This is a genomic window from Robertmurraya dakarensis (assembly GCF_900156875.1).
GTDB lineage: Bacteria > Bacillota > Bacilli > Bacillales > Cytobacillaceae > Robertmurraya > Robertmurraya dakarensis.
Genome location: NZ_LT707409.1, coordinates 2,501,352 through 2,558,604 on the forward strand (window position 1 = coordinate 2,501,352; position 57,253 = coordinate 2,558,604).

52 protein-coding genes and 1 other annotated feature (1 of these 53 running past the window's edge) are annotated in these 57,253 nt (G+C 38.5%); of the genes, 12 read left to right on the forward strand and 40 right to left on the reverse strand.

What is annotated here, in order from left to right:
- A protein-coding gene (gene dnaE, locus CZ487_RS20965; protein WP_077214227.1) for a DNA polymerase III subunit alpha crosses the window boundary here: on the reverse strand, positions 1-2,679 show its 5' portion. It extends 684 nt beyond the left edge of the window; the window shows 2,679 of its 3,363 coding nt (coding positions 1-2,679); it begins with the start codon at positions 2,677-2,679; its stop codon lies off the left edge, out of view.
- A gap of 388 nt (positions 2,680-3,067) precedes the next feature.
- Here dnaE and ytrH point away from each other — a divergent pair, with 388 nt between their 5' ends.
- Together ytrH and ytrI are read left to right on the forward strand one after the other, a co-directional pair.
- The gene (ytrH, locus tag CZ487_RS20970) at positions 3,068-3,406 is read left to right on the forward strand and encodes a sporulation membrane protein YtrH (RefSeq protein ID WP_077214228.1); all 339 of its coding nucleotides are present in this window, start codon (positions 3,068-3,070) and stop codon (positions 3,404-3,406) included.
- Positions 3,403-3,906 carry a sporulation membrane protein YtrI gene (gene ytrI, locus CZ487_RS20975; RefSeq protein ID WP_077214229.1) on the forward strand — a complete coding sequence of 168 codons (504 nt, stop codon included), beginning with the start codon at positions 3,403-3,405 and terminating at the stop codon, positions 3,904-3,906. The genes ytrH and ytrI overlap by 4 nt, the downstream gene beginning before the upstream one ends.
- Positions 3,907-3,955: 49 nt before the next feature.
- Here the strand turns inward: ytrI and CZ487_RS20980 are convergent, their stop codons facing one another.
- A complete protein-coding gene (locus CZ487_RS20980) occupies positions 3,956-4,894 on the reverse strand; it encodes a DHH family phosphoesterase (RefSeq protein ID WP_077214230.1) in 939 nt (312 codons plus the stop codon).
- Positions 4,895-5,082: 188 nt separating this feature from the next.
- On the opposite strand from CZ487_RS20980, the gene CZ487_RS20985 reads away from it, so the two are divergent.
- Positions 5,083-5,385, forward strand: a complete 303-nt coding sequence (locus tag CZ487_RS20985) for a YtpI family protein (protein ID WP_077214231.1) — start codon at positions 5,083-5,085, stop codon at positions 5,383-5,385.
- Positions 5,386-5,444: 59 nt separating this feature from the next.
- On the opposite strand, the gene CZ487_RS20990 is transcribed toward CZ487_RS20985, so the two are convergent.
- The 3 genes from CZ487_RS20990 to CZ487_RS21000 form a co-directional block, all read right to left on the reverse strand.
- Entirely contained in the window at positions 5,445-6,764 is a 1,320-nt protein-coding gene (locus CZ487_RS20990; RefSeq protein WP_077214232.1) for a CBS domain-containing protein, read from the reverse strand.
- Positions 6,765-6,859: 95 nt separating this feature from the next.
- Positions 6,860-7,099, reverse strand: a complete 240-nt coding sequence (locus tag CZ487_RS20995) for a hypothetical protein (RefSeq protein ID WP_077214233.1) — start codon at positions 7,097-7,099, stop codon at positions 6,860-6,862.
- Between the two features lie 122 nt (positions 7,100-7,221).
- Positions 7,222-7,905 carry a metal-dependent hydrolase gene (locus tag CZ487_RS21000; protein WP_077214234.1) on the reverse strand — a complete coding sequence of 228 codons (684 nt, stop codon included), beginning with the start codon at positions 7,903-7,905 and terminating at the stop codon, positions 7,222-7,224.
- A gap of 169 nt (positions 7,906-8,074) precedes the next feature.
- On the opposite strand from CZ487_RS21000, the gene CZ487_RS21005 reads away from it, so the two are divergent.
- Positions 8,075-9,175, forward strand: coding sequence for a M24 family metallopeptidase (locus CZ487_RS21005; RefSeq protein WP_077214235.1), 1,101 nt, complete (start codon positions 8,075-8,077; stop codon positions 9,173-9,175).
- Positions 9,176-9,226: 51 nt separating this feature from the next.
- Here the strand turns inward: CZ487_RS21005 and ald are convergent, their stop codons facing one another.
- Both ald and CZ487_RS27310 read right to left on the reverse strand, forming a co-directional pair.
- Positions 9,227-10,339: an alanine dehydrogenase gene (ald, locus tag CZ487_RS21010; RefSeq protein WP_077214236.1), complete on the reverse strand. Its 1,113-nt coding sequence runs from the start codon at positions 10,337-10,339 to the stop codon at positions 9,227-9,229.
- 172 nt (positions 10,340-10,511) lie between these two features.
- Positions 10,512-10,670: a hypothetical protein gene (locus tag CZ487_RS27310; RefSeq protein WP_202617864.1), complete on the reverse strand. Its 159-nt coding sequence runs from the start codon at positions 10,668-10,670 to the stop codon at positions 10,512-10,514.
- A gap of 111 nt (positions 10,671-10,781) precedes the next feature.
- On the opposite strand from CZ487_RS27310, the gene CZ487_RS21015 reads away from it, so the two are divergent.
- Positions 10,782-11,234 carry a universal stress protein gene (locus tag CZ487_RS21015; RefSeq protein ID WP_077214237.1) on the forward strand — a complete coding sequence of 151 codons (453 nt, stop codon included), beginning with the start codon at positions 10,782-10,784 and terminating at the stop codon, positions 11,232-11,234.
- Positions 11,235-11,283: 49 nt separating this feature from the next.
- Here the strand turns inward: CZ487_RS21015 and argH are convergent, their stop codons facing one another.
- Both argH and CZ487_RS21025 read right to left on the reverse strand, forming a co-directional pair.
- Complete coding sequence (argH, locus tag CZ487_RS21020) at positions 11,284-12,657, reverse strand: argininosuccinate lyase (protein ID WP_077214238.1); 1,374 nt, start codon at positions 12,655-12,657, stop codon at positions 11,284-11,286.
- Positions 12,654-13,859 carry an argininosuccinate synthase gene (locus tag CZ487_RS21025; RefSeq protein ID WP_077214239.1) on the reverse strand — a complete coding sequence of 402 codons (1,206 nt, stop codon included), beginning with the start codon at positions 13,857-13,859 and terminating at the stop codon, positions 12,654-12,656. Before CZ487_RS21025 ends, argH begins: the two co-directional genes overlap by 4 nt.
- A gap of 316 nt (positions 13,860-14,175) precedes the next feature.
- Here CZ487_RS21025 and CZ487_RS21030 point away from each other — a divergent pair, with 316 nt between their 5' ends.
- Complete coding sequence (locus CZ487_RS21030) at positions 14,176-14,490, forward strand: hypothetical protein (protein ID WP_077214240.1); 315 nt, start codon at positions 14,176-14,178, stop codon at positions 14,488-14,490.
- A gap of 28 nt (positions 14,491-14,518) precedes the next feature.
- Here the strand turns inward: CZ487_RS21030 and CZ487_RS21035 are convergent, their stop codons facing one another.
- The 9 genes from CZ487_RS21035 to sppA all read right to left on the reverse strand — a co-directional run bounded on the left by CZ487_RS21035 (position 14,519) and on the right by sppA (position 22,114).
- Positions 14,519-15,031: a MogA/MoaB family molybdenum cofactor biosynthesis protein gene (locus tag CZ487_RS21035; RefSeq protein WP_077214241.1), complete on the reverse strand. Its 513-nt coding sequence runs from the start codon at positions 15,029-15,031 to the stop codon at positions 14,519-14,521.
- Between the two features lies 1 nt (position 15,032).
- Positions 15,033-15,866, reverse strand: a complete 834-nt coding sequence (locus CZ487_RS21040) for an EcsC family protein (RefSeq protein ID WP_077214242.1) — start codon at positions 15,864-15,866, stop codon at positions 15,033-15,035.
- 112 nt (positions 15,867-15,978) lie between these two features.
- Entirely contained in the window at positions 15,979-17,166 is a 1,188-nt protein-coding gene (locus CZ487_RS21045; RefSeq protein WP_077214243.1) for an acetate kinase, read from the reverse strand.
- A 241-nt stretch (positions 17,167-17,407) separates the two neighbouring features.
- A complete protein-coding gene (locus CZ487_RS21050; protein WP_077214244.1) occupies positions 17,408-18,391 on the reverse strand; it encodes a class I SAM-dependent methyltransferase in 984 nt (327 codons plus the stop codon).
- A gap of 163 nt (positions 18,392-18,554) precedes the next feature.
- Positions 18,555-19,055, reverse strand: coding sequence for a thiol peroxidase (gene tpx, locus CZ487_RS21055; RefSeq protein WP_077214245.1), 501 nt, complete (start codon positions 19,053-19,055; stop codon positions 18,555-18,557).
- Between the two features lie 138 nt (positions 19,056-19,193).
- Complete coding sequence (ytfJ, locus tag CZ487_RS21060; protein ID WP_077214246.1) at positions 19,194-19,736, reverse strand: GerW family sporulation protein; 543 nt, start codon at positions 19,734-19,736, stop codon at positions 19,194-19,196.
- Positions 19,737-19,750: 14 nt separating this feature from the next.
- On the reverse strand, positions 19,751-20,446 hold the full coding sequence (locus CZ487_RS21065; protein WP_077214247.1) for a DUF2953 domain-containing protein: 696 nt from the start codon (positions 20,444-20,446) through the stop codon (positions 19,751-19,753).
- Positions 20,447-20,539: 93 nt separating this feature from the next.
- Complete coding sequence (locus CZ487_RS21070; RefSeq protein WP_237562975.1) at positions 20,540-21,001, reverse strand: RDD family protein; 462 nt, start codon at positions 20,999-21,001, stop codon at positions 20,540-20,542.
- A gap of 102 nt (positions 21,002-21,103) precedes the next feature.
- On the reverse strand, positions 21,104-22,114 hold the full coding sequence (sppA, locus tag CZ487_RS21075) for a signal peptide peptidase SppA (RefSeq protein ID WP_077214249.1): 1,011 nt from the start codon (positions 22,112-22,114) through the stop codon (positions 21,104-21,106).
- Positions 22,115-22,363: 249 nt separating this feature from the next.
- Between sppA and CZ487_RS21080 the strand changes: the two genes are divergently transcribed.
- The gene (locus tag CZ487_RS21080) at positions 22,364-23,161 is read left to right on the forward strand and encodes an NAD kinase (protein ID WP_077214250.1); all 798 of its coding nucleotides are present in this window, start codon (positions 22,364-22,366) and stop codon (positions 23,159-23,161) included.
- Between the two features lie 62 nt (positions 23,162-23,223).
- Here the strand turns inward: CZ487_RS21080 and mbcS are convergent, their stop codons facing one another.
- The 5 genes from mbcS to ezrA form a co-directional block, all read right to left on the reverse strand.
- Complete coding sequence (mbcS, locus tag CZ487_RS21085; protein ID WP_077214251.1) at positions 23,224-24,810, reverse strand: acyl-CoA synthetase MbcS; 1,587 nt, start codon at positions 24,808-24,810, stop codon at positions 23,224-23,226.
- Between the two features lie 269 nt (positions 24,811-25,079).
- Positions 25,080-25,295 carry an alpha/beta-type small acid-soluble spore protein gene (locus CZ487_RS21090; protein ID WP_077214252.1) on the reverse strand — a complete coding sequence of 72 codons (216 nt, stop codon included), beginning with the start codon at positions 25,293-25,295 and terminating at the stop codon, positions 25,080-25,082.
- Between the two features lie 121 nt (positions 25,296-25,416).
- Entirely contained in the window at positions 25,417-26,628 is a 1,212-nt protein-coding gene (gene thiI, locus CZ487_RS21095; RefSeq protein ID WP_077214253.1) for a tRNA uracil 4-sulfurtransferase ThiI, read from the reverse strand.
- 2 nt (positions 26,629-26,630) lie between these two features.
- Complete coding sequence (locus CZ487_RS21100; protein WP_077214254.1) at positions 26,631-27,773, reverse strand: cysteine desulfurase family protein; 1,143 nt, start codon at positions 27,771-27,773, stop codon at positions 26,631-26,633.
- 142 nt (positions 27,774-27,915) lie between these two features.
- Positions 27,916-29,607, reverse strand: coding sequence for a septation ring formation regulator EzrA (gene ezrA, locus CZ487_RS21105; protein WP_077214255.1), 1,692 nt, complete (start codon positions 29,605-29,607; stop codon positions 27,916-27,918).
- A gap of 263 nt (positions 29,608-29,870) precedes the next feature.
- Between ezrA and hisJ the strand changes: the two genes are divergently transcribed.
- Entirely contained in the window at positions 29,871-30,674 is an 804-nt protein-coding gene (hisJ, locus tag CZ487_RS21110) for a histidinol-phosphatase HisJ (protein ID WP_077214256.1), read from the forward strand.
- A gap of 75 nt (positions 30,675-30,749) precedes the next feature.
- Here hisJ and refZ read toward each other — a convergent pair whose 3' ends face one another.
- The 4 genes from refZ to CZ487_RS21130 all read right to left on the reverse strand — a co-directional run bounded on the left by refZ (position 30,750) and on the right by CZ487_RS21130 (position 35,518).
- Positions 30,750-31,382 carry a forespore capture DNA-binding protein RefZ gene (gene refZ, locus CZ487_RS21115; protein WP_077214257.1) on the reverse strand — a complete coding sequence of 211 codons (633 nt, stop codon included), beginning with the start codon at positions 31,380-31,382 and terminating at the stop codon, positions 30,750-30,752.
- Between the two features lie 264 nt (positions 31,383-31,646).
- Positions 31,647-32,846: a methionine gamma-lyase gene (gene megL, locus CZ487_RS21120; protein WP_077214258.1), complete on the reverse strand. Its 1,200-nt coding sequence runs from the start codon at positions 32,844-32,846 to the stop codon at positions 31,647-31,649.
- A gap of 158 nt (positions 32,847-33,004) precedes the next feature.
- Positions 33,005-34,849 (reverse strand): sensor domain-containing diguanylate cyclase, encoded by a 1,845-nt coding sequence (locus tag CZ487_RS21125; RefSeq protein ID WP_077214259.1) that lies wholly within the window; start codon positions 34,847-34,849, stop codon positions 33,005-33,007.
- 93 nt (positions 34,850-34,942) lie between these two features.
- Positions 34,943-35,518 carry a hypothetical protein gene (locus CZ487_RS21130; RefSeq protein WP_077214260.1) on the reverse strand — a complete coding sequence of 192 codons (576 nt, stop codon included), beginning with the start codon at positions 35,516-35,518 and terminating at the stop codon, positions 34,943-34,945.
- A 480-nt stretch (positions 35,519-35,998) separates the two neighbouring features.
- On the opposite strand from CZ487_RS21130, the gene rpsD reads away from it, so the two are divergent.
- Positions 35,999-36,601 (forward strand): 30S ribosomal protein S4, encoded by a 603-nt coding sequence (gene rpsD / locus CZ487_RS21135; RefSeq protein WP_077214261.1) that lies wholly within the window; start codon positions 35,999-36,001, stop codon positions 36,599-36,601.
- 97 nt (positions 36,602-36,698) lie between these two features.
- On the opposite strand, the gene tyrS is transcribed toward rpsD, so the two are convergent.
- Positions 36,699-37,958, reverse strand: coding sequence for a tyrosine--tRNA ligase (tyrS, locus tag CZ487_RS21140; RefSeq protein WP_077214262.1), 1,260 nt, complete (start codon positions 37,956-37,958; stop codon positions 36,699-36,701).
- Between the two features lie 56 nt (positions 37,959-38,014).
- Positions 38,015-38,303, reverse strand: a binding site (T-box leader).
- A 137-nt stretch (positions 38,304-38,440) separates the two neighbouring features.
- On the opposite strand from tyrS, the gene CZ487_RS21145 reads away from it, so the two are divergent.
- A complete protein-coding gene (locus CZ487_RS21145; RefSeq protein ID WP_237562923.1) occupies positions 38,441-41,299 on the forward strand; it encodes a transglycosylase domain-containing protein in 2,859 nt (952 codons plus the stop codon).
- 71 nt (positions 41,300-41,370) lie between these two features.
- On the opposite strand, the gene CZ487_RS21150 is transcribed toward CZ487_RS21145, so the two are convergent.
- From CZ487_RS21150 to CZ487_RS21160, 3 genes are read right to left on the reverse strand one after another with little or no spacing between them, the layout of a single operon-like run.
- Entirely contained in the window at positions 41,371-42,534 is a 1,164-nt protein-coding gene (locus CZ487_RS21150; protein WP_077214264.1) for an acetoin utilization protein AcuC, read from the reverse strand.
- Complete coding sequence (locus CZ487_RS21155; RefSeq protein WP_077214265.1) at positions 42,531-43,181, reverse strand: acetoin utilization AcuB family protein; 651 nt, start codon at positions 43,179-43,181, stop codon at positions 42,531-42,533. Before CZ487_RS21155 ends, CZ487_RS21150 begins: the two co-directional genes overlap by 4 nt.
- A gap of 26 nt (positions 43,182-43,207) precedes the next feature.
- On the reverse strand, positions 43,208-43,840 hold the full coding sequence (locus CZ487_RS21160) for a GNAT family N-acetyltransferase (RefSeq protein ID WP_077214266.1): 633 nt from the start codon (positions 43,838-43,840) through the stop codon (positions 43,208-43,210).
- A gap of 253 nt (positions 43,841-44,093) precedes the next feature.
- Between CZ487_RS21160 and acsA the strand changes: the two genes are divergently transcribed.
- The gene (gene acsA, locus CZ487_RS21165; RefSeq protein ID WP_077214267.1) at positions 44,094-45,812 is read left to right on the forward strand and encodes an acetate--CoA ligase; all 1,719 of its coding nucleotides are present in this window, start codon (positions 44,094-44,096) and stop codon (positions 45,810-45,812) included.
- Between the two features lie 105 nt (positions 45,813-45,917).
- Here the strand turns inward: acsA and motS are convergent, their stop codons facing one another.
- The 7 genes from motS to CZ487_RS21200 all read right to left on the reverse strand — a co-directional run bounded on the left by motS (position 45,918) and on the right by CZ487_RS21200 (position 51,945).
- A complete protein-coding gene (gene motS / locus CZ487_RS21170; RefSeq protein WP_077215410.1) occupies positions 45,918-46,676 on the reverse strand; it encodes a flagellar motor protein MotS in 759 nt (252 codons plus the stop codon).
- Positions 46,666-47,484, reverse strand: coding sequence for a flagellar motor protein MotP (gene motP / locus CZ487_RS21175; RefSeq protein ID WP_077214268.1), 819 nt, complete (start codon positions 47,482-47,484; stop codon positions 46,666-46,668). The genes motS and motP overlap by 11 nt, the downstream gene beginning before the upstream one ends.
- A gap of 60 nt (positions 47,485-47,544) precedes the next feature.
- On the reverse strand, positions 47,545-48,546 hold the full coding sequence (gene ccpA / locus CZ487_RS21180; protein WP_077214269.1) for a catabolite control protein A: 1,002 nt from the start codon (positions 48,544-48,546) through the stop codon (positions 47,545-47,547).
- A 261-nt stretch (positions 48,547-48,807) separates the two neighbouring features.
- A complete protein-coding gene (locus CZ487_RS21185; protein ID WP_077214270.1) occupies positions 48,808-49,884 on the reverse strand; it encodes a bifunctional 3-deoxy-7-phosphoheptulonate synthase/chorismate mutase in 1,077 nt (358 codons plus the stop codon).
- A gap of 694 nt (positions 49,885-50,578) precedes the next feature.
- The gene (ytxJ, locus tag CZ487_RS21190) at positions 50,579-50,914 is read right to left on the reverse strand and encodes a bacillithiol system redox-active protein YtxJ (RefSeq protein ID WP_077215411.1); all 336 of its coding nucleotides are present in this window, start codon (positions 50,912-50,914) and stop codon (positions 50,579-50,581) included.
- A gap of 93 nt (positions 50,915-51,007) precedes the next feature.
- Positions 51,008-51,454, reverse strand: a complete 447-nt coding sequence (locus CZ487_RS21195; RefSeq protein ID WP_077214271.1) for a YtxH domain-containing protein — start codon at positions 51,452-51,454, stop codon at positions 51,008-51,010.
- A gap of 26 nt (positions 51,455-51,480) precedes the next feature.
- The gene (locus CZ487_RS21200; RefSeq protein ID WP_077214272.1) at positions 51,481-51,945 is read right to left on the reverse strand and encodes a DUF948 domain-containing protein; all 465 of its coding nucleotides are present in this window, start codon (positions 51,943-51,945) and stop codon (positions 51,481-51,483) included.
- Positions 51,946-52,239: 294 nt separating this feature from the next.
- On the opposite strand from CZ487_RS21200, the gene CZ487_RS21205 reads away from it, so the two are divergent.
- Positions 52,240-53,355 (forward strand): aminopeptidase, encoded by a 1,116-nt coding sequence (locus tag CZ487_RS21205; RefSeq protein WP_077214273.1) that lies wholly within the window; start codon positions 52,240-52,242, stop codon positions 53,353-53,355.
- 44 nt (positions 53,356-53,399) lie between these two features.
- On the opposite strand, the gene murC is transcribed toward CZ487_RS21205, so the two are convergent.
- On the reverse strand, positions 53,400-54,698 hold the full coding sequence (gene murC / locus CZ487_RS21210; protein WP_077214274.1) for a UDP-N-acetylmuramate--L-alanine ligase: 1,299 nt from the start codon (positions 54,696-54,698) through the stop codon (positions 53,400-53,402).
- Positions 54,699-54,960: 262 nt separating this feature from the next.
- On the reverse strand, positions 54,961-57,249 hold the full coding sequence (locus CZ487_RS21215) for a DNA translocase FtsK (RefSeq protein WP_237562976.1): 2,289 nt from the start codon (positions 57,247-57,249) through the stop codon (positions 54,961-54,963).
- Between the last annotated feature and the right edge of the window lie 4 nt (positions 57,250-57,253).

Consider the following 57,253-nt stretch of genomic DNA (forward strand, 5'->3'; position numbering starts at 1 on the left):
AAATAAATCGTCCTGCTCCATGCCCTCGGGGTTTACTAATTGCGCATGCTCAATTGCGACATCTATGCTAGCCAATAACACGGCGCGGTCTTCACCGAATTCATCAAAGCTTCCGGAGTGCACCAATGCTTCAAGTGCTTTTCGATTTACAGCTTTCTGCGAGACTCTCAAACAAAAATCAAATAAATCGGTGAATTTTCTTTTTTTACGACTTTGGAAAATTTCCTTCAGAGCTGAAACTCCGATGCCTTTAATAGCAGTTAAGCTATAACGGACCGCATTCTTCTCTACTAAGAAGGTATAGCCGCTTTTGTTAATTGATGGCGGAAGGACGTCAAACCCCATATCTTTCAACTCACGAATATACTGACTGATTTTCACTTCATTTCCCATTACAGAAGACAGCAGTGCCGCCATAAAGAATAAAGGATAATGTGCTTTTAAGTAGGCTAGTTGATAAGCTATGAAACTATAGGCTACAGCATGGCTTCTATTAAACCCATAATTAGCAAACTTGACAATCAAATCATATATGATATTCGCTGTCTTTTCGTCATACCCTTTTTTTAATGCACCCTTTACAAAATGACTGCGTTCTTCATCTAAAATATTTTTTTGTTTTTTCCCAACTGCTCGTCTTAAAATATCTGCTTCTCCAAGCGAAAATCCGGCCATCTTTGATGCGATCTGCATGATTTGTTCTTGATAAACAATAACTCCGTAAGTGTTTTCGAGTATTGGCTTTAAATCGGGATGGGGATAAGTTACTGCCTCTTTCCCGTGTTTACGGTTGATATAAAGCGGAATATTTTCCATTGGACCAGGGCGATACAAGGCATTTACAGCAACAATATCCTCAAAACGAGATGGCTTTAACTGCTGCAGCACCCTTCTCATTCCATCGGATTCAAGCTGAAAAACTCCTGTTGTTTCTCCTTGTGACAGTAGTTGAAATGTACTCTCATCATCTAATGGAATAGCTTTTATATCGACTTCTTTACCTGTTTTCCGATGTATAGATGACAAAATATTTTCTATCAAAGATAGATTTCGCAATCCGAGAAAATCCATTTTTAATAGACCAACAGCTTCAAGATGCTCCATTGAATACTGTGTCAAATAAACATCATGATGTCCGGATTGTATCGGAATGGTTTCAACCAGAGGCTTTTCAGAAATAACCACTCCTGCAGCATGTGTTGATGTGTGTCTTGGCAGTCCTTCCAATTTTAAAGCTGTATCATAGATTCGCCGATGAACCGCGGACTCCTCTATCAAGCTTCTTAATCCGTCTGATTCAGCAAGAGCCTTTCTTAAGGTAATGCCTAACTGCGAGGGGATGGCTCTCGAAAGCATCTCCAACTCCTTTGAGTTGAGTCCAAATACTCTTCCAACATCTCTTAATACCGCTTTGGCAGCGAGCGTCCCAAATGTGATAATTTGGGCAACATGCAAGTTTCCATACTTCCCGGAGACATATTCAATTACTTCATCTCTTCTATGATCGGGAAAATCAATATCTATATCGGGCATTGAAATCCGCTCTGGATTTAAAAATCGTTCAAATAACAGATTATGCTGAATTGGATCAACATCTGTTATATAGAGAACGTATGCGACAAGAGAACCTGCCGCAGATCCCCTTCCAGGTCCTGTAAGAATCCCATTTTCTCTTGAGAATTTCATAAAGTCCCAGACAATCAAAAAATAATCAGAGAAGTTCATTTTCTTGATTATACTCAGCTCATATAACAGCCTTTCTTCGTGAAGAGGCGTTGGTTCTTTGTATCTATCAGTTAAACCGGCCCAGCATAGCTCATCTAGTAATGTTTGAGCCGTCTTACCATCTTCAACTGGATATTTTGGAAGCTTCTGCTTGTTGAGTTCAATCATCACATTACATTCTCTTGCAATTTTTAAGGAATTTTCCAATGCCTCGGGAATGTCAATAAATAAGTCGCCCATTTCTTTAGCCGTTTTTAAATAGTATTGATCATTTTGAAGTTTTTCTCTTCCTTCATCCTGTAACTTTTCACCATTTTTAATCGCTAGAAGACATTCATGTGCAAACGAATCCTCCTTTTGCAAATAATACGTCTCATTGGCAGCAACAACCTCAATTTGTAATTCCTTTGAAAGAACGAGAAGTTGCTGCGTCAGCTCAGATTCTTCTCTTAAACCATGATTTTGCAGACTGAAATAATACTGGTCTCCAAATAGATTCTTAAACAATGAGGCACGGTTCCTTGCTTCATCGTAATCCCCTTTTAACAAATTCTCTTCCACTTCACCCTTAAGTCCTGGCGTGATAGCGATCAATCCGGCTCTATAACCCTTTAGCCACTTTATAGGAATGCCAGAATTAGATTTAGTCTGTACAACGCTTGTAATCTTAAGTAAATTTTGAAATCCAGTTTGATCTTTAGCTAACAGCACAAGGGGATAAGACCGATCCTCACCGCCATCCCCTATCACATTAACGGTAAGTCCAATAATAGGTTTGATTCCATGCTTTAGACATTCTTTATAAAAAGCAACACTTCCGTACATAACATTCTGATCTGTTAGAGCAAGCGCTGAAAAGCCTTTTCTCTTGGCATCCATCACCAATTGCTCAACTGTTGCCGTACTGGTCAAAAGACTATAGGAACTATATACATGAAGGTGAACAAATGACAATGATATTCCCACCCTTAACACTTCGATTCGATACTTTCATTATAGAGCCTAATAGAAAAAAAAGAAAATATGTTCTCATTTAAAAGCGGAAGCGCCTTGCTCACCCCCGACAAGCACAAGACGAGCCGCCCGAAAAGGTGCTCTTTACCTTTTTGGGTGGATCGGCTTGTGACCTCGAGGGGGTAGGCGCTGGAGCTAGACCGCTATCTAAATTTAAAAGCTATACTTTCTTATCCATTGGAAAACGAAACCGCAAAAAAGTAAAAATTGTTGTACCATTCTTTCCTAAAAACATAATTACAAGACTTTGTCCATATAATGTAGTAATGGTCAATTACTTTTGTTTCCTGTACATGGCAATTCTATTACAGTGAGGATCGGTGCTATTATGAGAGAACAGCCTTTTTTTACACATTTATTTGATAGCTATTTCATTGCCTTTGGGGTTTTAATGGGTGGTGCTTTAATTGGCGCACTTGGGGCATTCTTAACAGGAAAACCCCTAATGACTGAAATATTTAGAATTTCATCCTCTATACGTATCTGGGCCATTGTTACCGCTATCGGAGGTACCTTCGATGCCATCTCTAGCTTTGAACGAGGATTATTTGAAGGAGATACAAAGGATATTTTTAAAACCTTTCTTCTCATATTAGCAGCACTCGGAGGGGCACAAACTGGTTCAGCATTAATTACTTGGCTTACACAGGAGCATATCTCACAATGAGAATTCCACCATATTATCGAAGCAGTCAGTGGCAAAGGTTATTTGCTGGAATGGCCATCGGGGCAATGATAAGCTGGCTGGTTTTCCTTTATATTTTTGGAGAATGGATCGAAGAGTACAGTATGAAGATCAAAAAACAAGAAGAAGATATACGAGATTTAACGTACGAGAAAAAAATCTGGCAAGAAGATATTGAAAAACTCAATAAGAAAAATGAAGAAAAGCTTACCATTCAAAAAATCGAGGTAAAGATTACAAATTACGAAAAATATAAGCTTGATTCATACAGTGTCTATGAAATTGAAGAAGCGATAAAAGAAGATATAAAGACACTTATCGCAAAGGATATAGAAACAGCCTTTCAAGGCAGAGAATTGCTTAAAAAGACGATAGAAAATAAACCCGTTAAGGCACATGAAAAACGATACAAATTAAAAATTAACGAGATCGTCTATTATACCACTCTATCAATCCGGCTTTCCATGCAGCTTGACGGATAGGGAGTAAAAAGAAATCGGAATAAACCGATTTCTTTTTACCTTGCATTTTTTAATAATCTTTACAAACCTCCGCTATATCTTTCATGACAAGATCCTTTTCGTCCCAAGAGTAAATAGATGCACCAGAAGCAAGAGGATGTCCTCCGCCATTATACTTTTTGGCGACTACATTAATAATCGGACCTTTCGAACGGAGCCGCACTCGGATTTGATCTTCTTCTTCAATAAAGAATGCCCACGCTTTGATCCCAGCGACATCTCCTAAAGTACTAACAAGTAAAGAGGCGTCAGAAGGTTTCGCACCAAACTTTTCTAGCAATGGTTTATCCAGCACCATTGAAGCAACGCCTTGTTCATTCATCTCAAAGTTTTGAAGAACATACCCGTTCAACTTAATAATATGTAACGGCAGCTCATACATACTGTCATATAATTCAGTCCTAGAAAAATTATACTTTATTAACTCACTTGCATAAGAAAATGTTTTCTCTGTAGTACTTGGATAGATGAACCTGCCAGTATCCCCAACAATTCCTGCATACAATAACCTTGCTGCTTCATTTGACATTTTTAAGCCCTTGTCTTTTCCAGCTAAATAAAATTCATAGATCATTTCACTGCAAGAGCTTGCGTCCGTATCTACCCAAAGCATATCCCCATATGCATCTTCATTAGGATGGTGGTCAATTTTTATTAGCTTATCCCCTAAACGATATCGATCATCACAAATTCGGGCTTGGTTAGCCGTATCTGTAATAATCACCAATGCTCCATTATAGGTGTCATCCGGAATAACATCCATTCGGCGCAAGTAGTTCAGAGATTCTTCCTCTTTCCCAACCGTATAAATAACTTTTTCCGGAAAAGAAGCCTTCAAAATTTCGGCAAGTCCTCCCTGTGATCCATATGCATCTGGATCTGGACGTACATGACGATGAATGATAATCGTATTGTATTGCTTAATGGTCTCTAAAATTTTCTCTTTCATTTGCTGCTCCTTCTTCTAAATTAATGATTACTAGCATGTCACACGTAAAACGAATAGTATAGTCTGCTCTTTGTAGAATACCTAATTATTACCACAAAAATAAAAATAAAAAAAGAACTGTATGTAGCAATTATATTGAAAAATCGTTAAAATGGAATGAGATTGTCGAATTATGGAGGAGTCTTTCAATGCCTATTTTAGTCATTATTTTTGTTTTGTCCTTTGCCTTCTATATCTTCTATAAAGCAAAGTATTTTCGTACGAAACTTCCTGCTGAAAAGAAATGGGTATCAGCAAAATCCAATATTGCCCTTGGATTATTCGTCGGCTTTTTCGGATTAAATCAGATTTTCTTAAACCTTTCTACAGTGGGAATCATTGTCGGAATTGTTTTTATCCTTCTAGGGGTTTTCAATGTATGGGGCGGAATAAAATCATATAAATTTTTCCTTCCTTTAGCAATTGAAGAAGCAGAACAATTAAAGAAATAGTTCCTAAAGGTAAGCCGCTTACTTTCAAAAGTATAGCGGCTTTTTGTTGTTTCATGTATTTAATTGCGGTCAATTAATTGACACATCATCATGGCCTTTCCGACGAGAATTCCTTCATTGAATACTTCAACATCTACTTTTCCAAATTTTCTTCCCGCCTCGAGCACCTTTGGATATATTTCTAACGCGCTGTCCATCTGCACAGGCTTTAAAAAGTAGATCGTCATATTTTCGACCACTAAGTCACCTTTTTTGAAGCCCCTAAGAATCCCGTTTGCAGCTTCAGCCACGATTGTTGTGAACACTCCATAGGAGATCGTCCCTAAATGGTTAGTCATTTGCGGGGTTACCTCGCAGCGATAGATATCCTCACCTTTCACTTTCCCCTTATCCACAACTAGCTGATTTGTTACTAGATCATCAATTGTTTCCCCCACTTGAGGCTGGCGCTGAATCATTTGCAGAGCCTTCAACACATCCTGCCTGCTGATGATTCCTTCGAGTTTATTATGGTCATCTACTACAGGGAGAACCTCTATCCCTTCCCAAACCATCATATGTGCAGCAGAAGCGACACTTGTCTTTCCACGTACAGTCATCGGGCTTTTTGTCATGACCTTATCAATCGTTAAGTCATGATCAACACCTAATACGTCTTTCGAAGTGATCATCCCTTGAACCTTCATATTTTGGTCCACTACAGGGTAACGGCTGTGAGTGGTTTCACGATTGTGTTCAAACCATTTCGAAACTTTATCTGAAGTTCTTAAAAAGCTCGTGTTCTCGATAGATGTTAATATATCTTCTACCAGCACAATCTCCTTCTTAATTAACTGATCATAAATGGCTCGGTTAATCATTGCTGCAACCGTGAATGTATCATAACTTGTTGAAATAACAGGGAGCTGTAATTCATCTGCAAGTTTTTTTACTTCTTCGTCTGTGTCAAATCCCCCCGTAATCAACACTGCTGCTCCTGCATTAAGTGCATACTCATGAGCTTTCGTACGATTCCCGACAATCAATAAATTTCCTGCTCCAGTATATCGCATCATGGCATCGAGCTTCATCGCTCCAATAACAAACTTATTGAGTGTTTTGTGAAGACCGGTACGCCCGCCAAGCACTTGGCCATCAACGATATTAACAACTTCGGCATACGTAAGCTTCTCAATATTTTCTTTCTTTTTTCGTTCTATGCGAATCGTTCCAACACGTTCTATCGTACTAACGTAACCTTTGTTCTCCGCCTCTTTTATCGCTCGATATGCGGTTCCTTCACTGACATTAAGTGCCTTGGCGATTTGTCTGACAGAGATTTTTTCCCCAATCGGCAGTCCATCAATATATTCTAATATTTGTTCATGTTTTGTAGCCAAGACCTTCACCCTTTATAAAAGATTGCTGTAATCTATATTTCTTATTTCTATTATAATGGGAAGTCTTGATTAGATTCAAATGCAGAGCAGCTGCTTTAGTGGTAGGAACGCAGTTTTTTCTGTCTAGAATTAGATCCAGGTCTGTAACTTTTTACACTTTTCGGACTGTAAAGGAGTGCTGATAGATTTCCCGCAATCACAAACAAACATAAAATAATCCATGATATCGCAAAGTATCCGGAAACACCATCTGCGTGGATAGATAGGTTAGGCAGCGCATAATAAAGCATTAACCCAGCTGCTAATAAACATAAAATATAACGATTTTTCTTCATAGTATCCTCCTTACTAAAAATATTCCTAGTGTATATGTATGCGGACATGCACAAAATAAGTAGTTTTTTTACGGCTATAAAAAAAACAAAAAACGCAGCCAAATGACTGCGTTCGAAGATCCTTATAATTCGATTGACTCCCCTACTTCAATAACTTTTCCTTGTCCTTCTGGAAGCAGGCTGACAAATTTCTTTGGATCCTGCTGAATAACTGGGAATGTATTATAGTGAATAGGTACTACTGTCTTAGCCGCTAATAACTGAGCTGCATAAGCCGCATCCTCTGGACCCATTGTATAATTATCACCAATTGGCAAAAATGCAACATCAATTGGATGGCGTTCACCGATTAGCTTCATATCTGAGAATACTGAAGTATCTCCCGCATGGTAAATGTTCTTACCTTCAATTGTGAGCAAATACCCGGCAGGCATTCCCATATAAACGTTAATTTGTCCATCTATATCTAAACCAGTGGAGTGAAAAGCAGCTGTCATTTTCACTTTACCAAACTCCAAATCATAAGCTCCACCGATGTTCATTTCGTGGACATTTTCCAATCCTTGGGATCTGAAATAGTTTGCCAACTCAGGGATCGCAACAACAAGGGCACCGCTGTTTTTGGCAAGCGCAACTGTATCACCAACATGGTCAGCATGTCCATGGGTTACTAAAATAAAGTCCGGATTTTGTTCTTCCACCTTTAAATCAGTTGTTCCATTTCCAGTAATAAATGGATCAATTAGAATTGTTTTTCCATTTGTTTCAATCTTTACAATCGAATGACCGTGGTACGAAATTTTCATGCGTTTCTCTCCTTTAAATATCTATCTATTTTCCTACATACTTTTAATTCAACATAAATGTTGTCATTCCTTCTCTTTTTTTAAATCTATGGTTAAAATTTACTAAAAGTTTACAATTTCACTATAAATTGCTACCTTTAAGATATTCATATTTGGAGGAGGAATCATCATGACGAATCAAAGATTGAGTAAACTCACAGATTGGATGAAAGAAAACGAAATTCAAATGACCTTCTTAACATCAACCGAAAGTGTTTTTTACTTTAGCGGATTTTTCAGCGATCCTCATGAAAGATTGCTTGGCTTAGCGGTATTCCAAGAAAAAGAACCACTATTAATCTGTCCGGCAATGGAAAAGGAAGATGCAAGGAAAACAGGGTGGAACGGAGAAATTATTGGTTACTCAGATATTGACAACCCTTGGGATCTTCTGCAAGAAGCTGCATCGAAAAGAATGAAAAAACCTGTAAAAATCGGAATTGAAAAGGAACATATGAACGTTGAGAGATACGAATCTCTATTAAGACTTTTCCCTGAAGCTTCCTTTGTGTCCGCAGAAGAGAAGGTAAGAAAACTTCGCATGATCAAAGATGAAAAAGAGTTGACTGCGATTCGAAAAGCTTGTAGTCTAGCGGATTATGCCATCGAGGTGGGCTGCTCAGAAATCGGGGAAGGCAAGACGGAATTAGAGGTGTTAGCATCCATTGAATATGAATTAAAGAAAAAAGGAGTTACGGCCATGTCGTTTTCGACTATGGTTCTTACTGGAGCTAATGGCGCTTCTCCTCACGGAACACCAGGACCCACAAAGATTCAAAAAGGTGATCTCGTTTTGTTTGACTTGGGTGTCGTCGTTGATGGCTATTGCTCTGATATCACTCGAACTGTGGCCTGCGGAGATATCAACGAGAAACAAAAAAGAATCTATGATACCGTACTGAAAGCTGAGCTTGCAGCTGTGGAAGCCAGCAAGCCGGGAGCTGTTTGTTCAGAAATTGACAGAATAGCACGAGGGATTATCTCAGATGCTGGGTTTGGACAATACTTTCCTCACCGTCTTGGTCATGGGCTTGGAATTAGTGTTCACGAATACCCGTCCCTGACAGAAACCAATTCACTTCAGCTCCAGGAGGGAATGGTTTTTACGATTGAGCCAGGAATTTACGTCCCAGGAGGAGCTGGTGTTAGAATTGAAGACGATGTCCTTGTAACGAAGGATGGAGTAGAGATTTTAACGAAGTTTCCAAAAGAACTACAAATCATTCAGTAAACAAACAAGCTGTCGAATTCGACAGCTTGTTTTCACTTAAAATACAAAAGATCACAGCAATGTCCTAGGATCCATATAATCTACCCCGTGAGCTTCAGCTACGCCCTTAAAGGTTACATACCCGTTCAGTGTATTAATCCCTTTTAATAAAGCCTCATTCTCTAAACAAGCTTTCTGATATCCTTTGTTCGCTATTTGAATGGCATATGGAACTGTTACATTTGTTAGTGCTATAGTGGACGTACGCGGTACAGCCCCAGGCATATTCGCAACAGCATAATGCACGACATCGTACTTATTATAAGTAGGATTATCATGGGTCGTAATTCGGTCTGTTGTCTCAAAGATCCCGCCTTGGTCAATGGCGATATCTACTACAACAGAACCGGGTGACATCGATTCAACCATTTCTTCCGTAACTAGTTTAGGAGCTTTTGCACCCGGGATAAGGACGGCTCCGATGACAAGATCAGACTCTTTAACTGCTTCGGCAATATTATATTGATTTGACATAAGTGTAGTAATGCTATTTCCAAAGATATCATCTAGCTGGCGCAAACGTTCTGGATTCAAATCAATCATGGTCACTCTAGCTCCTAGACCAACCGCCACCTTCGCAGCATTTGTGCCGGCTACGCCACCGCCGATAATGGTTACTCTAGCTCTTTTTACTCCCGGAACTCCAGCCAATAGAATCCCTTTTCCTCCGTTTACCTTTTCCAAAAACTGCGCTCCAACCTGCGCAGCCATTCTTCCTGCTACTTCACTCATAGGTGTTAGTAATGGAAGAGAATTATTTGGGAGCTGTACAGTCTCATATGCAAGGGCAATGACTTTGTGTTTGATTAAGGCTTCCGTTAATTCCGGCTCGGCTGCCAAGTGGAAATACGTAAATATTATTAATCCTTCACGGAAATATGTATACTCGGATGGAAGGGGTTCCTTTACTTTCATCACCATTTCCTTCGACCAGACTTCTTCAGCTGTACTTACAATGGTTGCTCCTGCATTCATATAATCAGAATCCGTAAACCCAGATCCTAATCCTGCATCCGTCTCAATATAGACTTCATGTCCAAAATTTACTAAGTTTACAACACCAGCAGGAGTCATTGCTACACGGTTTTCATTATTTTTTATTTCTTTTGGCACCCCAATGCGCATCATCATACCTCCTCTATAATTGATCATAAAAGTACTATACACCTTAATGAGATGATAATAAAGGGAATTTTTTCACTTATCAGTCATCTAATAACAAAAAAAAGCGCGCTGGGTTTGACATTTTACAGCCTTATCCCACATAAAAAGAGGTGCAAATAGCACCTCCAGCCATCTAAATTTCATGATCCACATGTTTGTTCATGTCGAACTGCCCATCTTCCTGGTCAATTACTCCATTATTATATGCATTCATGATTTGTTCACTCACTTGTCTTGCTCCCTGATCATCATAGAGAAATCCGAATGAACTGTTATGGTTTTCCTTCACCATTTTGCAACTCCCCCTAAAAAAATATTTTTAATAGCATCCTTATTTTTCGAAATTTTGCCACAGATATTCAAAAAAAAGAATTGTATAATTAAGGTAAAGGAGGAGATATAAATGTCTGTTGGATATAAAAATATATTAGTAGCTGTGGATGGATCTACAGAGGCTGAATGGGCCTTAAAGAAGGCGATTGAAATCGCTAAAAGAAACGATAGTACGATTGTATTGGCACATATTATTGATACACGAACATTTGCAACCGTTGAGGCTTATGACAGCACGATTGCTGAAAGAGCAGACAAGTTCGCCACTGAATTAATGGAAAACTATAAAAAGGTCGCTACAGATGCCGGCGTAAAAGATGTTAAGTTTGTTGTTGACTATGGTTCCCCTAAAGTTAAAATACCTAAAGATATTGCTAAGAAAAATAATGTAGATTTAATTATTTGTGGTGCAACTGGTCTAAATGCAGTGGAAAGATTCCTAATTGGAAGCGTTTCAGAACATATTACTCGTTACGCACCATGCGATGTATTAATCGTTCGTACTGAAAAAGATGCAGAATAAAGCAAAAGGGGGAGGTTGTCTTTGACAACCTCCCCCTTCTATATTGAGTTTATTTTAAAGCCTCTTCAGCCTTCTGAATAGCTTTGCGGATTTGCTCAAAACCTGTACCACCCGCACTATTTCTTCTCTGTACTGCTGTAACAGGGTTTAAGACATGATAGATATCCTCTTCAAATAATGGATTTGCTTCCTTAAATTCATCAAGTGATAAATCAGCTAGGTAGCAGCCTTTCTGCACACAAGTCAGCACAAGTTGTCCCACTATTTCATGACTCTCACGGAATGGAATGCCTTTACCTGATAGGTAATCAGCTAGCTCTGTCGCATTGGAAAAATCATTCTTCGTTGCTTTTTCCATCTCGCCAGTATTCACCTTCATCGTATTAATCATTCCAGCAAAGATTTTAAGCGAGCCCGTTACCGTCTTCACCGTATCGAACATTCCCTCTTTATCTTCCTGCATATCTTTGTTATAGGCCAGCGGAAGTCCTTTCAAGACAGTTAAAAGTCCCATTAGGTTTCCATATACCCTGCCCGTTTTCCCTCTGATAAGCTCTGCCATATCAGGGTTCTTCTTCTGCGGCATAATACTGCTGCCTGTTGAAAAACTGTCATCCAGTTCGATAAAACGGAATTCCTGTGTTGACCAAAGAATAATTTCCTCTCCCAGGCGAGAAAGATGCATCATCAAAATAGAACTAGCAGATAAAAATTCTAAAATAAAATCACGGTCACTTACGGCATCCAGACTGTTTTCATAGATTCCTTCGAACTCAAGCAGACTTGCAGAATACTCTCGATCAATCGGAAAGGTTGTTCCTGCTAACGCACCCGCTCCCAGCGGGGATACATTTATTCTCTTTAAAGATTCCTGGTATCTTTGCTTATCACGCTCTAGCATCCAAAAATAAGCCATCAAGTGATGTGCAAAAGAAATAGGCTGAGCTCTCTGCAGATGAGTGTAACCAGGCATGATGGTTTCAACATGCTCTTGTGCCTGTTTTAATAGTGCTGCCTGCATCTCAGACACTAACTCAATGATCACTGACGTTTGTTTACGTAAATATAGATGCATATCCGTCGCAACCTGATCATTTCTGCTTCGGCCAGTGTGAAGCTTTCCTCCCACTGGCCCAACCATTTCTGTTAACATGCTTTCAAGGTTTAAATGAATATCTTCAAGTTTCACAGAATATTGCAATTCATCTTTTGCTGCCTTTTCTTTAAGTTCTTGAAGACCTTTTTTAATTTGAAGAGACTCTTCTTCACTAATAATTCCGCTTTTTGCCAGCATCGTGACATGAGCGATGCTTCCGTCTAAATCTTCAAGAACAAGCTCTTGATCAAAGGAAATGGAAGCCCCAAATTCGTCTACCCATTCCTCTGCTGTTTTTGTAAATCTTCCGCCCCAAAGCTTTTTCACACTGTCACCTTCTTGTTTTGTACCATGCTTTGAACCTTAGTTGGCAATCCAAATAATTCGATAAATCCAACAGCTGCAGCATGATCAAATTCGTCTGCTTTTGTATAAGTTGCTAGTTTTTCATCATATAGAGAATAAGGAGATTTTCTTCCTTCTACAATTGCATGGCCTTTGAATAACTTAATGCGTACTGTACCTGTTACAAACTTTTGCGTTTCTGCTAAGAATGCTTTTAGTGCATTTGTTAATGGCGAGAACCACAGACCATCATAGATCACTTCTGTCAATTTCTTAGAAATAACTGGTTTGAAGTGAGCTACTTCTTTTACTAGTGTAATATCTTCAAGCTCTTTATGAGCTTTAATTAACGTCATAGCAGCAGGTGCTTCGTACACTTCACGAGATTTAATCCCTACTAAGCGGTTCTCAACATGGTCGATACGCCCAACTCCATGTTTCCCTGCAAGATTATTTAACTCAAGAATTAATTCATACAACGGATAAGCTTTTCCGTTAAGACTAACTGGAACGCCTTTTTCAAAATCGATTTCAACGATATCTGGAGTATCAGGCGTATATTCTAAGCCTGTTGTTAAGTCATAAGCATCTTCAGGCGGAGCAGCCCATGGATCTTCTAAAATTCCACATTCATTTGCTCTTCCCCAAAGGTTTTGGTCAATAGAGTATGGGCTGTCTAGATTAATTGGAACAGGAATTCCATTTTTCTTTGCATATTCAATTTCTTCTTCACGTGACCATTTCCACTCACGTACAGGAGCAAGTACTTCTAAATCTGGATTTAAAGCCTTAATGGATACTTCAAATCTTACCTGGTCATTCCCTTTTCCAGTACACCCGTGCGCAACTGCTACAGCACCTTCCTGCTCTGCAATCTCAACAAGTTTCTTTGCAATTAATGGACGAGAAAGAGCTGAAACTAAAGGATATTTGTCTTCATACAAAGTGTGGGCTTGCAGAGAGATTAATGCATATTCATTAGCGAATTCTTCTCTTGCATCAATCATATGAGAGCTAACCGCTCCTACCTTCAGAGCTTTTTCTTTAACGAAGTCTAAGTCTTTTCCTTCACCGACATCTAAACAGCACGCAACAACTGCGTATCCTTGATCTTGTAACCATTTAATTGCTACAGAAGTATCTAAACCACCAGAGTATGCAAGAACTACTTTTTGATTTGCCATGTGAAAATTTCCTCCTCATATGTTTAGGCTTTATTGCCTCTATCTTTTTTATTTACGAATAAATATTCATTTGGATTATATTTTTATTCCTTTTCTTGCTATTCAATTTACCAATTTTAGCGAAACTTTTCAATACTTATTCTTCATTTTGTATAAAAATAAATTTATTTTTATATTTTTCTAACATTTTTTTCCATATAAGGGGCCGAAAAGTAAAAAACATCCCGCATTTAAGGAAATGAACTATTTCAAAGGAGTTTGCGTATTGTTATAGTATAATAGAATATAAGAAAGCAAATCTGGGGGAAATTTAAATATGGAGGAGCATTTTTCATTTGATGAAAGGTTAGGAATTGAGATTCCAATTCTTGAATTTAATTGGGATGATTATCCGCTGGAAACGCAGCAATCGATTTTGTTTTATTGGGAGAAGATTCGCGGTAGAATACCCGACCGTATCGCAGACATTGAAAAGATCATTAATAAAAAACAACTTCAGCTTTCAGATGAAAATGACTTTAAGGTTTCATGCCAACTTAATTCTGATATCGCCGATCTTGCATCGATTATTAATGATCTTTGGCTTTGGTATCGGGCTAATCAGCATGTTTCCGGCAAAATCCATCAATAAATGACTGAAAGCCCAAAGTATTGGGCTTTCATAGATCCTTCTTAAGCTCTCGTACAATATGTGCTATCTCGGGAAGGATAAGTTTATTCATAGCCAGCTTGACAGCACCGCTTGAACCAGGTGTTGAAAAAACAGCCTTATCTTGAACAACCCCAGCTGTTGCACGCGATAAAATCGCTGCTGAGCCTATATCCTCCTGGTAGCTTAACATTCTAAACAGCTCTCCAAAGCCGCTGATTTCCTTATCAAACAACTTCTGTACCGTTTCAATGGTAACATCTAGCTTCGCAATTCCTGTTCCACCGTTCGTTAAAATACAATCAATGTTTGGATTTTCACATCCCTTGATTACTTCATCCCGTATTGGATCCGCTTCATCTTTTACAATTACATAATCACCAATAATATGTCCTGACGATTCAAGCATCGAGATCATCAGCTGTCCGCTTTTATCAGTTTCCTTCGTTCTAGTATCACTAACTGTAATAATTTTACAAGTTACTTGTTGTGGTGCAGCTTGCTTATGTTCAGTTATGCTCATTTTACTTCTCCTTTTCCAGTAAAAACCTCATCTGATAATACTTATGTGCAAATTCTGTTACTCTTCTTGTTAATTGATAATTCATTCCGGCTCCTATAGCCATGCTTAAAAATGGAACGCCTTGGAACTTCTTATTTTTAAACAAAAGAATCGTAAATGCTTTTAACATTTGCTTGATTGGCTGGTCAAGGGTTGTAAGATTGGTCAATTCATCCTCACCATCGTAAAAATAGTACTCATCGGTATTCTTTAATTCATGCATTAATTGCTCCCACGCCTGGGCCTGTATACGCATTGGCAATGTTGCAGCATGAGAAACCTTTAAAGAGGTCATCATTTCAAACGGATGATTTACCTCATATCCATAAACAATCGCAATTAATTGGACTACTCTAATATTAATGACCACCATAGCTGGTATGTCCGTCCCTAAGAGAAGTGTTCCTCCTGTTCCCGACAAGCCACCTTGCGTAAGTGAATAAAGACGATGACGGGCAATCTGCTGCTGAGCTATGTATTGTAGTTGATCAATCGTTAATTTCTTTAAATCATCAATCTCTTCTATATCATGAACAAAAATTCTTCCTGCTGAAAGAATTCTCTCCCTCGCATCATGCTGCAATTGCATTCCTTGTATAAAGGAATGGAAATGAAAAAGCCATGTATCAAGCACCGAAAAGAATTCGGCTTGCTTTTCTTCAGGCAGAAGGGAGAAAGCACGATCCACATATTTTTCATAGGTTAATTCAAGATCATTTGGCATGTAATTATAAAGACTCTTTTCCCATTCTTTTATCTCACTTAAAACCATTTTATCCCTATCCGTTAAAGCCATTCCTAGATCCCTCCTAACACTTCTGCTTTTACCCATAGTATAGCATACCGTCTAATGCTATTAACAAAAACAAAAGACAAAAGCACATTCAGCTTTTGTCTTAGTTAAATTCTTATTTAGATAATCTTACAACATCCCTTGCAATCATCACTTCTTCATTTGTAGGGATGACCATAACTTTGACAGGGGAATGCGGATAGCTGATGAATGCTTCTTCGCCACGTACTTTATTTAATGCAGGATCAAAGTAGACACCCATGAATTCTAATCCTTTTAGTACACGTTCGCGAATAGCTGTGCTATTTTCACCAATACCAGCTGTAAAGATAATAGCATCAACTCCATACATGCGTGCTGCATAGGAACCGATGTATTTATGAATTCGATTCGCAAAAACCTGCAGTGCTAACTCTGCACGTTCGTTCCCGTTTTCTGCTTCATCCTCAATATCTCGTAAATCACTTGAAAACCCGGAAATAGCAAGCATTCCACTCTTCTTGTTTAAAACATCAAGAACTTCTTCTGCTGTTTTATTCGTTTTTTCCATGATGTAAGGAATAAGGGCAGGGTCAATATTTCCTGAGCGCGTCCCCATTGTAACTCCTGCTAATGGTGTGAATCCCATGGAAGTATCGATGGATTTTCCACCTTCAATCGCAGCAATACTTGCTCCATTACCAAGGTGACAAGATAATAGACGAAGCTGTTCAAGCGGACGTCCAAGCATTTCAGCTGCTCTTTCTGAAACATATTTATGAGATGTACCATGGAACCCATATTTGCGAATTCCATATTTTTCATAATACTCATATGGTAAGCTGTAAAGGAAAGAATTTTCCGGCATTGTTTGATGAAAAGCTGTATCAAAAACTGCTACTGCAGGAACATTCGGCAAAACTTGTTGAAAAGCTCTAATTCCTGTCACATTTGCAGGGTTATGAAGGGGAGCAAGCTCTGAAAGTGCTTCAATTTTATTTAGAACTTCATCCGAAATTAAGACTGAATCATTAAAATCTTCCCCGCCGTGAACAACACGATGTCCAATTCCGTTTATTTCATCTAATGATTTGATAATTCCTAAAGTCGTAAGCTTATCAAGCAGCATTTTTACCGCTACTTCATGATTGGGAATATCACTTACTTCCTTTACCTTTTCGTCATTTACAGAAATAGTAAAAATGGAATCATTTAATCCGATTCTCTCAATTAACCCTTTCGTAATAACTTCCTCCGACGGCATTTCAAATAACTGAAACTTTAATGATGAACTCCCTGCATTAATCGCAATTACTTTAGACATAATGTTTAACGCTCCTTTTACACGACAATTATGTACTTATTTAAGTTTTTACTCTCTTTGTATTCTGTTCTATTTCATTCATTTCTATCGATTCATTCCTCATTTAATCATTCATTGTTTTATTATTCAAGAAATACCTTGTAATGATATCGTTTACATGGTAAAATAAATATTTTCGCACTTTTTGGAATGTAAAAAATAATAGCCATTGTCAAAAGACAATAGCTATTTGTGACGACTTTTATTTATTTTCTACGATCCATTGATCAATTTTTCTTAGAATTTTATCCACTTCTGTTGCAATAGAAAGGCTTGGAAGATTTACTAGAAGCACTTGTTTTGGCTGCTTCGCCTCCGCCCCTTTCTTCTGAAGAATTAGGATGCTTTTCATAGAATCTTTATTCCGAAACATCGTGGACGGCAGTTGGAGAATAGCCTGAATATAGACATGTTCTTGTAAATATTCATGTAATTTAGGAGCTTCTTTACTTTCAAACAATCCATTTGGAATGACTAGAAACAAGTATCCACCATCCTTACTGTAATTCACACTCTGCTCAATAAAAAGATGATGGGCATATGAATGTCCTTCATCAGATTTCAGTTTGTACTGAGATGCCCCTGCATCATTAGGATAATAGCCTACTGGCAGGTCACTAACAATGGCATCGACAGGATCAATAAACAATGCTTCCAAACTATCTTGGTTAAACAATTGAAGTGGATGTTCTTGAAGGTTAGCATTAACATAAGCTAGTTTTACAAGCAAATCGTCAATATCGACACCAATCCCTTCAACTGTCTTATTGGTTTGCTGGTTTATCACAGTTGTTAATAGATTTCCTGTACCAACAGCCGGGTCCAATAAACGAATTGGTGAGGAATCTACAAATTTACTGACTAAATAACCGATCAACATTCCTACCGTATCTGGTGTCATTTGGTGATTCGGCTGAACACTCTCCTTCATTCCTTTTAAAGCAGCTAATTGGAAGGATTTACGTATCTCTTCTTTTGGATACTTGCTTAATTGAAAGCTATCGTAACTCTTTTTTAAGCGTTTGACCGTCAGTTCACTAAGTCCCTCCTGAAGGATAGACTGCTGAAATAGATTTTCACCTGTTTCAGCCAAAGCTTCTAAATATGTAATCGACAATTCTTCTTGAAGAATGGCTGCCGTCTCATTAAAAATTGAAAATAAATCTTCAACCGGAGAAATCTTCATCCTGTAACCTCCTTTTATCATTTTCCTATTGTATATGGGAATAAAACCAATCACAAGTTTAAAGCATCTTACTAGTTATGTAGTGGCATTAAGGTAAAAGAAAAAGAAAAGACCTCGATCAGTATCACGAGGTCTAACTTTGCTTGCTGTTTTTAAGCGTTAATTATTTAGCTGCCTTAGCTGCTTCAATTGCAGCCTCGTAGTTTGGATGGTCTGTGCCTTCGCTTACATATTCTGCATATGTAACAGTGTCATTGGAATCAACAACAAATACAGCACGAGCAAGTAAACGAAGTTCTTTCATTGCTACCCCAAACGCTTCCCCAAAAGAAAGGTCACGGTGGTCAGAAAGAGTTTGAACGTTTTCAATACCTGCAGCTCCACACCAGCGCTTTTGAGCAAATGGCAGATCGACACTAACTGTTAAAATTTTAACATTGTCTAATTTTGCAGCTTCTTCATTAAAACGGCGAGTTTGTGCATCACAAACTCCTGTATCTAGAGAAGGAACTACACTAATTAAACGAACTTGTCCTTTAGAATCTTCTAATGTAACAGGAGATAAATCATTTGCTAATACTGTAAAGTTTGGTGCTTTGTCACCAACTTTAACCTCTGATCCTAATAATGTTACTGGGTTTCCCTTAAAAGTAACTGATGCCATTTGGCCTCATCCTCCTTACCAACATATGTACAGTGTAAATCATAAACTATTTTGGCACATTTATGCAAATAATAAAGGTTAAATTTTGAAAAGTCTTAAAAAAAAGTTAACCCTCTTAACCGAGAGTTAACTTGTTGCTTAAATTTCCAAATCTTCCTTCGGACCGCTATATTCAGGATTTTGATACCCCTGGCTTTGCTGGCTATTTTGATTTTGGCCGCTTTGACCGTTTTGTTGATTCCCTTGAGAGCCTTGGTTCCCCTGCCCCGAATTATTTTTATTAGAGAACATTTGCTGAATCTTATCAACAGCTTGAGGAGCCAAATCAAGGATTTTTTCGTATAAGTGCGTACTTTCATCCAAGTGTACCATTCTTACTTCTTTTGAGTTAACAATTAAAAAAGCGATTGGAGTAATGGAGACACCTCCACCGCTACCCCCGCCAAAAGGATGTTTTGAACCCTGACCCTGACCCTGGCCTTGGCCTCCTCCTTTTGATTCACCATCAATAATAAATTCACTTCCTCCAGCCGCAAACCCAAAACCTACTTTTGATACAGTTAAAATTACACTACCATCAGGGGTTTCAACTGGATCACCAATAATCGTGTTTACATCAATCATTTCTTTTAAGTTTTCCATGGCGGTTGTCATCAACCCTTGAATTGGATGTTCGGACATTTATCCTTCCTCCTCTATATCGATTTTGTTTTGTTTTGAGAAAAATGAGCTAACGGTTTTGTTCGAAAGCGAGGTTTCCCGCCTTTCCAGTATTTAATCAGTTTAATACCTGCAAACATAGCATGTCCTATCCGAAACATAATCATACATTTAAATGAAGTTTGACCCATAGTTGCATTAAAATTTGGTGTAACCATAATTTGCGGGATGGTTTTAACCTTCATTAGAGTACTAACTAATCCAATTAAACTCCCCTTTACCGTCCAAAAAGCGCCACATATCATTCCCGTATAGGCAGCATCACCAACTCCGACGACCGTATTCCACTCCATTTTTGTGACAACCGTCTTACTTAAAAACCAGCGGACTATTTTATATAAGCCCACAACATGCTTTAATAGTTGATTGACATCTTTAAAACTGTCCAACATTTCTTCAGGAGTAAACTTTTTCGTATCCTGAGCTTTATCCTTTTCATTAGGTCCTGCCTCGACCTTTTCTTTTACAACTAAACTCGGAGAATCATCATCCATTTTCATAACTGGTACATTCAATTTGTACTGAATAAGTCCAAGTAAAGCTTTGAATTTAATTTCTAAATGATCATTATTTTGCCCGTGGTAGTAATCAATATATACTCGTAATTTTGTAAACAAAAACAATAGTAATAAAAATAAAAGGACCAGTAATACTAATAAAACCCACTTCATTCCTACACAACCTTTCAGCCTCCTATTATCTACAAAAACCAAAAAAATAAACCTGTCGAAAATGAAACGACAGGTTTATTTTTTCTTATTCTATTACGATTTTTCATGGACGACAGTAGTATCTGCAAACAGGTCATGCAAGCCTTGCTTTTTCGGTAAAAACGCCACAATAATATACGTAATCCAGATAGACGTCGAAATAAAACGACCAATCCATTCACGAAAGAGTACAGTACCCCAAGAGAGCCTTTCTCCTTTTAGATTAACAACCTTCAGACCAAATACCATTTTCCCTAACGTTTGACCAAAGAACTTCGTCATGAGTACAAAATAAGCATAAAATGTGATGGCAGCAGCAATGGAGATTGGTGCAAATATGCTAATCGCGTTTAATTCTAATCCCAGCATCTTAAATATAGGATTGATGATGATGCGATCTATACTCCCAATCACAACCAAATCAAGCAGGTATGCCCAAAAGCGCATCCAAAAACCCGCAAAACTCAATTTTCTCTCTACTTTTCCACCATTATGAAATTCTTCGTTGTCTTTCACTAACTTTTGTTCTTCTATAATAGCAGGGGAAGCACTTTCTTCTAACTGGTTTATTTGACCTTCTTCTGGAATTGAATCATGTTCTTTCACAAATGCTCCCTCCTATTCGCTATATAGATACATAAGCCGCGGTGAATTAGTGTGCGATAGTATCTTTATTAGTCCATCGATCTCAAGATCTTCTCCGATTATTTTCTGTGCTCCCATTGAAAGCAGTGAGCCGAACCCAAAATTTTCTGTGTAAGAAACAACTTGTGCATCCTTAAGCTTTTGTTCATTCTTCACTTCTTCAATGACATCCTCAAAATACCCGAAACCGTCCACTAGACCAATTTCCTTCGCCTGTCGCCCATCGTAAATTCTGCCGTCTGCTATTTTCTTCACTTCATCAACAGACAGCCCTCTTCCCTCAGAAATAACCTTTACAAATCCTTCATAAGAGTTATTGATCATCGATTGAAGGATCGCTCTTTCCTCTTCCGTCATTTCTCTTGTCGAACTCATAATATCTTTATATGGCCCACTCTTAATGGTGACGAATTCAACGCCATATTTTTCAGCCAGACCCGCAAAATTATAGCCTTGCATAATGACTCCGAGTGATCCTGTCAGCGTTTCTGGACTTGCGAATATTTTGTGAGCAGGAGCTGATATATAGTAACCTCCTGATGCAGCCATTGATCCCATTGATATGTAGACTGGTTTTTTTGCTTCATTCTGAATTTCTACTATTTTGTCATGAATCTCCGCGCTTTCAACTACTCCCCCGCCAGGTGTATTTACTCTTAAGATTACGGCCTTCACAGACTCATCATCTTTTACATGATTGAGGTTTTCCATAAATGCCCGATGGTTATAACCTGACGTTGCAAAAAGAGAACCTGCCTCCCCTGTATCTTGAATGACCCCATTCAAATCCAGTACCGCAATTTTATTAAACGGATCTCCTTCTTCAATCACTTCCTCTAAAAACATTTCATCCGCTGACCCAAACCATTGATCAAATGATGCTTCAAAATCGTTAAAAGCAAACGTTGATAAAGTATTGACTACAATTGAAAAAAACAATAACGCCGCTGCTATCCCTAGAGCAGCCCAACGTTTTCCATTCATTCTAAATCCTCCTCCTGTCTTTGCCTACTTGTAGATTAGTGTTCAATAAATGTCCTTATTTTCTATTACGTGCTTTCTTTTAAAATGTTTCAAAAACATCTACACTATAATAAACAAGTGTTATACAAAATATGATTAAATTGGATAATAAAGGGTGCGCTTCGGGCAATTTAATCAAAAGTTTCCAGTAATAGTGTAACAAATAAACAGCTTAACTTGTAAACAACAATACTGAACGGAGGAATACAAATGCCTGATCGTCGTAATATTTTTTTATATTACAAAAAAAATCAAGAAATGATTGAAAAGGTTAAGCCTTTTTATGAATACATTGATCACTATGGTTTTAATATCGTACAGGACCATAGAAAAGCGAACATTATTATGAGTTTCGGCGGAGATGGAACTTTTCTGCAAGCGGTAAGGAAGACAGGCTTTAGAGAAGATTGTTTGTATACAGGTGTTTCCACCGGGAAGCTGAATGTCTATTGTGATTTTCAAATTGATGAAATCGCGAGCATGGTTGAAGCAGTTAAGAACGAAGAAACAGAGGTTAGACGCTACCCTACTATTGATGTGACGGTAGACGATCAAATGTCTTTTCAATGTTTAAATGAATTCAGTATTCGTTCTTCCATAATAAAGACCTTCGTTATGGATGTATTTATAGATGATTTACATTTTGAAACATTTAGGGGCGATGGAATGGTAGTCTCAACACCCTCTGGGAGCACCGCCTACAGCAAGTCTATTAACGGTGCTATTGTAGACCCGCTAGTACCTTCCATTCAAGTCAGTGAACTTGCTTCCCTCAATAATAATCAATATCGAACACTAGGTTCACCATTCATCTTAAGCGGCGGGCGGCAGCTTACTTTAAGAATTTTGCAGGATGGCAATGACCATCCAACCATGGGAATGGATAACGAGGCTCTAAGTATCCAGCATGTAGAAAAGATCAACATAAAATTAAGTGATAAACAAATTAAAACCGTTAAACTTAAGAACAATTCATTTTGGGAAAAAGTGAAAAGAACATTTCTTTAAAAGAAAGAACGAGTGCAGCACGCACTCGTTCTTTGTTATTACCCAATTTTTTTCTGGAATCCCTAATTTTGCTGCGAGATTTCCATTTCCTTTTTCCGCAGCTCAATCCGTCTAATTTTACCAGATGTAGTCTTTGGTAAGTCTGGTACAAACTCTATTTTTCTTGGATATTTATAAGGAGCAGTTAATTTCTTCACATGCTCTTGAAGATTTTTAACCAAGTCTGGGTCTTCATGATTAACCCCATCTCGCAGGACGATAAATGCTTTTACCACACTGCCTCTAACTTCATCTGGGCTGGCAACGACCGCACATTCCTTGACAGAAGGATGCTTAACGAGTGCATCTTCGACTTCAAATGGTCCAATTGTGTAGCCTGAGCTGATGATAATATCATCACCGCGCCCTTCGAACCAAAAATAACCTTCTTCGTCTTTTTTCGCTTTATCTCCCGTAATATAATATTCTCCTCGGAATTGCATCGCTGTACGTTCTGGATCTTTATAATAATGTTTGAAGAGTGCGGGTGTTTTTACATGTACTGCGATATCTCCGACCTCGCCTACTTCACATGGAAAACCGTCTTCATTGATAATTTCTACACTATTCCCTGGAATCGGTTTTCCCATTGAACCTGCTTTCAGACTCATTCCTTTCGTGATTCCGACAAGGAGTGTATTTTCAGTTTGCCCGTAGCCATCACGAACTTCAATATTAAAATGTTTCTTGAAGGTATCGATAACATTAACATTTAAAGGCTCACCTGCTGACACAGCACTTCGTAGATTAGAAAGCTTGTAATCTTGCAGATTATCAACCTTCGCCATGAGACGATACTCTGTTGGTGTACAGCAAAGAACATTCACCTTATATTGATCTAGTAATTGTAAATATTTATGCGGTTCAAATTTCCCGTGATAAACCAGTCCTGTCGCTCCAGAACCTAAAACAGATAAGAAGGGACTCCATATCCATTTTTGCCATCCAGGCCCCGCAGTTGCCCATACAATATCATCTTCCTCGATACATAACCAATTAGGTGCTGCCGCTCTTAAATGCGCATATGCCCATCCATGGGTATGCACAACTCCCTTAGGGTTGCCGGTTGTTCCGGATGTGTATGATAAAAATGCCATATCTTCTTTATCAGTGTCAGCTAATGCCAGAACTTCTGAGGATTTTTCCATCTCTTCTTCCAGATGGATCCATCCCTCTACCTTCGCACCAACTGCAAATTTGGTAATACTTTGTATTTCTTTAATATGATCAAATTGGTCAACATACTGATAATAACTGACAATTGCTTTAACATCACCATGAGAAATTCTGTACTGAAGGTCTTTCGTACGCAGCATTTCCGAACTTGGAATGACAACTAACCCTGCTTTTAAAGCTGCAACATAGACTTGATAGGCTTCAACCAATCTTGGAACAATGACAAGAACTACATCTCCCTTTTGTAAGCCGCTCTGCAAGAAAGCGTTTCCAATTCTATTTGCTTTTCCCAAAAGATCCTTATAGGTAATCTCTTTCTTATCACCGTCTTCAGATTCCCATTTCAATGCAAGTTTGTTAGGGTTTGCAGAAAATCTCTCCATTTCAGAAACTAAATTATATTTTTGCGGTGCTAACAGGTCCTCTCGTTTCATCCATAACTCCCCCTAAAATAGGATTAAATATGTAAAAAATAAAGCTTGCTTCTATTATACAAAATTTTAAAAAGATTATAAATTATTATATTGCTGTTAAAAGAAATTTATATCTATTATTATTATCTGGTCATAAAAACTGGTGATGAACTTATTTTACTCCTTCTCATGAAAAATCGCCAGTAAAAAGTAATCTTTATCTTGAGAAAATAATAAAGAAGCAGGCCGCAGCCTGCTTCTTGTAGCCATTTTTTATATAGTTTTTTTAATTAAAATTGTCCACCTTGTCCGCTCATTGATTGTTGAGCAAAAGATACTAGACGCTTAGTAATTTCTCCACCAACAGAACCGTTAGCACGAGAAGTTGTGTCAGCACCAAGGTTTACACCAAATTCTGAAGCAATCTCAATTTTCATTTGGTTAAGAGCTTGATCTGCACCAGGAACCAATAGCTGATTTGAGTTGTTGCTGTTGTTGTTTGCCATGTGTATCACCTCCTTGTGAGTATAGAATGTGTTTTCCACACGACATTCATTCACAATATCAGCTGGTAATTGTTCACAGTAGAAAATTTATCGTAAAGTACAAAGCAGACAGGCCCCGCCATTAAAATAGTTCATCTAAAGAGTCAGCTTCCTGTTCTTTCTTTGGGCTAATTTGAATCGTTTCCGTGCCTTCTACCGCTTCCATAATTAGCGGCTCAAAGTCAACAAAGCTCTCGTAGTATTGAACCTTTTCTTTTTTTGGCTTTGTCTTCGGTGAGGACGGTACGAAAACGGTACAGCAATCCTCATAAGGCTGAATCGATATATCATGAGTGTCAATATCTTGAGCAATTTTGATAATATCTGTTTTATCCATTGTGATCAGCGGACGTAAAATTGGCGTATTTGTCACATCATTAATCGCATACATGCTTTCTATCGTTTGACTAGCAACCTGCCCGAGACTTTCACCCGTTACGATCGCAAGTCCGCCAAATTTTTCTCTCAATGCATCAGTGATTCTTAGCATTAACCTTCTTGTTGTTGTCATCGTATAGTTTTCAGGTACTTGCTTTTGAATAAGCTGCTGAATGGCAGTAAATGGTACAATATGCAGCGTAAAATAACCTCCATTTGCATATGAAAGCTTTTCGGCAAGCTCGATAACCTTTTGCTTTGAACGCTCACTTGTAAACGGAGGGCTGAAAAAATGGACAGCTTCTAATTCCAATCCCCGTTTCATGGATAAAAAGCCTGAAACAGGGCTGTCAATCCCACCAGAAAGCATCAGCATCGCTTTACCGCTAGAACCAATAGGCAGACCTCCTGCCCCTGGTATGTTCTCACATGATAAATATGTACCTTCTTCGCGTACTTCTATTTGGAGATTGATATCCGGTTTTTTTACATCTACTTTTAAGCCAGGGATATTTTTCAACAGATGTGCGCCAAATGTCTGATTCAATTCATTTGTATCAAGAAAATACGTTTTATCAGCTCTTCTAGCTGAAATCTTAAATGTTGATCCTTCAGTGTATACTCTTTGGAACAGCTTTAGTGCAGCTTCCTTCATTTCCTCAATCTCATTTGATGTTTTGACAGCTGGGCTGAGAGAAGATATCCCAAAAATCCCTTTAATGCGCTGAATAATTTCATCACCATTATCACCATTTAAGACGATATGCATTCTTTCTCTTTTCCCCTGAACTTTCGCATTTGGATAATCAACAATCGCCCGTTGAATGCTTCTTTTAAGTTTCTCTACAAATTTATTTCGATTTCTGCCCTTTGTGGAAATTTCACCATATCTTATCAAGATGCGATCATAATTCATGTCTACTTCATAACCTCTTTCAAATTTTTTACAGTTTCTTTAATAATAGTCAAAGCTTGATTGATCTCTTCCATCCTATTCTCATAGGATAAACTAATCCGAACAGAACTGTTGGCAAGTCCTTCATCAACACCCATAGCTAGTAATGTTGTACTGGTGCTTTTCTTTTTGGAAGAGCACGCACTGGTTGTAGAGACATATACTCCCTTTTCTTCAAGGGCATGCACAAAAACTTCTGCCTTAAATCCTTTTATCGAAAAATTAATGATATGCGGAGCACTATGAACAGAAGGTGTATGAATGGTTACATCACTTAGTTCCATTAATCCTTGGATCATTTGCTCTTTCATGGAAACAAGGCGGCCGCTATCACTTCGCTGCTTTTCCATCGTTAACCGCAATGCTTTTGCCATGGCTACTGCACCTGCGACATTTTCCGTCCCGCTTCTTATCGTAAATTCCTGGCTTCCGCCCGTCAAAAGCGGCGAGATTTGTACGCCGTCACGGACGTATAATAACCCTGTCCCTTTTAAGCCATGAAATTTATGCCCTGAAATGGAGCAGAGGTCAATATGATGTCTTTTTAAATCTAGCGGGATCTTCCCAGCACCTTGCACATAATCAACATGAAAAAGCACTCGAGGATATTTCTGCAGGAACTTTCCAACCTCCTCGACAGGCTGTATCGTGCCCACCTCATTATTTACATGCATAACAGTAACAAGAATCGTATCCCGAGAAATAGCTTTCTCAAGGTCATCTATATTCATTCTTCCCTCGCTATTTACAGGAAGGTATGTTATCTCAAATCCAAGCTGCTTTAATTGATTCATCGTTTCTCTGACAGACGCATGCTCAACTTCTGTCGTTATGATATGGTTTCCGCGGCCCCGATGTTTAATAGCAGCACCCTTAATAGCTAGATTGTTGCTCTCCGTGCCGCCAGATGTAAAAAAGACCTCACCCGGTTTCACTCCAAGTAAATCCGCCAATTGCTTTCTCCCTTTTGAGAGCAGATTTTCCGCCTGCACGCCTAATTGGTGGAGAGAGGAAGGATTCCCAAAGTAGTCAGTTGATACTTTGACAAAAGAATCGATGACTTCTTTATATGGTCTTGTTGTCGCACTATTATCTAAGTAGATCATGGTCTTTACCCCTTCATACTCGTCCGATTTTTATTTTGCTAACTGTTAATCCTATCATAACATGGTTAAATTGAGAAATATCTCAATCTCATCCATAAAAAAAAATCCGTTCTCATTTAAGCAGAACGGATTAACCATCTTATCATTTTTTTTCAGAAAGGATTGATTCAATTTTTTTCAAAGCACCTGGTTCGATTTCTTCAATTGCAGAAGCTGCCTGTTCCAATGCTGAATGGTAATCATAACCTCTAAAGGATTGTTCTGCTTCCTTCAGCCCTTCATCAACAGAAGCGTACCTGCTGCGATATCTGTTTCCATATTGAATAACCTTTTCTACCAGCCGTACCGTCTCTACAATTTCCGTAGTTGCATTAAAAATCCGATCAACCGTCATAACTGCAATGTCCAAATATTTTTGCACAGTAGGGATATCCAGCGGCTGTTCTTCTAATTTTATTTTTACGTTTTCAATACTTTCCTTAGCATCCTGTAATAACTCTAAGTAATCTTTCGAAAGACCAGGTACATTGTTTTTTGACACTAGCTTGATCGATTCCGCTATTTTCTTAGTAAGTTCTTGTACTTTTTCACGTGCAGCTAATTCATCTTTTCTCAATGTCTTCAAGTTTTCATCAAAATTAATTAATTCCTGATGGATCTCCTCCAGCTGATCTCGAATTCCGTTCAACTCTTCCTTCAAGATGGAGTAGGCCATTTCATCATTTTGAATTTTATGTTCTAACAATTCAAAGCGCGAAAATAATTGATGAAGCTTTTCCTCTAAGGCATTTTGTTCTTGCAGTCTATTATCTGAAATATGGTAGCTTTGCTTGACAATTTCAATTTCATCCTTAAGCATCTCATTGGCTTCTTGCGCAGTTAGAAGCATTTCTTTCGTTTCTTCTTCATGCACATGAATGAACTGCTTTGCCTTCACTTCTTCTTCGAATAAATCATAAAGGCCATCAATGATTTTCTTAATCTCTTCAACGCCTTTTTCCACCTGATCTGTTTCGATTTCCTCTATGGAAGAGATAAAAGTAGTTAATTCTTCTTCAATTCCCTCTATTTCTTTATCCAGCTCAACATGATCAAGTATATACCCTTGCTGAACCATTTCTCTGTAGCCCTCTCTAATTTCATGGAGCTGAGCTGGTATTTTCGACTGACATTCAACTAATAAACTTGGGATAACCTCTAATTTATGTCTAATATCATTTTGCATGGCTTGTATGAATAAGACATTCTCTCTCGCTTTCAAATAGTCACCATGATTGGTAAGCTCTTCAAACTCCTGAAAGTGAGTGTTCATCTCGTTTAGTTTAAGTTCTAATCCTGCTTCTGCAGCCCCGTAATTATGACGATGTGCCAATAAAGTCTTTTTCATAATTCGGTATGACTCTTTTAATTCCTCAATTTCTGAACGGTTCTTTTCTTCACTGCCAACTAATTCATTGATTTGCTCCAGAAGTGTCTTAATCTTTTTTTCCACTTCATTTAAATGTTCTTCAATTGCAGACATCACTTCTTTTACTTTTTTGAAACGGTATTTATCAATAAACTCCTCAGCATCAAACAAATATTCCTCTACGTCAGGCAGCTGGGTGGTGACAATATCATCCCATTCATTTCGCCACTTTTCGAAGAGCTCTTCTGTTTCACCGGTCATATTTAATGCCTTAACCCTCGACATTTGCTCGATCACCGGCCGATTCATAATATCTATTTTCCACGATTCATAGTGATCAATCTCTTTATAATATTTCTTTTTCACAAAAAAGCCGATTATGTATAAGCAAAGGACTAACCCTAAGCCGCCAATTATATATTCCAATGTATTGCCCCCTGTCTAGCTCAAGGATTTGGTCGTAAATAGTCAAAATATGTGCATTTCAATGTTTTTATGATACCATGTAAACGACAATTTTTGACTAGTAATTTCAAAAATTTTGTTCCAAATGTAATAAAAAGACAGTTTTTCTCTTAAAACAGCATAAAAACGACGAAATACTTGCTTTTTTTAATTTCATCTCGAATCCTATTAGATTAGCAGATATTTGTTCAAACGTATATAGTTATCAATGAGGAGGTTTTAATATGTTAAAAGATGGGCATATCCATACCCCCTATTGTCCACATGGTACAAATGATTCATTAGAGCAATATGTTGAAACTGCCATTAGACTAGGTTTCTCTGAAATTTCATTCACAGAGCACGCGCCGCTGCCTGAAGGTTTTATCGACACCACCCCCCAGCAAGATAGTGCGATGGACATAAAAGATTTACCTCGATACTTTGAAGAGATAGATCAGCTTAAAAGTAAATATAAGGACAAAATCAAGATTAATACTGGTTTAGAAGTAGACTATATCGAAGGGTTTGAAGAACAAACAACTTCGTTCTTAAACCAATACGGAGAAAGACTGGATGATGCTGTTTTATCCGTCCATTTTTTAAAAAGTGAAAATTCATACGACTGCCTTGATTACAGTCCTGAATATTTCGGCAACATGATTCAACACTATGGGTCAGTAGAAAAAATTTATGAACAGTACTACAGAACCTTGCTTAAGTCCATTAATGCGGACCTTGGTCCTTACAAACCAAAAAGGATCGGACATATTACATTGGTGAAAAAGTTTCAAAAAAAATTCCCGGCAGCCTATGAATTTAAAGATGAATTAATGCAAATTCTCTATTGCATAAAAGTAAATGGATATGAACTTGATTACAATGGAGCTGGTACAGCAAAACCATTATGCCGGGAGCCTTATCCGCCTCTATGGATCGCAGAGGAGGCTTCTAAACTCGATATTCCGCTCGTATATGGATCAGATGCCCACCAATTGAAGGACTTAAAGCAGGGATTTCATGAAATGTTTAAACAACAAATTTTCTAGGGTATATAGCTCAAAGAAAGACATCGGCATCAATTACGCCGATGTCTTGTAAAATTTCAAACGACTGCCTTTCGCTTATTTTGCAGCAATCGGTAAGCGCTGGTTTGCGTGATTAACGAGTACGCCATCGATCCAATTATTGATTTCCTGCAAATACTTTTTTGCAAAATATTGTTCATGTGGAAAGACATGGAGGACTTCTGAAACATAAAAAGTATTTAAAAAAGGCATCGATAATAATCCTTTATATTGAATAATCGTATAATTAATCGATAACGGCAGGAATTCTCTTGTACGCATTCCTTCTTCAAATACTTTCTTAAAAAAGTATCTTTCCTTTACATAATAAGTAGACATAATCTCTCTAACCACTTGTGAATCAATGGACATTTCCCGAAGGATGAACCTTGTTAGCTGTAAATTTTGGAATTGGAAGTGAAGAATTTTTTTCGTAATTTCCTTCAGGCATACTGTTGCCCCATCACTTAAAAGATGAAATCCTTTTTCAATTTCAGCTAGGTATTCTTCAAAAAAAGTTGTAAAACAGTACTCAAGAAGCCCTCTTTTATTTTGAAAATAATAAGAGATATTTGAAACATTTACGTTTGCTTTAGTCGATATATCGCGAATTGATGTCCCGCTATAACCTTTTGTATTAAATAATGAAATGGCAGAGTCAAGAATGACATCCTTTGTATTACGCCCCATTACTCCCTCTCCTCATTTTCGAATAATCTTAACGTATTCTTCTGTTTTTAGACTCGAGGTTACTATTTAATAAAGATATTCTGCAGAATATTCTCGTTTCCTTTATAAAAAACTCGACAAAGTCTCTGCTTTTTCTGTACTTTTTGAGTACTGCAAACGAAAATAAGAGAAAATTAAGGAAAAATACTGAGGTTATAGTCGAATATTGCGGCAAAATGCAGCAAGTTCTAAAAGTTTTAGAGGGGAATAGATGATATTGTTATTCTAAATGTCACCTTTTATTTTCTCGAATGCTTGCTTTAAATCATCACAAATATCCTCCCAAGCCTCCAGTCCAACAGATAGGCGGAGGAGATTATCACCGATCCCCATTTCTTTTCTTTCCTCTGTCGGTACTACGGAATGTGTCATCGTTGCCGGGTGCTGGATAAGGGTTTCTGCATCCCCCAAGCTTACAGCTATTTTTATAAGCTTCAAGTGATTCATAAAGGTTTGGGCATTTTCTTTTGATCCTTTAATAGTAAAAGCGATAATTCCTCCCGGCTCAAGCATCTGCTTTTTCGCTATCACATAATCTGAACTGTTTTTATCCCCTGGATAGTAGATATTTTCGACACCTGGATGCTCAGCTAAAAAAGAGGCCACCTTCTCAGCATTTTTACAATGGCGTTCCATTCGAATGGCAAGTGTTTTAATTCCTCTCAGTAAAAGCCACGCATCAAATGGGGACATAACTCCACCGATGTCTTTTTGTGTCGTACTTGCCATTCTTTCAATAACAGACTTTTTGCCGACTACAATCCCGCCGATTACATCTCCATGTCCACATATAAATTTAGTAGCGCTGTGAATCACTACATCACATCCCCATTGGATCGGCTTTTGCAAGTATGGAGAACAAAAGGTATTGTCGACTACTACAGGAATCCCCTTTTCATTTGCAACGCTTGCCACGAGCTCCAAGTCTACAAGTTTCATCGTTGGGTTTATAGGAGTTTCTACAAAGATACATGTTGTGTTTGGATTGATAGCGTCTAACAGTTCTTCTTTTGTAGACATAGGAGAAAATTGATGGTCAATATGGTATTTATCCTTCAGCATTTGTAAAAGTCCAAATGTGCAGCCATATACACCCTGAGAACAAAGAATATGGTCTCCCGATTTAGTAAGACTCATTAATGTAGCAGAAACGGCCGCCATCCCAGACGAAAAGGCTAGTGCCGCTTCTCCTTTTTCTAACACCGCCATCCTTTCCTCAAGCATCCTAACGGTTGGATTGCCTAGTCTTGAATAAATGTAGCCAGCTTCTTCTCCTGAAAATCGCCGCTCTCCACTTTCAGCATTCGGAAAAGTAAAAGTTGAGCTTTGAAAAATTGGGGGAACCAAACTTCCTTGAAACTGATTACAATCGTAGCCTTTGTGAATGATCTCCGTTTCAAAACGATAGCCTTTTTCGTTTCCCATTCTTATCCCCTCCTGTTTGATACATGACAGTGAAAAAACATTCTTACTATTAATATATGTAGCAAGCTTGTAACAAGAGAAAATATTAACTGCAGCAGCTGAAATATTGAAATAGAAGGGATAAAAAAAGCACTCTCGAGGAGTGCTTTTCTAAATATTCACTGGACAACTACTCTATTTTTCCCTGTTTCTTTCGCTTTGTATAAAGCTTTATCTGCCCGTTTAAACAGTCTAGGGAAAGTATCGTTTTGTTCCTTTTTCCAAGAAGAAACACCACAGGAAATTGTAATCTTAGGATTAGTGTAAGTTCGGACTTTTTCCACTAGTCTTTCTGCAATCACAAGTCCCGTACTTAAAGGAACTTTTGGTAAATAGACCGCTAGTTCCTCACCGCCCCATCTGCTGCCGATATCAGTATCCCTAATGTTAGCAGTGATGATGGATGCGACTTGGATGAGAATTTCATCCCCCACTTGATGACCGTACGTATCATTTATATGCTTAAAATTATCGATATCAATTAGAATGAAGGTTCCTTGATCATCTTCGTGCATGGAACGCTGAATTTTATCATCTAAGTAATTACGTGAGTATAATCTTGTTAAATGATCCGTAATCACACTTTTCTCCAATTCTTCACGCAGAATGGAATTTGTAAAAGCAAGTGTAGAATGGTGAATTAAGGACTGCAGCAATTTAAATGTTTCAAATTTAAAATGGTATGGGTCGCGGTGCATTACTACTGCAAAGCCTTTTATCACACCCGTTTGGACCATCGGAACTGCCATAATCGATTTATAGTGCGTGTCAGCTTGACCGTTGATGTTTAAATCACCAATAAACAGAGAATCTTTTTCAGCAATGATTTTCTCACATAAATATTGGAGGTACATCTCCACTTCATCACAAAAGAAGAATGGCGTGCTGCCTTGAATCACTTTTAACTGACGAAAGTCTTCTGTCACTAATATAAAACCTACTTCTTCGGCATCAAACGAACTTATAATCTTCTCTGTCATAAATGTAATGGATTCATTAAGACGAAGATTAGAGTTTAACTTATGAGAAGTTTCATTAATCATCTGCAAATCAGAAATTAATCTCCGTGATTGTTGATATAATTGTGCATTTTCTAGTGCTGAACCAGCTGTATTGGCTAGTAAATTGATAAACTCTACCTCATCGTCAGGGAATGTTTTTGCATTTGGTGCAATCACTTGAAGAACTCCGTACACTCCTTGCTTTCCTTTCAAAGGAGCATAAAGAATGGACGTATTGTTATGCTTAAAGCTTTCCAATTGGACATTGCCTGTAACATATGCCTGCATGGCGTGAAAATTTTCACTATCATATTCCAAATCCTTAATTGGAAGATCCCCATGACTATTATTATCATGCGATAACATCAAGTAATATGTGAAGGACGGATAAACCTCCTGTAAAGTTTCAATTACCTCTCCCAAAACGGCATCCATGTTCATCGATGAATGAAACTTCTCTGTGACGCGAAACAGCTGCTTATAGCGATTTTCTGCGACAATAATTTCTGTTAATCCTTTTATTTTATGAAGAAAGATCTGACATTCTTGAACAATGCTTAAAAGGAGCCCATCTTGTGTATCTAGTACTCCCTTCATCGCTAAGAAGCCTGTCACTTCTCCTTCTTTTCTCAGTGGAAGCAGGACATCACATTCATCAAGAGGGGCAAGAACGAAAGGCTTCCGAATAATATTTTGTTCTGCAGAAAACCATTCTGTCCCCACAGAAAAGTCCTTCCTGATTTGAGTTTCTAATTCTAGATTACCTTCTGTTGAAGCCTCCATGTAAAATTTCATGTCACTTTCATTAAAGTGATAGTATCTTATCTCATCAACAGCTATAAATTCTTTGATAATCTTCAGCATTTCATTTAATAGAATCCCGTAGTGGAAATTCCGATTGTATTCTATAAGATCATAAAATTGACTTTTTAATAAGAATAGTTGTTTATCCATCAATTCCATTTTTGTCATCACCTAGAATCCTTGCGGTAACCGCAACGGACATAATTTTTCATTCATGACCAAGCACTGCGTACTGTTTTTCTATTACAAATCTCACCCTGACACAATCTTTACACCCTGGTTTGTAATCATCATCCAAAGACTGTTATCGAGTGACAAAGAATGAATTTCTACTACATATTCATCTTTCCCTATTTCTACTTTATGCCTGCCTTCTATCAGCAGCCAATTTCCTTCATTTGTTGTTTCTTCTACAAATTGAACTTTAGCACTAGAAATCTTACCTTGTGCAGCTTCTCGCTCTTCCAGCAGGGCATAATTAAAATAATGCCAGCCATCAGAGATTTCAACCCAAAAACCATTTCCAGCTTGATCATACTGCAGTTTTTGCACGGGTTCTGATAATTCAATTGCAGCAATCGTTCTAAAATGAAACTTGTTAGTTCTTTCAATTTCATATCTTGCAAGAACATATCGATTATGCTTATACTCATACATAATCACTTCAGGGTTATCATTTTCTCCTTGGCTTTTTTCGATTACGATAGCGCCTGCTTGTGTCCTAGGCACTTTTTCATCATATTTTAAAAAGAAACCAAAAGCAGTAAAACTAACAAAAAAAATGACTAGCATCAGCCGCATTATTTTGGCTTTTTTTGATTCCACCAATATCATCACTCATTCAAATGGTCTATCTTCAATTATAGCATATAACCTTATCATATATATGTTGTATGGTTTGACGCTATCATGAATATTCCAGAGAATAATCCTATTAAATTTAAGAACCACTTGACTAACCCTGCTCAATTTAGATATAATACTCTTTGTGTAAAATATCGCAGCCTATGTGAACACCTTTATGAATCCATTTTGTTCCTCAGAGAGCATTCTTGAAGCTGTCTAGCTTCAGGCGCCATCGGCTCGATGGTCTTGACAATCCGTCAAAAAGGTTAAAGAACAACCTTTCTGCCGGCTCGTCTTATGCTTGTCGCCGATAAACGGGCGCCTTCCGCATTTCTTATGATGGGGTATTGCGTAACCCGCTGCTGCTAGGGCGAAGATACCGAAAACAAAATGTTCATAATGATTACTGTGCTCACAACTGTTTTTATTTTACCAAAATAAAAACATAAGGAGGAGTCATTCATGGCTCGTTATACAGGTCCAAGCTGGAAATTATCTCGCCGTCTTGGCATTTCATTAAGTGGTACTGGTAAAGAATTAGAAAAGCGTCCTTACGCTCCTGGACAACATGGTCCAAACCAACGTAAAAAGCTTTCAGAATACGGATTACAATTACAAGAGAAGCAAAAGCTTCGTCATATGTATGGTGTGAACGAGCGCCAATTCCGTAACCTATTCGATAAAGCTGGTAAAATGGGCGGAGTTCACGGTGAAAACTTCATGGCTCTTTTAGAGTCTCGTTTAGACAATGTTGTTTACCGTTTAGGATTAGCTCGTACTCGTCGTCAAGCTCGTCAGCTTGTTAACCACGGACATGTAATGGTTGATGGAAAGCGCGTTGACATCCCATCTTACCGTCTGCAACCTGGTCAAACAATCACTCTACGTGAAAAATCACGTAACCTTGACATCGTTAAAGAAGCAATCGAAGTAAACAACTTCGTACCTGACTTCTTAACTTTCGATGCTGACAAGTTAGAAGGATCATTCACAAGATTACCAGAACGTTCTGAACTTCCAGCTGAAATTAACGAATCACTAATCGTCGAATTCTATTCTCGTTAATTTCTCTTTAAAAACCTGTCGATTTTTATATCGACGGGTTTTTTATTTTAAAGAAAAAAATTTGGGCACGCCATTCTGCTGGCATGCCCAATTTCTTTTAGTACTTAATTAAGAAGTATTTTTTCTTTCCTCGACGAATAATCGTAAACTGCCCTTCAATCCGGTCGGTCTCTGATAACACATAACCCACATCCGTTATTCTTTCACCATTAATATAAATGGCTCCATTAGAAACATCCTCGCGCGCTTGGCGTTTTGATGGAGCAATCTTTGAGTTGATCAAGACATCAATAATTCCCATCTCTCCACCAGCTGCAAGCTCATAAGATGGTACATCTTTAAAGCCTTGCTTGATTTCATCTGCAGTCAGTTTTTTCACATCTCCGCTAAACAAAGCTTCAGAAATTTTTATAGCTTGTTCTAAGGAAGCTTCTCCGTGGATCAAACGAGTCATTTCTTCTGCAAGACTCTTTTGCGCTTTACGTAAATGCGCCTCATCTTGTACCGATTGCTCTAGTTCTTCAATTTTCTCCTTAGGCAGGAATGTGAAGAATTTCAAATATTTGACTACATCAGCATCAGCCGTGTTGATCCAGAACTGATAAAACTCATATGGAGATGTTTTCTCAGGATCAAGCCAGATAGCCCCGCTTTCTGTCTTACCAAATTTAGTACCATCTGCCTTCGTTACAAGTGGAATCGTTAATCCATAGGCTTTTGAACCTTCAGGGGCCATTTTTCTAATAAGTTCTAGTCCTGTTGTGATATTACCCCATTGATCGCTTCCACCTACCTGAAGCTTACAATCATGATTTTGATGAAGCAGGAAGAAATCCATTGCCTGTAAAATCGTATATGTAAACTCCGTAAATGAGATACCCGTTTCAAGACGTGATGCAATCGTATCCTTTGCAAGCATATAGTTCACGCCAACATGTTTTCCGAAATCACGAAGGAATGTGACAATATCCATGGAACCAGCCCAATCATAGTTATTCACCATAACTGCGCCATTTTCACCTTCAAATTCAAAAATACTTTGCAGTTGTTTTTTGATACAAGCGACGTTATGTTGAACAGCTTCCAACGTTTGCAGCTTGCGTTCTTCGCTTTTTCCACTCGGATCTCCAATCAGACCTGTTGCTCCACCAACAAGAACGATCGGGCGATGTCCGGCATTTTGAAAACGTCTTAACGTCAAAAACGGCAATAAATGACCGATATGCATGCTGTCAGCGGTAGGATCAACACCACAGTATAGGGAGATACTTTCTTTTTCCAGCGTCTCTTTTAACCCTTGTTCATCTGTTTGCTGATAAACAATCCCACGCCACTGCAAATCTTCTAATAAAGTCATTTTATAAATTCCTCCTTCTATTTAAACGGCAATAAAAAAATCCCTTCGAATAAACTCGAAGGGACGATTATATCGCGGTACCACCCAACTTGAGGACATCCATTTTTCACAAATGTTCTGTCCACCACTTTAAAAGGATAACGGTCCTGCCCGTCTACCGCTACAAAATAAAGGCGCACTCATCAATCAGTCATACCATACCAATATGAATTCATATTCCTTCATTGTTCACAGTAAAAGCTCTGGGAGGTAATTCATCCTTCTATGTATACTGACTCGCATCTACCGTCAGCTTTCTGAAAAATAGGGATAGAAGCATTACTGGGTTCCCGTCAAAGCCATTAAATTTAATTAAACTATTGTCTTTTTTATCATAAAATAGAGGATCTTGTCAAATCCATATTAGGAAATATTAGAAAAATGCTGATACATGTCATCTTAACGTTCCTGTTTATGCTATAATGTATGTGATTTTAGGGGGAATGATACGTTTGAAAGAAAACTGGAAAAATTATATAAAAACTTGCCTTAGTTTTTTCACCAACAAAAAAACCTTAAAAGGGGCAAGTATTACTTACCAAGTAATATGGAATTTGACACTTATCTTTTTGGTGATTCTCGTCCTTGGCGGTGCTTTTGCAGGTGCAGCTGGTGCAGGCTACTTTGCCTCTCTCGTTAAAGATGAACCTGTTCGTTCCTATGAAAGTATGAAAAAGGACATATACAACTATGAGGAAACTTCAGATCTTTACTTTGCAAATGGCGTCTATTTAGGAAAGCTGCGGACCGACTTAGAGAGAGAAGAAGTAGCACTAGAAGATGTATCTGATTTCCTAATTAAAGCGGTAGTAGCAACAGAAGACGAATATTTCTATGAGCACGATGGCATTGTACCAAAAGCCATCCTCCGCGCACTCTTCCAGGAGGTAACAAACTCTTCTGTACAAACAGGGGGTAGTACTCTAACACAGCAATTAATTAAGAATCAAATTCTTACTAATGAAGTCTCTTTTGAACGTAAAGCAAAAGAAATTCTTTTGGCATTGCGTTTAGAACGATTTTTTGAAAAAGAAGAAATCTTAGAAGCTTATTTAAATGTATCGACTTTCGGAAGAAATTCCTCAGGTCGAAATATTGGCGGCGTTCAAGCTGCAGCTAAAGGGATTTTCGGCGTTACAGCGAAGGAATTAACCCTTCCTCAAGCCGCATTCATTGCCGGACTGCCGCAGAGTCCATTCGGCTATACACCTTTTACAAATAGAGGAGAAATTAAAGAAAACCTTGAACCTGGTGTAACACGTATGAAAACAGTACTTCAAAGAATGTTTGATAATGGTTCAATTACAGAGCAGCAATTTAAGGAAGCTAATTCTTATGATATTACCCAGGATTTTATCGATCCATTACCAAGTACTGTTGAGCAATATCCTTGGTTAACCTTTGAAATTGAATCACGGGCGATCGATGCTCTTGCAAAGGTGTTAGCAGTCAAAGATGGATACACGGAAGAAGATTTAGAAAAAGACCAAGTATTAAGAGAAGAGTATTTAACACTGGCTGACCGTGATCTACGCCAAAATGGCTATGAAATCCATTCTACAATTAATAAAGATATTTATGATGCCATGCAAAAAGTGAAGAATGAATTCTCTTATTATGGCAGTGATATTCAAATTACCGAAACAGATCCAGAAACTGGAGAGAAACATACTGTTAGTAAACCAGTTGAAGTTGGTGCCATTTTAATCGAAAACAAAACTGGAAAGATTATCAGCTTTGTTGGCGGAAGAGACTTCTTTGAACATGAACAGTTGAATCATGCTACTAGTGCAAAACGTTCAAATGGTTCTACTATGAAGCCGCTTCTTGCTTACGCGCCAGCAATAGAACTTGGCAGCCTTTCACCTGGTACAATATTACCTGACGTCGCTTTGCGGCTGGATCCTTCCAGCAGCAAGCCATGGCCAAAAAACTATGGAGGCGGCTATAAAGGGTTGGTAACGGCTCGAGAAGCATTGCTTAGATCCTACAATGTACCGGCTGTCAAAGCCTATGTTGATATTCTCAATAAACGTCCTGCTGAATATTTAACAAAAATGGGCTTTACATCGCTTACCGATGCTGATTATACAAACCGGTCTACTGTTCTTGGCGGATTAACAAATGGTGTTACAGTGGAAGAGAATGTGAATGCTTTTGCCACATTTGCCAACAGCGGTAAGTTCATCGATGCTTACTTAATTGATAAAATTGTAGATAAAGATGGCAACGTTATTTATCAACATAAATCTGAACCTGTTGATGTGTTTAGTCCACAGACAGCTTACTTAACGTACGACATGATGCGTGATGTTATTAAGCGCGGAACAGCTGCATCGGTAAACAGCCGATTAAAATTCAGCTCAGACTGGGCTGGGAAAACAGGGACAGGTCAGGACTATAAAGATGCCTGGTTCGTCGCCACCAATCCAAATGTGTCATTTGGCACTTGGATCGGTTATGATATTCCGAAGCCTTTGGAGGTTAGATACAGAGGACTCTCCTACGGAAACAGAAATATTTACTTATGGTCGCAGTTAATGAATGCTGCCTATGATGTAGCGCCTGAATTGGTTGATCCACCGGAAACGGTAAAAATGCCAGGCGGGATCGTGAGACGTTCTTTCTGTGCCATATCTGGACTGCTTCCTTCAGATGCATGTTCAAAAGCAGGACTTGTCCAAACAGACTTATTTAACGCAAAATATGTTCCAACTAAAGTAGATGACAGTTTAGTAGAAGGAAGATATGTTCAAATAGGAAACAAGAAATACCTTGCTTTAGATTCAACGCCAGCTGAGTTTTCACAATCCGGGTTAATTTTGAATCCTGACTATATTCAAAAGGTCTTCGGAATCAAAGTAAATCCACAGCAGTTAATCCCAAGTAACTCACGCGGTGCAAATATCTTATTACCAGATGATAAAATGGGTGATAATGGGAAGAGACCGGACCCAGTACAAGTGAATGTTTCGGGCAATTCGATCACTTGGGGGCAGCATCCTGAGAATGATATTATTGGCTACAGGGTGTATAGAAATGGGAATAGAGTAGCATCTATAAAATCTGGGTCTTCGTATGGTTATAGTGGAGGCAGCGGCCAATATTATGTAACGGCCGTCGACATCGCCGGACAGGAATCCTCACCTGGGAATACCGTTCAAGTCGGTTCACAAGAAACACCTTCAAGTGAACAGCCAGAGGATACACCTTCCGAAGACAAACCAGATACTGACGCACCTAATGATAATCCTGAAAATGGAACCGATACAGGTGAAAATCAAGAAGAACAAAACACTTAATATACGCTATCCAATCTAAGTCAGTGGCAAAAAAGAGGTCCGATTAAAAAAATCGGACCTCTTTTTATTGCTTATTCATGCCCAGCCTTATTACGAATTGGATATAAGGCTTTCTCGACAGTCTGTGCGTTTTTTTCGGTAATTTCAGCTTTCCTCGGGATAGGATCATATAAATCGGCAGGATCATCCCATTCAGACGGAAGCTTAACAGGTGACTTATCCTGCCATGCATCCAGCCAATCAGCAGGCAGCGGACCATAGCAGTTATTGTTTTCAGTCATCTCCAGCCAAATCAAACTCCATGCGCGGGGCACAACTCTCCAAATGTCATAACCCCCTCCACCAACAGCAATCCACCTGCCATCACAATACTGATGTGCTATTTCGTGAGCAAGCTTTGGAATTTCACGATAAATCCTCATCGTGGCTGATAAATGTGTGAGTGGATCTAGATAATGTGCATCTGCCCCATTCTGCGTAAGGATAACATCCGGCTTGAAAAACTCTGCAATTTCCTTTACTGACGTCCTGTAGGCATCCAGCCAAGAATCATCCTCTGTAAAGGCATCAACAGGTATATTAAAAGAATAGCCGTAGCCTTTTCCTTGTCCCCTTTCATTTATATTACCAGTTCCGGGAAACAAATATCGGCCTGTTTCATGGATAGAAAATGTACAGACATCTGGTTCATCGTAAAATGCCCATTGTACTCCATCACCATGATGAGCATCCGTATCAATATAAAGCACTTTTGCATTATATTTTTGCTGTATATACTTAATAGCTACTGAACTATCATTATAGATGCAAAATCCAGACGCTTTTCCTCTAAACCCATGATGAAGCCCGCCTCCTAGATTTAACGCATGTTTCACTTTCCCAGACATGACATAATCTACTGCTGTTAATGTTCCTCCAACTAGCAGGGAGCTCGCTTCATGCATATTCGGAAAAATCGGAGTATCTTCTGTCCCTAGTCCATAGCTTTCAGCCATGTCCTCAGATAATTCCCCGTTTCCCGCTTTCTTGACAGCGGTTACATAATGAGGGTCATGAACTAATTGAAGCTCCTCATCTGAAGCCATTCGCGGCGGGATGATATCCTCTTTCGATATAGCGTTTATTTTCTCTAATAAATCTAACGTGAGCTTAAGTCTCAACTGGTTAAAAGGATGATTATTATTAAATTTGTATTTTAATTGATCTTCAGAAAAAATAAAGATAGAATCTCTCATTCCGCTTCCATCCCCGGCAGGTTCGGCCAAAGAACCTCAAATCCAGAGTTTTCCAGATCTTCAATCAGCCTTAAAGGATTCATCGTTTGAATTCTCAATACAATAACTTTATAAAACTCATCCTTTTTATCAGGGTAAACAAGTACACTTAAAATATTAACCTTTCGATTTTGTATGCAGGAGAAAACTTTAAAAAGCTTGCCTGGTTTATTCGGTACTCTTACTTCAAGCTGCGAACCAGGTTGGTGTGCTCCTGTTAACTCTACCAAAGTATGGAGTAAATCTGTTTGCGTAATGATGCCCACTAGTTTGTGATCTTGCACAATCGGAAGACAGCTGATCTTGCTATCATAAAATATTGCAGAGACTTCTTCAACAAAATCTAAAGGATGGCCCGTAATGATATTCGTAGTCATGATAGTGCTTATAGAGCGATTTAGCACCTCTTTACGTCCTTCTATATCCAATATAGAAGGCGTGGCATCTTTTATATCCCGATCAGAGACAATTCCCAATAGCTGATTATCACCATCAACGATTGGAACATGCCTAATCCTCTTTTCACTTAGTAAGTGTATAGCATCTGCAATGGTATGTTCCTTCGTTAAAGTGGAAACGTCCGTATTCATAATTTCTTCCACAATCATGGATAAGTCCCCCATCTTAATATGTTTTAATACATATAACGATTCATAAAACGCAGCCGATCAAATCTTTGAATGGATTCGTCATCGACACGTTTCCCAATCTTCACCATTAAACAGTTGGCTGGGTGCGAACAAATTTCCGGGTCATCTGTGGCATACCATTCAAGCCCTCCAGCTGTCATCATCTTCTCCATAATTTTACGATATTCCCAAACATTTAAGCCTGTCCCTTTTAAATCCCAATGCCAATAATATTCTGTCGTAATCGTGATATAATCTTCCATCGCATCGTCCATCATTGATACAATCAATAAATTTTTCCCAACGGAACAACCGCGAAATTGCGGTATTACTTCTATAGCACCCAACTCGATCAGATTTTCCATTTTCGCTTCTGACCATCGTTCCAGCGGATCAGGATACAGAAAAGTAGCATAACCGACAACCATGTGATTATGTCTAGCAATAATAATTCTGCCCTCAGGTAACTGAGCAATTCCTACTAATGCCTTGTGCTGTTTTTCTGGCGGTCGAAAAGCGACTAGATCAGAGTGAAATTCTAGGTCAGCTAAAGTTTCCGGAGATACAGGTCCTTCAATAATAACATCTCCATATGGTGTCTTTAATTCCTTCGCATTATAAGTTTTTTTATGTTCCATTGAACCACCACCTAAATAATCATACAAACACAGTTTCATCCAAATTACACTATCTATTATACAGCAAAACCGCTAAAATAAAGGTATTTAACGAAATTTTCTGTTAAATTTAAAAACATTCTGTGACAAAAACCTCTATCTCAATTTCAGTATAAACAAAATTATTTGTTCCACAAAGTTTTTTTAAAATTGTGAAAAGATGTAAAATATAATATAATAATGATAAACAACACTAAAGGGAGGAACTTATTATATGAAAGTGGAAGCGCTACCAGTAATCCAAGGGGATTTTAACTTAAAAAATTACGAAGAAACATACGCAAACTTCGATTGGCAAGAAGTTGAAAAAGAATTTTCATGGTCTAAAACGGGCCTTGTAAATATAGCTTATGAAGCAATTGACCGGCATGCTGAAACTTTTAGAAAGAATAAAATAGCTCTGTATTACCGTGATGCAGAAAGAAATGAAAAATATACCTTTAAGGAAATGAAAGAGCTTTCTAATAAAGCAGCAAACGTGTTCAAAACATATGCCGAAGTTGAAAAAGGAGACCGCGTTTTTGTATTTATGCCTCGTTCTCCTGAGCTATATTTTTCTATTTTAGGAGCTATTAAACTAGGAGCTATCGTTGGACCATTATTTGAAGCCTTCATGGAGGGGGCAGTTAGGGACCGTTTGGAAGATAGTGAAGCGAAAGTGCTGGTCACAACGCCTGAACTATTAGGTCGTGTCCCTGTGGAAGAGCTGCCTGCTTTAAAACATATTTTCTTAGTTGGCGAAGATATTAATGAAAATGATAAAATGATAGATTTCAATAAAAAGTTGAGCTCAGCTAGTCATAAGTTAGATATTGAATGGGTGGAGAGAACGGACGGACATATTCTTCACTATACTTCGGGGTCAACAGGAAAACCAAAAGGAGTATTGCATGTTCATAATGCCATGATTCAGCAATATCAAACAGCCAAATGGGTGTTAGATCTAAAAGAAGATGATGTTTACTGGTGTACAGCTGATCCGGGCTGGGTAACAGGTACGTCATACGGGATTTTTGGGCCTTGGCTGAACGGTGTATCGAATGTAATTGTTGGAGGAAGATTTAGTCCTGAGGCGTGGTACCAGGTACTCGAAGACTATGGAGTAACCGTCTGGTACAGTGCACCAACTGCTTTCCGCATGCTGATGGGAGCTGGGGATGAAGTGATCAAGAAATTTGATTTAAGAGAGCTTCGTCATGTCCTAAGCGTTGGAGAACCATTAAATCCGGAAGTTGTTAGATGGGGATTGAAAGTATTTAATCTCCGCATCCATGATAACTGGTGGATGACCGAAACAGGCGCACAGCTAATCTCAAACTATCCTTGTTTGGAAATTAAGCCTGGCTCCATGGGCAAACCAATACCAGGAGTTAAAGCTGCTATCGTTGACAATCAAGGAAATGAACTGCCTCCAAACCGAATGGGTAATCTTGCCATCAAAAAGGGATGGCCATCTATGATGCATGCCATTTGGAAAAACCAAGAAAAGTATGAATCTTATTTTATGCCTGGCGACTGGTATGTTTCTGGTGATTCAGCTTATATGGATGAGGATGGCTACTTTTGGTTCCAAGGCCGTATCGATGATGTAATCATGACTTCTGGAGAACGGGTAGGCCCATTTGAAGTGGAAAGCAAGCTTCTTGAACATCCTGCCGTAGCAGAGGCCGGAGTCATTGGAAAACCAGACCCTGTCCGCGGTGAAATTATTAAAGCCTTTGTTGCATTGTTAGAAGGCTACGAGGCAACAGATGAGTTAAAAGAAGAAATCCGCCAATTTGTTAAGAAGGGGCTGGCAGCCCATGCAGCACCGCGTGAGATTGAGTTCCGAGACAAACTTCCTAAGACAAGAAGCGGAAAAATTATGCGCCGTGTGCTTAAAGCTTGGGAACTCGACCTCCCAACAGGCGATCTTTCAACAATGGAAGACTAAAAAAGCGGAAGCACCCGTTAAATTTAAGTCATAAAGAAAGACAAGAAAAACCTCTGCATATTCAAGCAAAGGTTTTTCTTGTCTCACTAGTTAATCCACTATTATTTAATTATCTAGGTTCTGTTCAGTATATTTCGGGTCTGAGATGACAATTTCAACCCGGCGGTTTTTTTCCCAATTGTCAGGACCAGTGTTGGGCACAATCGGTCTTGTTTCACCATATCCAACAGCTATAAATCTAGTGCTGTCGAGATCATAGTGATCCACCAAATATCTAATCACACTGCTTGAACGGGCTGCTGACAGTTCCCAATTCGAAGGGTAACGATAAGTGGTAATTGGTCGATCATCAGTATGCCCCTCCACCTTTACGAGGTTAGGAATGTTTTTTAATAGACTGCCCACCTTATCTAGAAAGGCATTGCTGCCGCCAATGATTTCCGCTTCACCTGTTTCAAAAAGAACCTGCTCATTTAGTACCAAGACTACGCCTCTATCAGTCCGATTTGCGAGAATGATGTCTTCCATCCCATTCTCCTCTAGGAATTTCTGAATTTCTGATAATAAGTTTTGAAGAGACTGCTCCTCCTCGAAACGATTTGCAGCGCCTAAATCGTCATTTTCTTCTGATTCCACCTGTTCCAATTCAGGAGGGTTCTCCATCGGAATAATCGAAGGATAGTAATCCAAGATTTGAGTATCTCGAAAAGACTCTGCAATCTGTTTAAATTTAATCATATCAATTTGAGACATAGAAAATAGTAGAATAAAGAATACTAGAACGAGAGTAACTAAATCTGAAAAAGTTACCATCCACTTAGGAGCCCCTTTAGGAGGTTTCTGAGGACGTTTCTTAAACTTCATCATCTAAGTCCTCTCCATTTCGATTACTTTCGTTCTGTTGTACTCTTTCTTTATTTGATAAAAAGGCACTTAATTTTTCCTCTAATATCTTTGGGTTTTGTCCCGCTTGAACTCCAATAACTCCCTCAATGATAATTTGTTTAAAAAAGACCTCTTGTTCAGTCTTTAGGGCAAGCTTAGCTGCCAGTGGAATAAACACCAAATTAGCCATTAAAGAACCATATAAGGTTGTCAAAAGAGCAATCGCCATATTGGGACCTAATGTAGATGGATCATTTAGGTTCTTGAGCATTAGTACCAATCCAATTAATGTTCCAATCATCCCCCAAGAAGGAGCGTATTCACCGGCTTTTTCTAATATACTCCTTCCTTTGCTATGCCTTTCTTCCATTGCGGTGATTTCTGCGTTCATAATATCGTGAATTACATCTGGTTCCAAACCATCGACCGCTAAGAGAACCCCTTTTCTCAGGAATGGATCATCAACATTTTCCACTTCCATCTCGAGAGAAAGAAGCCCTTCTCTGCGGGCGCGATCCGATAACGTCACAAAAGTCTGAATGAGTTCTCTTAAGTTTTGTTCATCATGATGAAAAGCCTGCTTGATGACTATAAACATATGCTTAACATCTTTGACAGGAAAACTTACCAATAACCCAGAGACTAGTCCACCTAATACAATAATCATGGAAGCAGGGTCAATAAACGACAAAAATCCCGTGAGGCCCCCATTGTATACAATTCCAAATAAAAGCATTAGAACACCGACAGTTAAACCAGCCGGTGTCAGAAAATCAAACCTTTTCATGGTTCCTCCCACCTCAGGCAACACAATACGTTTGTCCTTTTTATATTTATATCGACAAATTTATTGTTTTGTTGAGCTGCGAAGTTCAATTCGATGCGGAAGAACAACTGTATGCTCTTCAGTCTTTTCTTTATTCATTAATTTAGTCAATAGACGCATAGATACAGCTCCAATATCATATAAAGGCTGCACAATCGTTGTAAGCTGCGGCCGAACCATTAGAGCTAAGCGGGTATTATCAGATGATATGACCTCAAAGTCTTCAGGGATTTTAAAGCCCTTATCCTCTGCTCCATGCACCACTCCTAGAGCCATTTCGTCGGATCCAACAATAATAGCAGTTGGTCTTTGCTCCAATTCTGCTAGCTTTTCAAAGGCTTCTATGCCGGAATCATATGTATAGTCACCTTCTACAACAAGTTCTTCACGATACTCTATTCCAGCTTCCTGTAAAGCGCGGGCATATCCCTTCATCTTCTTTCCTTGATTAATCGGCTCATGTAAAGGCCCAACGACAAAGCCAATTTCTTTATGACCTTTTTCAATGAACGTTGTTACTGCATCAAAGGTAGCCTGTTCATAATCAATATTTACCGAAGGTGTTTTACCAGTTTCTTCTATAGAACCTGCCAAAACAATTGGAACTGGCGACTTTTCAAATTCTTCTACATGCTCTTCAGTGATGTTTCCACCCATGAACACAATTCCATCTACTTGCTTGCCAAGCATTGTATTTAATAGATGCAGTTCTTTCTCTTTGTTTTGATCAGAGTTACTTAAGATAATATTGTATTTGTACATCGTAGCAATATCTTCGATTCCTCTCGCAAGCTCAGCGAAGAAGGTGCTGGAAATGTCCGGAATAATTACACCAACAGTTGTCGTCTTCTTGCTGGCAAGTCCGCGGGCAACTGCATTTGGACGATATCCTAATTTATTTATGACCTCTAATACCTTTTTTCTAGTAGCAGGTTTTACATTAGGGTTTCCATTAACCACACGAGAAACTGTCGCCATCGAAACATTTGCTTCACGGGCAACATCATATATGGTTACATTCATTAAAATCGACTCCTTTATAGTGAGAACACATTACATATTATTTTTTCACTTTTTAAACTAATTCAATTCTTATTGTTTCACTAGTATTAATTATGTATTTAATAATACTTCACAGATAAGCTTGTCGCAATCTCAACGGTTCAATTTTTACAAAAAAGACGAAAATAGAGGGCATTACAGCCCATCATGCGTCAAAATTCTTTATTTGCGCAAAGAAAAGCCTTCTGCTTATCGAAAAAACAGAAGGCATTCTTTCTATATTTAAACATGTAAAAGTCTTGAAGCTTGAAGCTGTTCCATGAACTCATCAAACTGCTTTAAATCCATTTGCTGTGCTGAATCAGATAATGCTACAGCTGGATCAGGATGCACTTCTGCCATCACACCGTCTGCTCCAATAGCTAGTGCAGCTTTGGCCGTTGGAAGAAGCAGATCTCTTCTACCCGTAGAATGGGTAACGTCAACAAGAACTGGTAAATGTGTTTCTTGTTTTAGAATTGGTACAGCAGAAATATCTAATGTATTTCTTGTGGCTCGTTCGTAAGTACGAATGCCTCGTTCACATAGAATGATTTGTTCGTTCCCTTGAGCCGCAATGTATTCTGCTGCATTAATAAACTCTTCAATGGTTGCTGCTAAGCCACGCTTTAACAATACTGGTTTTTTGGCAGCACCTGCTGCTTTTAACAGTTCAAAGTTCTGCATGTTGCGAGCTCCAATTTGAATAACATCGATGTATTCAACCGCTGTTTCAATGTCAGCTGGGTTAACAATTTCACTAATAACTCCTAAACCATACTCGTCTGCCACTCTCTTAAGGATTTTCAATCCTTCAAGACCAAGCCCTTGGAAATCATATGGAGAAGTTCTTGGCTTGTAAGCACCGCCGCGTAGAAGCGTTAAGCCTTTCGCTTTTACTGCCTCAGCAACTGTTGCAACCTGTTCATAAGATTCGACCGCACAAGGACCAAAAATTAGTTGCTGGGAACCATTTCCGAACTTTGTTCCTTTAATGTCGACAATCGTATTTTCCGGATGCTTTTTACGTGAAACAAGCAGCGCTTTACGATGGTCATCCTCCTGTAATTCAAGGCCCGCTTTAAAAATTTCCTTAAAAAGATGAGTTAGTGTAGAGGCTTCAAAAGGACCTTCATTGTTCTCGATAATCTTATTAAGCATATTGCGCTCACGTACCGGGTCATAACGATTTACCCCTTGAGTTTCCTTCACACGTCCAATTTCTTGAACTAGTCGCGCTCTTTCGTTAATAAGATTCAAAAGTTCCACGTTAATTTCGTCGATTCGATCTCGTAATTGATCAAGTTCCTTATTGCTCATTCTTCTCCGCCCTTTCGAAATATTTGTCAGAATTATTAAATACATCTAAATTATCTGACTGAACATCTTTTTAAAATACAATATATCATATTTAGTATTTAAGGTGGACATTTTTTTTGACAACTGCCCTTGAAATTCTTTACAGTCTACTAAGTTGAAGTATGATACATTGTTATATAATTAATTAGGGTTATTATATCTAAAATATTTGTGATTGTCACGCTTTTTTCTTTAATAATTAAACGCTTTTAAGCATTAAAGTGTAAAAATGCTTGTAAACTACGAATTTATGAAACTTCTGAAAAGAACTTCGTAAATGGCAATTTGCAAATTAGGATATATATTTGAAAAATAAGGGGAGTTTTTCCGGTTATTCCGGGAAATACCTATATTTCCTGAAAAATAAAGGGAATTTTTCCGGTTATACGGACCCAAATCTTTGAATTTTGCACTATTTAGAGAGGATAAACGTAAATTCTCCCCTTATATCTGCTTCTTAAGCATCCCCTCAATACATTAGCGGGAAATTCTCCCCCTAAAAAAGCATGGCAGATTTTTTATAAAAATCACCATGCTTTTTCATAAGTTAATTAGTCTTTTTTTTCACTATTTCGCACTTGAAAAGAGAACCCGTTAGTGCACGCCAGGAAGTTCTTCTTTTACTAATATGCTAAACCTTGTAATATGGACCGCCTTATTGAGCAGGATTCTCTTCTCTTGCTTTTGTTAAGGAATCAAAAGTAATTTTCCAATGTGATGCATGCCATGCCACATCGTGGTTATTAAACAAGATAGCTTGAGGAGACTCATGCTTAATATGAAACTTTTCTGCAATATGATTTGATAATGGACGGCTGTCTTGGACAGCTAGAAAGTATTGAGGAAAGTTAGGATTCTCTTGATCATAACTTTCAAACTCTTCGTATGCAGCTTGGCTGATTGGGCATGTTAGCGAATGCTTCAATATATAAAAGCTTTTTTGTTCTTTAAGGATTTGTTCAAATTGTTCTACTGATTCTATTTTATTCACCATTACTCCTCCAATTTTCATTTTTTCCCAAAAATAAGCGGTGAAATAATAGTATCATTTCACCGCTTGCAGTACAAATATTACAGCTTGTCATTATCCTTCGTTCAATTGTGATTCAGTTTCATCAAAAGCACGTTTCGTTTCCTCTAACTTCTGTTGAATATCAGCGCCTTGGTCAGCTTCATCAGCTTGTCCTTTTCCATCTGATACAGTTAATCCTTTAACCTTGTTTATGATTTCATGAGATTGCTTAGAAACGTTCTTTCCAATGACGTTTGTTTTTTCTTTTGCGACATCTGCTAATTCAGTACCTTTATGAACAGCTGCCTCACGCCATTGACTTGTCCTATCCTTAAGTGAGTGCGCACCATGATTAATATTATCACGTATTTCCTTTCCAGACTTTGGAGCTAGGAAGAGTGCAGTAGCAGCCCCTACCATTCCTCCTATAAGACATCCTATGATAAAATCCTTTGTATTAATGCTCTCTTCGTACCGATTTTCCTGCCTGTCATTCTCCTGATTTTCATAATTAGCCATTTTTTATCCCTCCATATTATTTGTACTTAACCATTTTCTTGAATTTTTCTCTCATGCTGCTGTTCTTTCTTTTGCCTAGAGGACTTTTTTTCAGTCCATTTATCTTTAAGTTCTAAAAGAACGTTGCTCCACTGAATAACCTGGGAGACTCTTTCTTTATTTTGATCAATTTGGGTATTTACGGATGAAGTAATTTTTTTAACGGACTGATTAAACTGTCCGATTGACTCTCCTACATCATTCACAGCATCAACTACTACATTTAAGCGTTCTGACTTCTCTTGAATATCCTCAGCAAGTGTATTTGTTTTATGTAATAACTCAGTAGTCTCCCGTGTGACACCATCTAATTGCTTTTCAAGTCCAGCTAAGGTATGGGAAACATGATCCAATGTTCCTTGTAACGATTTTAAAGTCCTTCCTATAAATAATACTAAAATAAAAAAGGCAATCGCAGCTAATGCTGCACTTAAGTAAAGAATAATTTCCACTCTATTAGCACCTCCGGCATCCTTCTCATTAACTTCTTCCCTAATGGGACAGACAATAAACAAATAATAGTACAGTCTACATATACCTTAAATTTTCCTTTACATACAAATCTTAACACAAATTGATTCTACTTTCATTTTAATTCCTTTATAAAGAATGAAGTGACTGAGATAACGTATAATCGTAGAAATTTATTTTCACTTATCTTTTCGGTTAAAATAAGAAAGGTGGAAGAAGACGATACTTCCTTTGAAAGAAACAGAGCAACTCAATGAAAAAGCCGGAGGTAATATATGAAAGACCCTCGTATCGAAACATTAGCAAAAAATCTAATTAATTATTCTGTAAGGCTTCAGAAAGGAGAAAAGGTATTAATTGAAAACTTTGGTTTGCAGCGCGAGCTCGTCACAGCTCTTGTGAAGGAAGCCTATTCAGCTGGCGGATACCCATTCGTGTTATTAAAAGACCATGTAGTCGACCGCTCGCTTTTAATGGGGGCGCAGGAAGAACAGTACAACATGATGGCTGATTTTGAAGCAAATGTCATGAAAGAGATGGATGCCTACATCGGGCTCAGATCCGGAGATAACATTAATGAACAGGCAGATGTTCCTGATGACAAAATGAAAATACATGGTTCCACTATCGGGAAAAAGGTTCACCGAGACATTCGTGTCCCTAAAACCAAATGGGTTGTGCTTCGCTACCCGACATCTTCCATGGCGCAGCTTGCAAAAATGAGCACGGAGGCTTTTGAAGATTTCTATTTTAAAGTTTGTAATTTAGATTATGGAAAAATGGATAAAGCCATGGATAATCTCGCCAACCTTATGAACAAAACGGATAAAGTTCGCCTGACCGGACCCGGAACAGATCTATCTTTTTCCATAAAGGATATTCCTGCTATTAAGTGTTCGGGACAAATGAACATTCCAGATGGAGAAGTCTATACGGCTCCTGTCCGCAACTCGGTTAATGGAGTGATTACTTATAATACTCCGTCTCCTTACCAAGGTTTCACATTTGAGAATGTTAAATTAACGTTTAAAGACGGTAAAATTGTCGAAGCAGAATCAAACGATACAGAAAGAATCAATAAGATTTTTGATACGGATGAAGGAGCACGCTATATCGGCGAGTTTGCGATTGGAGTGAACCCCCATATACAGCATCCGATGCAGGATATATTATTTGATGAGAAAATTGATGGCAGCTTCCACTTTACTCCTGGACAATGCTATGATGACGCATTTAATGACAATCACTCTAATATCCATTGGGACATGGTCAATATACAGCGTCCTGAATATGGCGGCGGGGAAATTTATTTTGATGATGTTTTAATCAGAAAAGATGGCGTATTTGTCATCCCTGAGCTGGAAGCACTTAATCCTGAAAATCTAAAATAAAAAATCAAAAAGGATACAGCATTTTCATGCTGCATCCTTTTTGATTACTGTAATTGCTTTTCATAAGCATCCTGGAATTTTTGAATATCTCCGGCACCCATAAAAATAATCACACCATTTTCATGCTTGTTTAATATCGTAATTTCCTCTTCGTTAATTACTTCTGAATCGGGAATCTTATCCCCAAGATCGTTAATTGACATTTTCCCATGATTCTCACGTGCAGAACCAAAGATCTCACATAAATATACTTTATCTGCGAGCGCAAGGCTTTCAGCAAACTCAGCTAAGAAAGTTTGCGTTCTTGTGAATGTATGCGGCTGAAAAACGGCAATAATTTCACGTTCAGGATACTTTTGACGTGCTGCATCAATTGTTGCTCTTATTTCAGTTGGGTGATGTGCATAATCATCAATTAATACTTGAGAGTCTATTTTTTTCTCAGAGAATCGTCTCTTTACTCCCTGGAAGCTCAGAAGCTGCTGTTTAACAACCTCAGGATTGATCCCTTCATATTGACAAACGGCAATCACAGCAAGCGCATTTAAGACATTATGTTCTCCAAATGTCGGAATAGAGAATGTCTCATAAAACTCATTGCGAATAAAAACATCAAAGGTTGTGCCTTCTGTTGATTTTTCTAAGTTCCGGGCCTGAAAATCATTTTCCTCGCCAAAGCCATAAAAAAGCACAGGAACCTTCGCTTGAATTTTTTGAAGCTGTTCATCATCCCCGCAAGCAAAAATTCCCTTTTTAACTTGCAGCGCCATTTCTTGAAATGCCGAGAACACGTCATCAATATTGGCAAAATAATCAGGATGGTCAAAATCAATATTTGTCATGATGGCATAATCCGGAAAATAGGCCAAGAAATGACGTCTATATTCACATGCTTCAAATACAAAATACTCTGCTTCTTTATCGCCTTTACCAGTTCCATCTCCAATTAAAAAAGCAGATGGTATTGCCCCGCGGATTACATGTGCAAGCAGCCCGGTGGTCGATGTCTTTCCATGTGCACCAGTTATTGCGATGCTTGTGAATTTTTGCATAAAGTCGCCTAAGAAACGATGATAACGGATTACCGGAATATCTAATCGATTGGCTTCTTCAATTTCCTCATGTGTATCCGGGAAAGCATTCCCTGCAATAACGATCATATCAGGTTTTATATTTTCTTTTTGAAATGGGAGGATCCTAATACCTGACTGCTCAAGGGCTATCTGTGTAAAAAAGTGTTTATCTACATCAGAACCTTGAACTTCAAAATCCATATCATGCAGGATTTGTGCTAAAGCACTCATCCCAGATCCCTTTATACCCACAAAATGGTAAATAGTCATAAAAGAACCTCCAACCATCGTCTATCTGTAAAACAGTATATGACATAAATCAGCTTTTGCTCATTTTACACTGTAAATCAAGCTTGTGTATTCATATGTACAATACGAAAATACTTGAGTTCTCAGTAGACTTTATCATGTTAAAACATTATATCATCATTTAATCATAAAAACTATGTATCGTGAAAAAACAGATTTATCTTTATATTGGGAGCGGTTGTATCACCAATAACTCCCAATATAAATGATATTTGTGTTTCTATCAAAATGACCCATTTTCATGAATGGATTCAAGCTCAGCTTCTGTAATCAATACATCTCTCGGCTTGCTGCCTCGTGCTTCAGAAATAAAGCCTTGCTCCTCCATTAGATCAATCAGCCTTGCCGCACGGTTATAGCCAATTTTGAACCTTCTTTGCAAACTGGAAGTCGATGCCCCTCCTTGGTCGATAATAAACTCACATGCTTCATAAAATAATTCATCTTCTTCTTCATGTACAGTTGCTTTTTTCAAGAGTTCTTCTTGTTCAAACAAGTACTGAGGACTTTGTTCTCTTCGAACATGAGCAACTACAGCATCAATCTCATCATCAGATACAAACGTTCCTTGTAATCTGACTGGTTTGGATGAACCATTTTCTAAAAAGAGCATATCGCCTTTTCCAAGGAGTCTTTCCGCACCGCTAATATCAATAATCGTTCTTGAGTCAACTTGTGATGAGACAGAGAACGCAATTCTTGTCGGTACGTTTGCCTTAATTAATCCCGTAATAACATCTACTGATGGACGCTGTGTTGCGATGATTAAATGGATTCCACAGGCACGTGCCTTCTGGGCAATTCGACATATTGCTTCTTCTACGTCCGCAGGTGACATCATCATTAAATCCGCAAGCTCATCGATAACAATAACAATATATGGAAGCTTTTCTGATTTATGATGTTCAGCCAATTCATTAAAACGGGAAATATCGCGAACTCCTGAATGAGCAAATAGTTCATAACGCCGCTCCATCTCTTCAACAGCCCATTTTAAGGCAGCCGTCGCAGCTTTCACATCTGTAATAACCGGACTTACTAAATGCGGAATTTGATTGTACGGTGCAAGCTCAACCATCTTCGGATCAATGAGCATCAGCTTTACTTCATTAGGATTTGCTTTAAACATCAAACTTACAAGGATCGAATTGATACAGACACTTTTACCGGAACCTGTTGCACCCGCTATCAAACCATGCGGCATTTTCCGTAAGTCTGTTACAATCGGCTTCCCTGATATATCAAGGCCCAGTACAGCTGTTAAAGGCGACGAGTGCTGCAGGAATTCGTCACTATTAATAATCTCACTGATGAGTACGGGTCGGCTTGATTCATTTGGCACCTCAATGCCGATCAGGTGTGTACCAGGTATTGGCGCTTCCATACGAATATCTTTTGCCGCTAAGCTCAGTTTGATATCATCTGATAAATTTGTAATTTTATTGACCTTCACACCCGGCTCAGGATGAACTTCAAATCGGGTAACAGAAGGACCTTGTGTTACATTCGCTACTTTCGCCCGTACATTAAAACTAAGCAGTGTTTCATTCAGCAAGCCTTCCCTTTCTTGAAGCCACTCTGGATCTGGCTTAAGAAAAACAGGCGGCTTTAGCAGCTCTCTAGCAGGGAATACATAATAAGGTTCATCAAAATTCTGCCCCTCTATAATTGACTCATCTGGCTGTGATTCTGCTGATTCTGTCATCTCAAAATTTATATATTCTGCTTCATTATCCTCTGCTGGCGGTTCTTCTATTTCTAATTCATGGACTGGAGATTCCATTAACAAGTCCTCTTGTGCGGCACTTGCTTCTTGGTGTGCTGCATTAAATTCTTGGACGGCAATGGTTTCTTCGATTCTTTCGACAACATCTGCTTTTTCGACTGCTGGCGATGTTTTTTCTTGATGAATTCTTCTCTCTAGTTTCCGCTTATCTTCTTTCAGCATAATGACATTAAACGGAATGTGAGATCTTGCTTTTACTGTTTCTTCTACTTGCGGCTCTGTTTCCTCTTGGCTGAACATGGAAGCCTCGTCTGCTTCTTCTGTATTCTCCTCTAATGAAAAGGATTCCTTCTCCCCCTCACCAGGAGGCATTTCCTCAGAAAAGAATAGTTCTTCAACAGTCTCATTTGTTGTTCCTTCAGAGACCTCCACAAAGGATTCCTCAATATCCTCTGCTGACTGTTGGGCTGGTTCCTCGGTGATTACTTCTTCCTCAATTGATTGTTGAACTGGCTGCTCAATGAATTCCTCTTCTTCAATCTCCTCTTCTGCTTGTGAGATTGACTCCTCGATGATTTCCGTTTCTTCAACAGCTTCCATCGATTGTGGAACTGGTTCCTCGGTCATTTCCGTTTCTTCAACAGGCTCTATTGCTTGTGGGACGGATTCCTCGGTCATTTCCACTTCTTCAACAGCCTCTATTGCTTGTGGGACGGATTCCTCGGTCATTTCCACTTCTTCAACAGCCTCTATTGCTTGTGGGACGGATTCCTCGGTCATTTCCACTTCT

Excerpts from the sequence above, each read along its gene's own strand:
- ytrH (WP_077214228.1), top strand. The coding sequence starts at position 3,068 with ATGAGAGAACAGCCTTTTTTTACACATTTATTTGATAGCTATTTCATT.
- ytrI (WP_077214229.1), top strand. The coding sequence starts at position 3,403 with ATGAGAATTCCACCATATTATCGAAGCAGTCAGTGGCAAAGGTTATTT.
- CZ487_RS20980 (WP_077214230.1), bottom strand. The coding sequence starts at position 4,894 with ATGAAAGAGAAAATTTTAGAGACCATTAAGCAATACAATACGATTATC.
- CZ487_RS20985 (WP_077214231.1), top strand. The coding sequence starts at position 5,083 with ATGCCTATTTTAGTCATTATTTTTGTTTTGTCCTTTGCCTTCTATATC.
- CZ487_RS20995 (WP_077214233.1), bottom strand. The coding sequence starts at position 7,099 with ATGAAGAAAAATCGTTATATTTTATGTTTATTAGCAGCTGGGTTAATG.
- CZ487_RS21000 (WP_077214234.1), bottom strand. The coding sequence starts at position 7,905 with ATGAAAATTTCGTACCACGGTCATTCGATTGTAAAGATTGAAACAAAT.
- CZ487_RS21005 (WP_077214235.1), top strand. The coding sequence starts at position 8,075 with ATGACGAATCAAAGATTGAGTAAACTCACAGATTGGATGAAAGAAAAC.
- ald (WP_077214236.1), bottom strand. The coding sequence starts at position 10,339 with ATGCGCATTGGGGTGCCAAAAGAAATAAAAAATAATGAAAACCGTGTA.
- CZ487_RS27310 (WP_202617864.1), bottom strand. The coding sequence starts at position 10,670 with ATGGTGAAGGAAAACCATAACAGTTCATTCGGATTTCTCTATGATGAT.
- CZ487_RS21015 (WP_077214237.1), top strand. The coding sequence starts at position 10,782 with ATGTCTGTTGGATATAAAAATATATTAGTAGCTGTGGATGGATCTACA.
- CZ487_RS21025 (WP_077214239.1), bottom strand. The coding sequence starts at position 13,859 with ATGGCAAATCAAAAAGTAGTTCTTGCATACTCTGGTGGTTTAGATACT.
- CZ487_RS21030 (WP_077214240.1), top strand. The coding sequence starts at position 14,176 with ATGGAGGAGCATTTTTCATTTGATGAAAGGTTAGGAATTGAGATTCCA.
- CZ487_RS21035 (WP_077214241.1), bottom strand. The coding sequence starts at position 15,031 with ATGAGCATAACTGAACATAAGCAAGCTGCACCACAACAAGTAACTTGT.
- CZ487_RS21040 (WP_077214242.1), bottom strand. The coding sequence starts at position 15,866 with ATGGCTTTAACGGATAGGGATAAAATGGTTTTAAGTGAGATAAAAGAA.
- CZ487_RS21045 (WP_077214243.1), bottom strand. The coding sequence starts at position 17,166 with ATGTCTAAAGTAATTGCGATTAATGCAGGGAGTTCATCATTAAAGTTT.
- CZ487_RS21050 (WP_077214244.1), bottom strand. The coding sequence starts at position 18,391 with ATGAAGATTTCTCCGGTTGAAGATTTATTTTCAATTTTTAATGAGACG.
- tpx (WP_077214245.1), bottom strand. The coding sequence starts at position 19,055 with ATGGCATCAGTTACTTTTAAGGGAAACCCAGTAACATTATTAGGATCA.
- ytfJ (WP_077214246.1), bottom strand. The coding sequence starts at position 19,736 with ATGTCCGAACATCCAATTCAAGGGTTGATGACAACCGCCATGGAAAAC.
- CZ487_RS21065 (WP_077214247.1), bottom strand. The coding sequence starts at position 20,446 with ATGAAGTGGGTTTTATTAGTATTACTGGTCCTTTTATTTTTATTACTA.
- sppA (WP_077214249.1), bottom strand. The coding sequence starts at position 22,114 with ATGAATGGAAAACGTTGGGCTGCTCTAGGGATAGCAGCGGCGTTATTG.
- CZ487_RS21080 (WP_077214250.1), top strand. The coding sequence starts at position 22,364 with ATGCCTGATCGTCGTAATATTTTTTTATATTACAAAAAAAATCAAGAA.
- mbcS (WP_077214251.1), bottom strand. The coding sequence starts at position 24,810 with ATGAAACGAGAGGACCTGTTAGCACCGCAAAAATATAATTTAGTTTCT.
- CZ487_RS21090 (WP_077214252.1), bottom strand. The coding sequence starts at position 25,295 with ATGGCAAACAACAACAGCAACAACTCAAATCAGCTATTGGTTCCTGGT.
- thiI (WP_077214253.1), bottom strand. The coding sequence starts at position 26,628 with ATGAATTATGATCGCATCTTGATAAGATATGGTGAAATTTCCACAAAG.
- CZ487_RS21100 (WP_077214254.1), bottom strand. The coding sequence starts at position 27,773 with ATGATCTACTTAGATAATAGTGCGACAACAAGACCATATAAAGAAGTC.
- hisJ (WP_077214256.1), top strand. The coding sequence starts at position 29,871 with ATGTTAAAAGATGGGCATATCCATACCCCCTATTGTCCACATGGTACA.
- refZ (WP_077214257.1), bottom strand. The coding sequence starts at position 31,382 with ATGGGGCGTAATACAAAGGATGTCATTCTTGACTCTGCCATTTCATTA.
- megL (WP_077214258.1), bottom strand. The coding sequence starts at position 32,846 with ATGGGAAACGAAAAAGGCTATCGTTTTGAAACGGAGATCATTCACAAA.
- CZ487_RS21125 (WP_077214259.1), bottom strand. The coding sequence starts at position 34,849 with ATGGAATTGATGGATAAACAACTATTCTTATTAAAAAGTCAATTTTAT.
- rpsD (WP_077214261.1), top strand. The coding sequence starts at position 35,999 with ATGGCTCGTTATACAGGTCCAAGCTGGAAATTATCTCGCCGTCTTGGC.
- tyrS (WP_077214262.1), bottom strand. The coding sequence starts at position 37,958 with ATGACTTTATTAGAAGATTTGCAGTGGCGTGGGATTGTTTATCAGCAA.
- CZ487_RS21145 (WP_237562923.1), top strand. The coding sequence starts at position 38,441 with ATGATACGTTTGAAAGAAAACTGGAAAAATTATATAAAAACTTGCCTT.
- CZ487_RS21150 (WP_077214264.1), bottom strand. The coding sequence starts at position 42,534 with ATGAGAGATTCTATCTTTATTTTTTCTGAAGATCAATTAAAATACAAA.
- CZ487_RS21155 (WP_077214265.1), bottom strand. The coding sequence starts at position 43,181 with ATGATTGTGGAAGAAATTATGAATACGGACGTTTCCACTTTAACGAAG.
- CZ487_RS21160 (WP_077214266.1), bottom strand. The coding sequence starts at position 43,840 with ATGGAACATAAAAAAACTTATAATGCGAAGGAATTAAAGACACCATAT.
- acsA (WP_077214267.1), top strand. The coding sequence starts at position 44,094 with ATGAAAGTGGAAGCGCTACCAGTAATCCAAGGGGATTTTAACTTAAAA.
- motS (WP_077215410.1), bottom strand. The coding sequence starts at position 46,676 with ATGAAGTTTAAGAAACGTCCTCAGAAACCTCCTAAAGGGGCTCCTAAG.
- motP (WP_077214268.1), bottom strand. The coding sequence starts at position 47,484 with ATGAAAAGGTTTGATTTTCTGACACCGGCTGGTTTAACTGTCGGTGTT.
- ccpA (WP_077214269.1), bottom strand. The coding sequence starts at position 48,546 with ATGAATGTAACCATATATGATGTTGCCCGTGAAGCAAATGTTTCGATG.
- CZ487_RS21185 (WP_077214270.1), bottom strand. The coding sequence starts at position 49,884 with ATGAGCAATAAGGAACTTGATCAATTACGAGATCGAATCGACGAAATT.
- CZ487_RS21195 (WP_077214271.1), bottom strand. The coding sequence starts at position 51,454 with ATGGCTAATTATGAAAATCAGGAGAATGACAGGCAGGAAAATCGGTAC.
- CZ487_RS21205 (WP_077214273.1), top strand. The coding sequence starts at position 52,240 with ATGAAAGACCCTCGTATCGAAACATTAGCAAAAAATCTAATTAATTAT.
- murC (WP_077214274.1), bottom strand. The coding sequence starts at position 54,698 with ATGACTATTTACCATTTTGTGGGTATAAAGGGATCTGGGATGAGTGCT.